This window comes from Streptomyces sp. NPDC002403 (assembly GCF_053593015.1).
The window spans coordinates 280,549-338,219 of record NZ_JBSFBQ010000004.1 but is presented as its reverse complement, the minus strand read 5'-3'; the positions used below and the strand labels follow the sequence as shown (position 1 = coordinate 338,219).

Here is a 57,671-nt window from a genome sequence, read left to right as displayed (position 1 = left end):
GGACGAAGGCGACGGCGCCGCCGCTGCGCTGCCGCATCCGCGCCGCCACGGCCGCCTGCTCCTCGTCCAGATCGCCGAAGAAGGCGATCAGCAGCCCTTCGTTGCCCCCGCGCAGCACGTCGTACGCGCGCGACAGACCGCTGCCGTCGGAGTGGTCGACCACCGCCAGGGTGTCCAGCATCAGCCCCGCGGACTCGGCGGACTCCTGCGTCGAACCGGCGAAGCCGCCCGCGCCCTCGCCGGGGACCGCGTTCCCGTCGTCGGTGAGCAGCCGGACGGCGAAACCCCGCTCCAGCATGTGCGTCAGCGCGGACGCGGCCCCGGACACCGCCCACTCGAAGGCGGAGTCGGGCCCCGTCCCCTGAAAGGCGGTCCGCCGGGTGTCCAGCAGCACCGTGCACCTGGCCCGCTGAGGCTGCTCCTCGCGGCGCACCATCAGCTCGCCGTAACGCGCGGTCGAGCGCCAGTGGACCCGGCGCAGATCGTCGCCGTGCCGGTAGCCGCGCGGGATCACGTCGTCGTCACCGGCCAGCGCCAGCGAACGCTGCCGTCCCTCGCCGTACCCCGAGGCCTCGCCTGCCAGTCGCACCGGCGGCAGCGGCTCGGTCCGCGGAATGACCACGAGGGTGTCGTACGCGCTGAACGAACGCGTCAGCTCGCACATCCCGAACGGATCGCTCAGCCGCAGCTGCAACGGCCCGAGCGGATAGCATCCGCGCAGATCCGACCGCACCCGGTAGGACACCTCGCGGCGGCCGCCCGCCTCCACCCGGTCCAGAACGAACCGGGGCCGCGGCCCGAGCACATAGGGCACCCGGTCCTGGAGCATCAGCAGCCCGGTGGGCATCCGCGACACGTTCTCCATCCGCAGATGGACCCGCGCCTCGGTGCCGGCCGGGACCCGGGAGGGCGTGAGCCGCCGGGTGCCCGCGACCCGGTAGCGGGTGCGGAGGAGCACCACCACACAGACCAGCGGCAGCGCGGCGAGCAGCAGCCCGACCCGCAGCAGATCCGCCTGGCCGAGCACATAGGCGCAGATCGCCGCGGCGATCCCCGCCGCCAGAAAAGAACGCCCACGGGTGGTCAGCCCGCTCAGAGCGGCCCGCAGACCGCCCTTCTCGTCGCCGTCGTCCATCGCGGCCGGCCCCCCGGCCGTCATCACACCCGCCGTGCGCCGGGCTGCTGCCGGCCGTAGGCCGGACGGCCCGGCCGGTGCTGCGGCTGCACCTGGGTGACGCCGCCGCTCGCGGTCGGGACCGGCGTCTGCTGGAGGATCTCCAGCACGACCTGCTCGGCGGTGCGACGGTTCAGCTGCGCCTGGGCCGTCGGCAGCAGCCGGTGCGCGAGCACCGCGACCGCCAGCGCCTGCACATCGTCCGGCAGGCAGTAGTCCCGGCCGCTCAGCGCCGCGGAGGCCTTCGCCGCGCGCAGCAGATGAAGGGTGGCCCGGGGCGAGGCGCCGAGCCGGAGATCGGGATGGCCGCGGGTGGCCCCGACGAGCTCCACCGCGTACCGCCGCACGGCGTCGGCCACGTGGACCGTCCGCACCGCGTCGATCAGCTTCACGATCTCGTGCGCGTGCGCCACCGGCTGAAGGTCGTCGAGCGGCGAGAGACCGCCGTGCACATCGAGCATCTGCAGCTCGGCCTCCGCCGTCGGATAGCCGATCGACACCCGTGCCATGAACCGGTCGCGCTGGGCCTCGGGCAGCGGATAGGTGCCCTCCATCTCCACCGGGTTCTGGGTGGCCACCACCATGAACGGGTCGGGCAGCTCGTAGCTGTGCCCGTCGATGGTGACCTGGCGCTCCTCCATGGACTCCAGCAGCGCCGACTGGGTCTTCGGCGAGGCGCGGTTGATCTCGTCGCCGATCACGATCTGGGCGAAGATCGCGCCCGGTTTGAATTCGAAGTCGCGCCGCTGCTGGTCGAAGATGGACACACCGGTGATGTCCGAGGGCAGCAGGTCCGGTGTGAACTGAATGCGCCGCACCGAGCAGTCGATGGACCGCGCCAGCGCCTTGGCCAGCATCGTCTTGCCGACCCCGGGGACGTCCTCGATGAGGAGATGCCCCTCCGCCAGCAGTACGGTCAGCGAAAGCCGTACGACCTCGGGCTTGCCCTCGATCACGCTCTCCACCGACCTGCGCACCCGCTCCGCAGTCGTGGTCAGATCTGTGAGGCTCGCTCGATCGTCATAGGTCGTCACCCGGCCCTCCTCGGCCCTGCCCCACGCTCACCAGGAGCAGGGGATACCCCATTCACGGGCCGACGCGCACACAGCGGTCCGGCCCACCCCGAAACATGGACACCACTCCCGGACACGTCCGGCGGGATGTCACACGGGCATTCTTGTTGCCGTTACCGCTTCGTGTCACTCGCCTGTGGACAAGTGGGGGTGAAATGCCGGTTTCGGTGGGGTTTTCGGTTCCGGGAGGGCGGTGTCCGGCCGGTCAGGAGGCGGGGAGGATCTCCCGCAGCAGGCCGGTGGTCACATCGAAGACGAAGCCGCGGACGTCGTCCGTGTGCAGCAGGAACGGCGAGGTGCGCACGCGCTGCATCGACTGACGTACGTCCTGGTCGGCGTCCTTGTACGCCTCGACCGCCCAGACCGGACGCTGGCCGACCTCCACCTCCAGCTCCTGGCGGAATTCCTCGGTGATCGATTCCAGGCCGCAGTTGGTGTGGTGAATCAGTATGACGCTGCGCGTGCCGAGGGCCCGCTGGCTGATGGTCAGCGAACGGATCACGTCGTCGGTGACCACGCCGCCCGCGTTGCGGATGGTGTGGCAGTCGCCGAGCGCCAGGCCGAGCGCGTCGTGCAGGTCGAGCCGGGCGTCCATGCAGGCGACCACGGCGACACGCAGCACCGGCTTGGCGTCCATGCCCGGGTCTTCGAAATCGGCGGCGTACCGGACGTTCGCCTCGACGAGGCGGTCGGTGACCGTGTCTCCGGAGGGGGCCGGGGCGGCAGGCCCGGCGGGGGATTGCGCGGAAGTCGACATGGCTATGACGTTAGCTTCCGCACCTGCGTCCGTCGTGCTGTGGGAAGGGACAAAGAACGTCAACGAGACTTGTTGTGAGGTAACCCACAAGCCTCACACCGTGCGTCCGGGCGGGTGAACCGGGGGGCCGGGCGACGCGCAGCCGGGTTGATTGATCGGGAATCGATCGAATGGCAGGGTGGACTAAAGTGACGGGAAGTTACCGACACCCTGCACATTCCGTAGAATTCCCCTGTGTGTGCGGCGTACGTACGGGCCCGGCCCTCTCCCGCTCGCCGGCCGGCCGGCGCTCCTTCCCCGCGCCTGCCGACCTCCCCTTCTGAGCGGGCGGGGACCAGGCCGTACGTGCGGCCACACGGGACCTGAGCCTGAGAGGGCGCATGAGCCAGACCCGACACGTCCCGGTGATGCTCCAGCGGTGCCTGGACCTGTTGGCCCCGGCTCTGGAAGCGCCTGGCCCGCAGGCGCCCGTGGTCGTCGACTGCACCCTCGGCCTCGGCGGGCACAGCGAGGCCCTGCTCTCCGCCTTCCCCTCCGTACGGCTGATCGGGCTGGACCGGGACAAGGAGGCGCTGCGGCTGTCCGGCGAGCGGCTCGCCCCGTACGGCGACCGGGCCACTCTGGTGCACGCGGTCTACGACGAACTGCCCGAGGTGCTCGACAGGCTCGGCATCCCGAAGGTCCAGGGCGTCCTGTTCGACCTCGGCGTCTCCTCCATGCAGCTGGACGAGGCCGACCGCGGATTCGCGTACGCCCAGGACGCCCCGCTCGACATGCGGATGGACCAGACGACCGGCATCGGCGCGGCCGAGGTGCTCAACACCTATCCGCCGGGCGAACTGGTCCGGATCCTGCGGGCGTACGGCGAGGAGAAGCAGGCCAAGCGGATCGTCTCGGCGATCGTGCGCGAGCGCGAGAAGGAGCCGTTCAGCAACAGTGCCCGGCTCGTCGAGCTGATCCGCGACTCGCTGCCCCAGGCCGCCAAGCGCACCGGCGGCAACCCCGCCAAGCGGACCTTCCAGGCGCTGCGCATCGAGGTCAACGGCGAGCTCACCGTCCTGGAGCGGGCCATTCCGGCCGCCGTGCAGAGCCTCGCGGTCGGCGGCCGCATCGCCGTCCTCTCGTACCACTCGCTGGAGGACCGGCTGGTCAAGCAGGTGTTCGCGGCGGGCGCCGCCACCACGGCACCGCCCGGACTGCCGGTGGTCCCCGAGCGCTACCAGCCCCGGCTGAAGCTGCTGACCCGCGGCGCGGAACTGCCCACCGAGGAGGAGGTCGCCGAGAACCGGCGCGCCGCCCCCGCCCGGCTGCGCGGCGCCCAGCGGATCCGCGAGGAGGAACGATGAGCGTCCGGCGACCGGGGACCCGGAAACCGGCGGCGCACGGGGCGGCGCGGTGAGCGGACCGGCCGGGCAGTTGAAAGGGCGCGCCGCGCGGCTCGCCCGGCTGATGCCGTCCGGGCCCAGCAACGCGGCCCGTACCCCCTTCGTCCTGCTGGTCGTGGTGCTGCTCGGCGGCGGCCTGATCACCCTCCTGGTGCTCAACTCGGCCCTCAACGAAGGGTCGTTCAGGCTGAGCGAGCTGAAGAAGCGGACCACCGAGCTCACCGACGAGCAGCAGGCCCTCCAGCACGACGTCGACAACTACTCCGAGCCGGACGCCCTGGAGCGGCGCGCCCGCGAGCTGGGCATGGTGCCCGGCGGCAGCCCCGCCTTCCTGAATCCGGACGGCACGGTCCACGGCGTACCCGCCGAGACCACCGCCGAGCCCGTCCCCGCCCCGCCTCCGGCGAAGAGCAGTACGCCGGCGGCGCCCCCCGCGACCGCGCCGCCCACCACCGCCCAGGGCACCGCCGCGTCGCCCAGCACCTCCGCGAGCCCGCCCGCCGGGCCGCGTACCCCGGCAGACCAGCCCCCGACGAGCCCCGGCAGGTGACGCAGTGCCGCCCAAGGATCCACCGCGCCGCCGGGTCCCCGGCCCCGCGCGCCCGCGCAGCGGCGCAGGCGGGCAGGGGCGCCCGCGGCCCGCGGCCCGCCGCCCGTCCTCCCCGGCACGGCGCCCCCACCCGCCCCGCGGCCGGACCGGGAGTCCGCTGCGGCTCGGCAACCCGCGCCCCCGGCTCCGTCTGGTCAGCCTCGCCCTGACCCTCGTCATGCTGACGTTCGTCGTCCGGCTGCTCCAGGTCCAGGCCGTCGACGCCAGCGCGTACGCGGCCAAGGCCAAGGTGAACCGCTACCTCAGCTACACGATCTCCGCCGAGCGCGGCGAGATCACCGACCGCAGCGGGATCGCCCTGGCCACCAGCGTCGACGCGTACAACATCACCGCCGACCCGTCGATGTTCACGCCCGAGTTCAGCAAGGCCCCCGACGCGCCCCAGCAGGCGGCGGCGCTGCTCGCCCCGATCCTCGGCACCGACGCCACCGAGCTGACCCGGAAGCTGTCCGGGAAGGGCCGCTACGTCGTCCTGGCCCGCCGCCAGACCCCGCAGGTCTGGAACCAGATCAAGGACCTCAAGTCCGTCTTCGCCGAGAAGGCGGGCAAGGACCGGGCGAGCGGAGGTGCCGGAGCCAATGTCCTCGCCGGGATCTTCCAGGAGGCGACCACCAAACGGGTCTACCCCAACGGGGGCCTCGCCGCCGGGATACTGGGTTACGTCAACGCCGACGGCAAGGGCGCGGGCGGCCTCGAATCGCAGCTGGACAAGGAGCTCGCGGGCGAGGACGGCAAGATCAGCTACGCCCAGGCGGGCGGCCGGCGGGTACCCACCGCAGGCACCAAGGAGGTCCCGGCCGTCCCCGGGGCCGACATCGAGCTGACCATCGACCGCGACATCCAGTGGGCCGCCCAGCAGGCCATCAGCGACCAGGTGAAGAAGTCCAAGGCCGACCGCGGCTACGTGGTCGTCCAGAACGCCCGGACCGGCGAGGTCCTCGCCATGGCCAACGCGCCCGGCTTCGACCCCAACGACCTCTCGCAGGCCGACGCGGCGTCGCTGGGCAACGCGGCCCTCCAGGACGTCTACGAGCCCGGCTCCACCAGCAAGGTGATGTCGATGGCCGCCGTGCTGGAGGAGGGGGCCGCCACCCCGGGCACCCATGTCACCGTCCCCAACCGGCTGCACCGCGGCGACCGGCTCTTCAAGGACGACATCGACCACGCCACCTGGTACCTCACGCTCAACGGCGTACTCGCCAAGTCCAGCAACATCGGCACCATCCTGGCCACCGGCGAACTGGGCAGGACCCAGGCCGAGGCCAACAAGGTCCTCTACTCCTACCTGCGCAAGTTCGGGATCGGCTCGCCGACCGGGCTCGACTATCCCGGCGAGACCCCCGGCATCCTGGCCAGGCCCGAGGACTGGTCGACCTCGCAGCAGTACACGATCCCGTTCGGCCAGGGCCTCTCGCTCAACGCCATGCAGGCCGCCTCCATCTACTCGACGATCGCCAACGGCGGGGTCCGTATCGCGCCCACGCTGGTACGCGGTACCAAGGGCGCCGACGGCCACTTCAAGGCCGCCGATCCACCCGAGCGGACCAGAGTGGTCAGCGCGAAGACCGCCAAGTCGCTCGCCGCCATGCTGGAGTCGGTGGTCGGCGACGAGGAGGGCACCGGAACGAAGGCCAAGATCCCGGGATACCGGGTGGCGGGCAAGACCGGTACGGCCAACCGGGTCGACCCGGTGCGCGGCGGCTACCACGGCTACACCGCGTCCTTCGCGGGCTTCGCACCCGCCGACAACCCGCAGATCACCGTCTACTGCGCGATCCAGAACCCGACCAAGGGCAGCTATTTCGGCGGCCAGATCTGCGGACCGATCTACAAGCAGGTCATGGAGTTCGCGCTCAAGACCCTCCAGACCCCACCATCCGGCAGCAGGCCGGCCAGGCTGCCGGTGTCCTTCGATCCCGGCGAGTGAACTCGGGGAAACCATCCAGTGACAACCATCACGCCCGATCCCGGGAACCGGAACGGGAACCACCGGAACCCCGGCCCCTCACTTCGCGAGAGGCCGGGTACGCCCGGTACGCTCACCGCCGTGCCCCACGCTGATCAGTTCCAAACCACCCAGAAGGCCGCCCCTGTGAACTACCCGGGAGCGCCCCGCCCGGACCGGATCGGACCGACCTCGCTCGGCGAACTGGCGGCCCGGCTGGGAGTCGAGCCGCCGGGAACCGGAGAGGTCACCGGCATCACCCACGACTCCCGGGCGGTACGCCCCGGCGACGTCTACGCGGCCCTGCCGGGCGCCCGCCTCCACGGCGCCGACTTCGCGGCCCAGGCGGCCGGTCTCGGCGCGGCGGCGATCCTCACCGACCCCGCGGGCGCCGAGCGTGCCGCGGCCACCGGACTCCCGGTGCTGGTCACCGAGGACCCGCGCGGCCAGATGGGTGAGCTCGCCGCCGACATCTACGGACGGCCCGGCGCCGGTCTGCTCCAGATCGGCATCACCGGAACCTCCGGCAAGACCACCACCGCCTATCTGATCGAGGGCGGCTTCCGCGGCGCCGGACGCGCCACCGGGCTCATCGGCACCGTGGAGATGCGGATCGGCGACGAGCGCATCAAGTCCGAGCGCACCACCCCCGAGGCCACCGACCTGCAGGCCCTGTTCGCCGTCATGCGCGAGCGCGGCGTCGACTCGGTGACCATGGAGGTCTCCAGCCACGCCCTGGTGCTCGGCCGGGTCGACGGCTGCGTCTTCGACGTCGCGGTCTTCAACAACCTCAGCCCGGAACACATGGAGTTCCACTCCGGGATGGAGGACTACTTCCAGGCCAAGGCACAGCTCTTCACCCCGCGGCGCAGCAGGCGGGGCGTCGTCAACTTCGACGACGAGTACGGCCGCAGGCTGATCGGCGAGGCGTCCGTCCCGGTCGTCACCTTCTCCGCCGAGGGGCACCCGGACGCCGACTGGCGCGCCGAGAACGTCGAGAGCGGGCCGCTCGGCTCGACGTTCACCGCCGTCGGTCCCCAGGGCGAGCGGATCGCCGCCAAGGCCCCGCTGCCCGGCCCGTTCAACGTCGCCAACACCCTCGCCGCGATCGTCACGCTCGCCGTCGCGGGCATCGACCCGCAGGCCGGGGCCGACGGGGTCGCGGCCGTTCCGGGTGTGCCCGGCCGGCTGGAGCGGGTCGACGCCGGACAGCCGTACCTCGCGGTCGTCGACTACGCGCACAAGACCGACGCCGTCGAGTCCGTGCTGCGCTCCCTGCGCAAGGTCACCAAGGGCAGGCTGCACATCGTCCTGGGCTGCGGCGGCGACCGCGACACGACCAAACGCGGCCCGATGGGCGCGGCCGCGGCCCGCCTCGCCGACACCGCCGTACTGACCTCCGACAACCCCCGTTCCGAGGACCCCCTCAAAATCCTCGCCGCAATGCTCGCGGGCGCCGCCGAGGTGCCCGTCGACGAGCGGGGCGACGTCCTGGTCGACGCCGACCGGGCCGCCGCCATCGCCGCCGCGGTCGCCCGCGCCGAGCCCGGTGACACGGTGCTGATCGCCGGCAAGGGCCACGAGCAGGGCCAGGACATCCACGGCGTGGTACGCCCCTTCGACGACCGCGTGGTCCTGCGCGCGGCCATCGAGCGCTCCACGGGGCACGAGCGCACCGAGAGCGCCGACCACCGCGCCCACACCCACGAGAACAACAGTCAGGGATGACCAAGTGATCGCCCTTTCCCTCGCCGAGATCGCCGAAATCGTCGGCGGGCAGTCGCACGACATACCCGATCCGGCAGCAATCGTCAGCGGGCCCGTCGTCATCGACTCCCGAAAGGTGGAGCAAGGCAGTCTGTTCGTCGCCTTCGCCGGTGAGCGGGTCGACGGCCACGACTACGCGCAGCGCGCCGTCGAGGCGGGCGCGGCAGCCGTGCTGGCCACCCGCCCCGTCGGTGTTCCGGCGATCGTCGTCGACGACGTCGTGGCCGCACTCGGCGCGCTCGCCCGCACCGTCGTGGGCCGCCTCGGCACCACCGTCGTCGCGCTCACCGGCTCCGCGGGCAAGACCTCCACCAAGGACCTCATCGCCCAGCTCCTCGAACGCAAGGGGCCCACCGTCTATCCGGCGGGCAACCTCAACAACGAGATCGGTCTGCCGCTCACCGCGCTGCGCGCCACCGAGGACACCCGCCACCTCGTCCTCGAAATGGGTGCACGCTACATCGGCGACATCCGCTACCTCACCGGACTCGTCCCGCCCCGCGTCGGCCTCGTCCTCAACGTCGGCACCGCCCACATCGGCGAGTTCGGCGGCCGGGAGCAGATCGCACAGGCCAAGGGCGAGATGGTCGAGTCGCTGCCCGAGGACGGCGTCGCCGTACTCAACGCCGACGACCCGCTCGTACGCGCCATGTCCTCCCGCACCAAGGCCCGGGTGCTGCTCTTCGGGGAAGCCGCGGAAGCGGACGTACGGGGCGAGAAGGTCCGTCTCACCGACGACGGACGCCCCGCTTTCCAGCTCCACACACCCACCGGGTGCAGCGACGTGACCATGCGCCTGTACGGTGAGCACCACGTGTCGAACGCGCTCGCCGCGGCCGCCGTCGCCCATGAGTTGGGCCTGTCCGCAGACGAGATCGCCGAAGGGCTCTCCGAGGCGGGCACCCTCTCCCGCTGGCGCATGGAGGTCACCGAGCGTCCGGACGGCGTGACGTTCGTCAATGACGCCTACAACGCGAACCCCGAATCCATGAAAGCCGCGCTGCGCGCGCTGGTCGCCATGGGGAAGGGCCGTCGTACGTGGGCGGTGCTCGGCCAGATGGCCGAGCTCGGCGACGCCTCGCTCGCCGAGCACGACGCGGTCGGACGGCTCGCCGTCCGGCTCAACGTCAGCAAGCTCGTCGCGGTCGGGGGCAGAGAGGCCTCCTGGCTGCAACTGGGCGCATACAACGAGGGTTCGTGGGGTGAGGAGTCGGTGCACGTGTCCGACGCACAGGCCGCGGTCGACCTGTTGCGCAGTGAACTGCGCCCGGGAGACGTCGTGCTGGTGAAGGCGTCCCGGTCGGTCGGCCTGGAGCAGGTCGCCATGGCACTGCTGGAGAACGCGTCCGAGGGCGAGGTCACCGGCCGATGAGGCAGATCCTCTTCGCGGGGGCCATCGGGCTCTTCCTGACCCTGGTCGGGACTCCGCTGCTGATCAAGCTGCTGGCCCGCAAGGGATACGGGCAGTTCATCCGGGACGACGGCCCGCGCACCCACGGGTCCAAGAAGGGCACGCCCACCATGGGCGGTATTGCCTTCATCCTGGCGACGATCATCGCGTACGTCGCGGCGAAGCTGATCACCGGCGAGGAGATGCGATTCTCCGGCGTGCTGGTGCTCTTCCTGATGGCCGGCATGGGCCTCGTCGGCTTCCTCGACGACTACATCAAGATCGTCAAGCAGCGTTCGCTGGGGCTGCGGGCCAAGGCGAAGATGGCCGGCCAGCTGATCGTGGGCATCGCCTTCGCGGTGCTCTCGCTCCAGTTCGCAGACGCCCGCGGCAACACCCCGGCCTCCGACAAGCTGTCGTTCGTCGCGGACTTCGGCTGGTCGATCGGCCCGGTGCTGTTCGTCGTCTGGGCCCTGTTCATGATTCTGGCCATGTCCAACGGTGTGAACCTGACGGACGGTCTGGACGGCCTGGCCACCGGTGCGTCGGTGATGGTCTTCGGCGCGTACACCTTCATCGGGCTGTGGCAGTTCCAGGAGTCCTGCGCCAACGCGGACACCCTGACCAACCCCAACGCCTGTTTCGAGGTACGCGATCCGCTCGACCTCGCGGTCGTCGCCTCCGCGCTGATGGGCGCCTGCTTCGGCTTCCTGTGGTGGAACACCTCGCCCGCCAAGATCTTCATGGGTGACACCGGCTCCCTGGCCCTCGGCGGCGCCCTCGCCGGTCTGGCGATCTGCTCCCGCACCGAGTTCCTGATGGCCGTCCTCGGCGGCCTCTTCGTGATGATCACCATGTCCGTGGTCATCCAGGTCGGTTCCTTCAAGATGACCGGCAAGCGGGTCTTCCGCATGGCGCCGCTCCAGCACCACTTCGAACTCAAGGGGTGGTCCGAAGTCCTTGTCGTGGTCCGCTTCTGGATCATCCAGGGCATGTGCGTGATCGTCGGACTCGGACTCTTCTACGCGGGATGGGCAGCCGAGAAGTGAGCAACCAGGACTGGCAGGGCAAGCACGTCACCGTCGCGGGACTCGGGGTCTCCGGGATCCCCGCGGCCAAGGTGCTGCGCGGCCTCGGGGCCGTCGTCACGGTGGTCAACGACGGGGACGACGAACGTTCCCGTACGCAGGCCGCGGAGCTGGAGGCGCAGGGGATCACCGTGCGCCTCGGCGACGGGGCGACCCTGCCCGAGTCCACCGAGCTCATCGTCACCACCCCGGGCTGGAAGCCCGACAAGCCGCTCTTCACCGCAGCCGCCGAGGCGGGCGTCCCCGTCTGGGGCGACGTCGAACTCGCCTGGCGGCTGCGGGGCCCCGGTGCGGCACCCTGGCTCGCGGTCACCGGCACCAACGGCAAGACCACGACCGTACGGATGCTCGCCTCGATCCTTCAGGCGGCCGGGCTGCGCACCGCGGCCGTCGGCAACATCGGCGTCTCCCTCCTGGACGCCGTCCTCGGCGACGAGGAGTACGACGTGCTCGCCGTGGAGCTGTCCAGCTACCAGCTGCACTGGGCACCCTCGCTGCGCGCCCACTCCGCCGCCGTCCTCAACCTGGCCCCGGACCACCTCGACTGGCACGGTTCCATGGCGGCGTACGTCGCGGACAAGGGCCGGATCTACGAGGGGAACCGGGTCGCCTGCGTCTACAACGCGGCCGACCCGGCGACCGAGGACCTGGTCCGCGAGGCCGACGTCGAGGAGGGCTGCCGGGCCATCGGCTTCACCCTGAACACCCCTGGCCCGTCCCAACTGGGCGTCGTCGACGGCATCCTCGTCGACCGCGCCTTCGTGGCGAACCGGCAGAAGCAGGCCCAGGAGCTCGCCGAGGTCAAGGACGTCGACCCGCCGGCCCCGCACAACATCGCCAACGCCCTCGCGGCGGCGGCCCTGGCCCGCGCCTTCGGCGTCGAGCCCGCGGCCGTACGCGACGGACTGCGGGCCTTCCGCCCCGACCCGCACCGCATCGAGCACGTCGCGGACGTCGCCCGGGTCGCGTACGTCGACGACTCCAAGGCCACCAACACCCATGCCGCCGAGGCCTCCCTGGCGGCCTACGACCCGATCGTCTGGATCGCCGGCGGCCTCGCCAAGGGCGCCACCTTCGACGAGCTGGTGACCGGGGCCAGGGGAAGGCTGCGGGGCGTCGTACTGATCGGCCGGGACCGGGAGCTGATCCGTGAAGCCCTCACGCGACACGCCCCCGAGGTCCCGGTGGTGGACCTCGGCCGGACCGACACTGGGGCGATGTCCGAGGCGGTCCGCGAGGCGGCACGGCTCGCCCGGCCGGGAGACACCGTACTGATGGCCCCGGCCTGCGCCTCGATGGACATGTTCGTCAATTACAACAAGCGGGGCGAGGCGTTCGCGGACGCGGTCCGCGCGCTCGCTGCCGAGAGCGCCTGACGGGCCCGGCCTCCGCGCACGAAGCAGTGGAGGGGACAGCGACAATGCGGGCCGAAGAGAGCTCTGCCGGACCCCGTGGGGACCGCTCACGGGCCACCGCGGCGATCAGCCGGGCAATCGCCCCGCCACTGCTCGTGGGAGCGGGAGCGGGCGCCCCGGCGGCGCTCGGCCCCGTCCTGCGGGTCCGAGCGGCCACCGGCTCCCGGCGCCCGACGGTGCCGCGCTCCAAGGGGCGCTCGACCGGCGGCCCGCGTGCTCCCCGCTCGCCCCGCGGTGGCGTGCGGCGGATCCACGAGCGGGTTCGCCGGGCCTGGGACCGCCCTCTGACCGCCTACTACCTGATCCTGGGCGCAGGCCTGCTGATCACCGTGCTCGGCCTCGTGATGGTCTACTCCGCCTCGATGATCAAGGCCCTGGAGCTGGACAAACCGGGAACCTACTTCTTCCGCAAGCAGTTCCTCGCCGCCGTCATCGGCGCCGGACTGATGGCGCTGGCCGCCCGGATGCCCGCCAAACTGCACCGGGCGTTCGCCTACCCGCTGCTCATGGGAACCGTCTTCCTGATGGTGCTGGTCCAGGTGCCCGGGATAGGGATGTCGGTCAACGGCAACCGGAACTGGCTCTACCTGGGCGGCCCCTTCCAGCTCCAGCCCAGCGAATTCGGCAAGCTCGCCCTGGTGTTGTGGGGCGCGGACCTGCTCGCCCGCAAACAGGACAAACGACTGCTGACGCAGTGGAAACACCTGCTCGTCCCGCTCGTCCCCGTCGCCTTCATGCTCCTCGGGCTGATCATGCTCGGCGGCGACATGGGAACTGCGATCATTCTCACCGCGATCCTGTTCGGACTGCTCTGGCTGGCCGGGGCGCCCACCCGGCTCTTCGGAGGGGTGCTGGGCTTCGCCGCGCTGATCGCCTTCGTGCTGATCAAGACCAGTCCGAACCGGATGTCCAGGCTCGCCTGCATCGGCGCCAGCGAGCCCGGACCGGGCGACTCCTGCTGGCAGGCGGTGCACGGGATCTATGCTCTGGCGTCCGGCGGATGGTTCGGTTCCGGACTCGGTGCGAGTGTGGAAAAATGGGGCCAACTACCTGAACCGCACACCGACTTCATCTTCGCCATCACCGGGGAGGAACTGGGGTTGGCGGGGACGCTGTCGGTACTCGCCCTCTTCGCGGCTCTAGGCTATGCGGGTATCCGCGTGGCCGGACGCACGGAGGACCCCTTCGTGAGGTACGCCGCGGGAGGTGTGACCACCTGGATCACGGTGCAGGCCGTGATCAACATCGGTGCGGTGCTCGGCCTGCTGCCGATCGCCGGTGTCCCGCTCCCGCTGTTCTCCTACGGAGGATCGGCCCTGCTGCCGACCATGTTCGCCGTCGGGCTGCTGATCGCGTTCGCGCGAGAGGATCCCGCAGCGAAGGCGGCCCTGGCCATGCGGAGGCCCGGGGTGAGATGGAAGACGATGAGACGGCGCGTCAAGAAGCGTCCGTCCGGAGAGCGGTGAATTTCGGTGCATGTCGTACTCGCCGGTGGGGGGACCGCCGGCCACATCGAGCCCGCGCTTGCCCTCGCGGACGCCCTGCGCAGGCAGGACCCGACCGTGGGAATCACTGCCCTCGGCACGGAGCGCGGACTCGAGACCAGGCTCGTACCCGAGCGGGGGTACGAACTCGCCCTGATCCCGGCCGTGCCGCTGCCGCGCAAGCCCACCCCGGAACTGATCACCGTCCCGGGACGGCTGCGCGGCACCATCAAGGCCGCCGAGCAGATCCTGGAACGCACCAAGGCGGACTGCGTCGTCGGCTTCGGCGGCTACGTCGCCCTGCCCGGCTACCTCGCCGCCAAGCGGGCCGGTGTGCCGATCGTCGTCCACGAGGCCAACGCCCGCCCCGGCCTGGCCAACAAGATCGGCTCGCGGTACGCCCACGGCGTCGCCGTCTCCACCCCCGACAGCAAGCTGCGCGGCGCCCGCTACATCGGCATCCCGCTGCGCCGCACCATCGCCACCCTGGACCGGGCCCGGGTCCGCCCCGAGGCGCGTGCCGCCTTCGGTCTCGACCCCAACCTGCCGACGCTGCTGGTCTCCGGCGGCTCGCAGGGCGCCCGCCACCTCAACGAGGTGGTCCAGAGAGTCGCTCCGCTGCTGCAGCGCTCCGGCATCCAGATCCTGCACGTGGTCGGACCGAAGAACGAATTGCCGCGCGTCGACAACATGCCCGGGATGCCGCCCTACATCCCGGTACCGTACGTGGACCGGATGGATCTCGCGTACGCCGCGGCCGACATGATGCTCTGCCGTGCCGGCGCGATGACCGTCGCCGAACTCTCCGCCGTCGGGCTCCCCGCCGCCTACGTCCCGCTGCCCATCGGCAACGGCGAACAGCGGCTCAACGCCCAGCCGGTGGTCAACGCCGGCGGCGGTCTGCTGGTGGACGACGCGGCGCTCACCCCCGAGTGGGTGCAGGGCAACGTCCTGCCGGTGCTCGCGGATCCGCACCGGTTGTACGAGATGTCCCGCGCCGCCGCCGAGTTCGGCCGCCGGGACGCCGACGACCTGCTCGTCGGCATGGTGTACGAGGCGATTGCCGCACGCCGAGGCGCGTGAGGCGGACGGGTCCGGGGGCGGCGCCCCCGGACCCGGCGTAAGGAGCGAGCGTGGCCGGACCGACGACCGCCCAGCGCGGCACAGGGCAGCGGAAGGACTCCCCGGCCCGCCCGCCGCGCCCGCGCCCCGAAGGGCGCCGACTGCCCAGTCGCAGAACCCTGATCGTGAGCGGCTTGCTGGTGCTGCTGCTCGCCTCCGGTGTCGTGTGGGCGCTCTACGGCTCGTCCTGGCTCCGGGCCGAACAGGTCAGGACCACCGGTGTCGACGTACTGACACCGGCCGAGGTGGAGGCCGCCGCGGCGGTCCCGATCGGGGCCCCGCTGGTCTCCGTCGACACCGACGCCATCGCCGCGCGATTGCGCCAGAAGTTGCCTCGTATCGATTCCGTGGATGTCGTACGGTCATGGCCGCACGGAATCGGACTTAAGGTGACGGAACGACAGCCGGTCCTGTTGGTGAAAAAGGGTGCGAAATTCATCGAAGTGGACGCGAAAGGCGTGCATTTCGCAACTGTGGACAAGTCGCCCGGACGCGTACCCCTGCTGGAACTGAAACCCGATCGGTCCGCCGGTCTGCGCCGCTTCGGCAGGGACCGGCTGGTGCGGGAAGCGGTCCGGGTCGCGGGCGGACTTCCGGGTGCTGTCGCCAAGGACACCGAGGTCGTACGGGTCACTTCGTACGACTCGATCTCCCTGGAGCTCACCCGGGGGCGCACGGTGATCTGGGGCAGCGGCGAAGGGGGTCCGGTGAAGGCGAGAGTTCTCACCGCACTCATGAAAGCCGCACCCAAAGCGGGACACTTCGACGTGAGTGCGCCCACCGCCCCTGCGGCGTCGGGCAGTTGACGCACATTTGGCCTGGCCAGCACCCTGGTTGGTCAGCGCTACGGGTGATCACATAGGGTGAAAAGAAAAACGGGAGGTTCGGCGTGTTCGTTGAACGTGCGCCACTTGTCGACTTAGTGTCCTGTTCGGAAGAGTCCATGAAGCAGACACACTGGTAACCCTAAACTTCAACGTTAGGGTTTGGGTCGGCGTTTCGGACCGCCCCAATCGGCATCCGTCGTCGCGGCGGGACTACCGCGAAGCGACGACACGTAACTCGAGGCGAGAGGCCTTCGACGTGGCAGCACCGCAGAACTACCTCGCAGTCATCAAGGTCATCGGTGTCGGCGGCGGTGGTGTCAATGCCATCAACCGAATGATCGAGGTCGGTCTCAAGGGCGTCGAGTTCATCGCGATCAACACGGATGCGCAAGCCCTGTTGATGAGCGACGCCGACGTCAAGCTCGACGTCGGCCGTGAACTCACCCGCGGCCTTGGCGCCGGCGCCAACCCGGCAGTCGGTCGCAAGGCGGCAGAGGACCACCGTGAGGAGATCGAGGAGGTCCTCAAGGGGGCCGACATGGTCTTCGTCACCGCCGGAGAAGGCGGCGGCACCGGCACCGGCGGCGCACCCGTCGTCGCCAACATCGCGCGCTCGCTCGGCGCCCTGACGATCGGCGTGGTCACCCGCCCGTTCACCTTCGAGGGCCGACGGCGCGCCAACCAGGCGGAGGACGGCATCGCCGAGCTCCGCGAAGAGGTCGACACCCTCATCGTCATTCCCAACGACCGGCTGCTGTCCATCTCGGACCGCCAGGTCAGCGTGCTCGACGCCTTCAAGTCGGCCGACCAGGTGCTGCTCTCGGGTGTCCAGGGCATCACCGACCTCATCACGACCCCGGGTCTGATCAACCTCGACTTCGCCGACGTCAAGTCGGTCATGTCCGAGGCCGGATCGGCGCTCATGGGCATCGGCTCGGCCCGCGGCGACGACCGCGCGGTGGCCGCCGCGGAGATGGCGATCTCCTCGCCGCTCCTGGAGGCGTCCATCGACGGCGCCCGCGGTGTCCTGCTCTCCATCTCCGGCGGCAGCGACCTCGGTCTCTTCGAGATCAACGAGGCCGCCCAGCTGGTGAGCGAGGCGGCGCACCCCGAGGCGAACATCATCTTCGGCGCGGTCATCGACGACGCACTGGGCGACGAGGTACGCGTCACCGTGATCGCCGCGGGCTTCGACGGCGGGCAGCCGCCGGCCCGGCGCGAGAACGTCCTGGGCGCCAACTCCGCCAAGCGCGAGGAGTCGGCCGCGCCGGTCCGGACCCCGGAGCCCGTGCGTCAGGGCGGTGGACTGGGCTCCGTGCCCATCCGCGAGGAGCCGTCGGCCCAGGCGGAGCCCGTACCGGTGGCGAGCGAGACCCACCTGCCGCCGGTCAGCGCGCCGCACGTCCCGCCGGCCCGTCCCGCGTACCAGGACTCGCAGGCCGAAGAGCTGGATGTTCCGGACTTCTTGAAGTGATAGCTCAGCACCACGCACGGTCCTCGGCGGGCGGCGCCCACTTCTCCTTCACCGACAGGTGGGGCGGAGTGAGCGCCGCTCCGTACGAGGAGCTCAACCTCGGCGGCGCGGTCGGAGACGACCCCGCCGCCGTTCTGGCCAACCGCGAACGTGCCGCCCGGGCCCTCGGCCTGGATCCGGCGCGGGTCGTCTGGATGAACCAGGTGCACGGGCGGGACGTCGCGGTCGTCGAGGGGCCGTGGACGGATGCCCCGGAGATCCCCGCGGTGGACGCGGTGGTGACCGCGCGGCGCGGGCTCCCGCTCGCCGTGCTCACCGCCGACTGCACCCCCGTACTGCTCGCCGATCCGGTCGCCGGTATCGCGGCCGCGGCGCACGCGGGCCGTCCGGGCCTGGTCGCCGGGGTCGTCCCCGCCGTGGTCGAGGCCATGGTCGGGCTCGGCGCCGACACCTCCCGGATCGTCGCCCGCACCGGGCCGGCGGTCTGCGGACGCTGCTACGAGGTCCCGGCCGACATGCGGGCCGAAGTGGCCCGGAGCGTCCCGGCCGCCTGGTCCGAGACCAGCTGGGGCACTCCGGCCGTGGACGTCACCGCCGGGGTCCATGCCCAGCTCGAAGCACTCGGGGTCGTGGACCGGCGGGCCTCGCCGGTCTGCACCCTCGAATCGAGTGACCACTTCTCGTACCGCCGCGACCGCACCACCGGGCGGCTCGCCGGATATGTCTGGTTGGACTGATAGGGCATGACGGACCGTAAGGCTCAACTCGCCGAAAATCTGGCGCGGGTGGAGGAACGCATTGTTTCCGCCTGTGCCGCCGCCGGTCGCGGGCGGGAGGAAGTGACCCTCATCGTGGTCACCAAGACCTATCCGGCGAGCGATGTGCGGATTCTGCACGAACTGGGTGTACGTCATGTCGCAGAGAATCGTGACCAGGACGCGGCGCCCAAGGCAGCCGAATGCGCGGATCTGTCGCTGACATGGCACTTTGTCGGTCAATTGCAGACGAACAAGGTTCGTTCTGTGGCGGGTTATGCCGATGTCGTGCAGTCGGTGGACCGGGTCAGACTGGTCACGGCACTCTCGGCCGCCGCCGTGCGCGAGGGACGCGAACTCGGCTGTCTCATCCAGGTGGCGCTCGACGCCGAGAGCGGCGAGCGGGGCGACCGGGGTGGCGTCGCGCCGGACGGGATCGAGGAGTTGGCCGCCGCGGTCGACGCCGCGCCCGGGTTGCGGCTCGGCGGTCTGATGACTGTCGCACCGCTCGCCGGGCCGTACGCGGGACGGCAACGGGCCGCCTTCGACCGGCTGATGGAATTCTCATCCCGCCTGCGCGGGAACCATCCGGCTGCGAACATGGTCTCTGCGGGAATGAGCGCGGACCTCGAGGACGCGGTCGCGGCCGGAGCGACACATGTGCGCGTCGGTACGGCGGTACTCGGAGTCCGACCCGGGCTCGGGTAACGTCGCCAAGCAGGTCGGACCACAGCAGAAAATATGGTCATTCCCGCCCATGGCGGGCAGGCCTCAGTGGATCGCGGGGCACTTGGTGACAGATGCCGATCCACCACAGAGCGGAGGACTCAGAGCATGGCCGGCGCGATGCGCAAGATGGCGGTCTACCTCGGCCTCGTGGAGGACGATGGGTACGACGGTCCGGGGTTCGACCCCGACGACGAATTCGAACCCGAGCCGGAGCCCGAGCGCGACCGGCGGCGGCACCAGCCCGCGCATCAGGTGGAGCGGGACCGGGAACGGGACGAACCGGTGCGAGCGGTGCAGCCTCCCGCACAGCGGGAGCCGGTTCAGATCCCGGTGGAAAGAGAGCGACCCGCCCGGATCGCACCCGTGGCATCCATCACACCTGAACGCCCGAACATGGAGAAGAACGCACCGGTGATCATGCCCAAGGTCGTGTCCGAGCGGGAGCCCTACCGCATCACCACGTTGCACCCCAGGACCTACAACGAGGCCCGTACCATCGGGGAACACTTCCGTGAGGGCACTCCGGTGATCATGAATCTCACGGAGATGGACGATACGGACGCAAAGCGACTTGTCGACTTTGCCGCAGGACTCGTCTTCGGTCTCCATGGCAGCATTGAGCGCGTGACGCAGAAGGTGTTCCTGTTGTCGCCTGCTAACGTCGATGTCACGGCGGAGGACAAGGCCCGCATCGCTGAGGGCGGATTCTTCAACCAGAGCTGAGAACACGACACCGGGAACGACCCGGCCGCGAGGCCGGAGCTTACGAGAGCCAGGGGAGAGGGAAGCGCGAAATGGGCGTCGCACTGCAGGTTGTCTATATCGCGCTGATGTGTTTCCTCATCGTGCTGATCTTCCGGCTGGTCATGGACTACGTCTTCCAGTTCGCACGTTCATGGCAGCCCGGCAAGCCGATGGTGGTCATACTTGAGGCCACCTACACTGTCACCGATCCACCGCTCAAGCTTCTGCGGCGATTCATCCCGCCGCTGCGTCTCGGGGGCGTGGCACTCGACCTGTCCTTCTTCGTTCTGATGATCATCGTCTACATCCTGATCAGCATCGTGATCAGGCTGTGAGCGATACGGTCTTGCCGACTGCCGACGACTACGTAGAGGTGAAGAAGAGATGCCGCTGACTCCTGAGGACGTGCGGAACAAGCAGTTCACGACCGTCCGCCTCCGAGAAGGCTATGACGAGGACGAGGTCGATGCCTTCCTCGACGAGGTCGAGTCCGAGCTGACCCGCCTGCTCCGTGAGAACGAGGACCTGCGCGCGAAGCTGGCCGCCGCCACGCGTGCCGCCGCGCAGAACCAGCAGCAGGGCATGCGCAAGCCGGAGCCGCAGGACCGGCCCGGGGCACCTGTGCCCGCCGCCATATCGGGTCCGCCGGTCCAGCAGCAGCCCCCGCAGATGGGTCCCCCCCAGCTGCCCGGTGGTGCTCCGCAGCTGCCCGCCGGTCCCAGCGGTCACGGTCCTGGTCCCCAGGGCCCGCACGGCCCCGGTCCGCAGGGCCCGCACGGCCCCGGTCCGATGCAGGGCGGCCCCATGGGCGGCCCGATGGGCGGCCCCATGGGTGGCCACGCCCCGCAGCAGCAGATGCAGCAGATGCAGCAGCCGCAGATGCAGCAGCCCGGTCAGGGCCCCGGTGGCGACAGCGCCGCCCGTGTTCTCTCGCTCGCGCAGCAGACCGCCGACCAGGCGATCGCGGAGGCCCGTTCCGAGGCCAACAAGATCGTCGGCGAGGCGCGCAGCCGTGCCGAGGGCCTGGAGCGCGACGCCCGTGCCAAGGCGGACGCCCTGGAGCGGGACGCGCAGGAGAAGCACCGCGTGGCGATGGGCTCGCTGGAGTCGGCCCGCGCGACGCTGGAGCGCAAGGTCGAGGATCTGCGTGGCTTCGAGCGTGAGTACCGGACCCGTCTGAAGTCCTACCTGGAGAGCCAGCTGCGTCAGCTGGAGACCCAGGCGGACGACTCGCTGGCTCCGCCGCGGACTCCCGCGACCGCTTCGCTGCCGCCGTCGCCCTCGCTGGCTCCGGCCGGTGCGGGTGCCATGGGCCACACCATGGGCGGCAACCACGGCAACCAGCCGATGGGCGGCGCCCCGTCCATGGGCGGTGGGCCCTCGTACGGTGGTCAGCAGCAGATGTCGCCGGCGATGACCCAGCCGATGGCGCCGGTGCGGCCGCAGGCGCCGCAGCCGATGCAGCAGGCTCCGTCGCCGATGCGCGGGTTCCTGATCGACGAGGACGACAACTGAGCCGGGTGCGCGCGATGAGCGCGTAGCCGTCGGCAGGCTGAGGGCCGGGCCCCGGGGTTTCCCCGGGGCCCGGCCCTTTTGCCGTGCGCGGGGCGGGACGGGTCGCTTTGCGGGTGGTGCCGGTGCGGGTGTTGTGGGGTGCGGGCCGCTGCGCGGGGCTGTTCCCCTCCTCGCTCCTTCCCGGACCTGGGGCTCTGCCCCGGACCCCGCCCCTCGATCGCCGGAGGGGCTGAAGGGGACGCCGGGCTCGCCGAAGGGGACGCCGGACGGGTTGGAGGGGTGAGAGCGGGAGGGGCTGGAATCGCGGCGCTGGGAGACCGGTGAAACACCGGGAGGGCCCGGCCGGACATCGGTCCGGCCGGGCCCTCCCGGTGTGCGCGGGTTACTGATCCGTCTTGCGGAGGCGGAACGTCAGGGACAGGCCCTCGTCCTCGAACGGCTCGCCGTACGTCGGGTCCGCCTCGCCCTGGGCGTAGTCCAGGGCCAGGACCTCGTCCGCGATCAGGGCGGCGTGTTCGGTCAGGGCCTCCACCGTGGCGGGGGAGGCCGACGTCCAGCGGACGGCGATGCGGTCGGCGACGTCCAGGCCGCTGTTCTTGCGGGCCTCCTGGATGAGGCGGATCGCGTCACGGGCGAGGCCCGCGCGCCGCAGCTCCGGGGTGATCTCCAGGTCCAGGGCGACCGTGGCGCCCGAGTCGGACGCGACCGACCAGCCCTCGCGCGGGGTCTCGGTGATGATCACCTCGTCCGGCGCGAGGGCGACCGTCTCGCCGTCCACCTCGACCGACGCGGTGCCCTCGCGCAGGGCCAGCGAGAGGGCCGCCGCATCGGCGTTCGCGACCGCCTTGGCCACCGCCTGGACACCCTTGCCGAACCGCTTGCCGAGCGCCCGGAAGTTCGCCTTCGCCGTCGTGTCGACCAGCGAGCCGCCGACCTCGGACAGGGAGGCCAGCGAGGAGACGTTCAGCTCCTCGGTGATCTGGGCACGCAGTTCGGGGGAGAGCGACTCGAAGCCGGCCGCCGCGACCAGGGCCCGGGACAGCGGCTGGCGGGTCTTCACACCGGACTCGGCACGGGTGGCGCGGCCCAGCTCGACCAGGCGGCGCACCAGTGCCATCTGTGTGGAGAGGGACGGGTCGATCGCCGCCGGGTCGGCCTTCGGCCAGCCGGAGAGGTGGACCGACTCGGGGGCGTCCGGCGTGACCGGGACGACCAGGTCCTGCCAGACCCGCTCGGTGATGAACGGGGTGAGCGGGGCCATCAGCCGGGTCACCGTCTCGATGACCTCGTGGAGGGTGCGCAGCGCCGCCTTGTCGCCCTGCCAGAAGCGGCGGCGCGAGCGGCGTACGTACCAGTTGGAGAGGTCGTCGACGAAGGCGGACAGGACCTTGCCGGCGCGCTGGGTGTCGTAACCCTCCAGGGCCTGCGTGACCTGGTCCACCAGCGCGTTCAGCTCGCTCAGCAGCCAGCGGTCCAGGACCGTGCGGTCCGCCGGGGCGGGGTCGGCCGCGGAGGGGGCCCAGTTCGACGTACGGGCGTACAGGGCCTGGAAGGCGACCGTGTTCCAGTACGTCAGGAGGGTCTTGCGGACGACCTCCTGGATCGTGTTGTGGCCGACGCGGCGCGCCGCCCACGGGGAGCCGCCGGCCGCCATGAACCAGCGCACCGCGTCAGCGCCGTGCTGGTCCATGAGGGGGATGGGCTGGAGGATGTTGCCCAGGTGCTTGGACATCTTGCGGCCGTCCTCGGCGAGGATGTGGCCCAGGCAGACCACGTTCTCGTAGGACGACTTGTCGAAGACCAGGGTGCCGACCGCCATCAGCGTGTAGAACCAGCCGCGGGTCTGGTCGATGGCCTCCGAGATGAACTGCGCCGGGTAGCGGCTCTCGAAGAGTTCCTTGTTCTTGTACGGGTAGCCCCACTGCGCGAACGGCATCGAACCCGAGTCGTACCAGGCGTCGATGACCTCGGGGACGCGGTACGCCTCCAGCTGGCAGTTCTCGTGCGAGCAGGTGAACGTGATCTCGTCGATGAACGGGCGGTGCGGGTCGAGGCCCGAGAGGTCGGCGCCGGTCAGCTCGCCGAGCTCGGCGCGGGAGCCGACACAGGTGAGGTGGCCGTCCTCGCAGCGCCAGATCGGCAGCGGGGTGCCCCAGTAGCGGTTGCGGGACAGCGCCCAGTCGACGTTGTTGTTCAGCCAGTCGCCGAAGCGGCCGTTCTTGACCGAGTCCGGGAACCAGTTGGTCTTCTCGTTCTCCTGGAGCAGCCGGTCCTTGACGGCGGTCGTGCGGATGTACCAGGACGGCTGCGCGTAGTAGAGCAGCGCCGTGTGACAGCGCCAGCAGTGCGGGTAGCTGTGCTCGTACGGGACGTGCCGGAAGAGCTTGCCGCGGGCGGCCAGGTCCTCGGTGAGCGTCTCGTCGGCCTTCTTGAAGAAGACGCCGCCGACCAGCGGCAGGTCCTCCTCGAAGGTGCCGTCGGGGCGGACCGGGTTCACGACCGGCAGGCCGTACGCCTTGCAGACCAGGAGGTCGTCGGCGCCGAAGGCGGGGGACTGGTGGACCAGACCCGTACCGTCCTCGGTCGTCACGTACTCGGCGTTGACGACGTAGTGCGCCTCGGCGGGGCTGTGCCCGTTGCTTCCCTCGCCGACGCTCGGGAAGTCCACCAGGGTGAAGGGGCGCTCGTAGGTCCAGCGCTCCATCTCGCGGCCGGTGAAGGTCTCGCCGGTGGTCTCCCAGCCCTCGCCCAGCGCCTTCTCGACGAGCGGCTGCGCGACGACGAGCTTCTCCTCGCCGTTCGTCGCGACGACGTAGCTGACGTCGGGGTGCGCGGCGACGGCGGTGTTGGAGACCAGGGTCCAGGGGGTGGTCGTCCAGACGAGGAGGGACGCCTGGCCGGCCAGCGGGCCGGACGTGAGGGGGAAGCGGACGAAGACCGACGGGTCGACGACCGTCTCGTACCCCTGCGCCAGCTCGTGGTCGGAGAGGCCGGTGCCGCAGCGGGGGCACCAGGGGGCGACGCGGTGGTCCTGGACCAGCAGGCCCTTGTTGAAGATCTCCTTCAGCGACCACCACACCGACTCGACGTACTCGGGGTCCATCGTGCGGTACGCGTCGTCGAGGTCGACCCAGTAGCCCATGCGGGTCGTGAGCTCGGTGAACGCGTCCGTGTGGCGGGTCACGGACTCACGGCACTTGGCGTTGAACTCGGCGATGCCGTACGCCTCGATGTCCTTCTTGCCGTTGAAGCCCAGCTCCTTCTCGACCGCGAGCTCGACCGGCAGCCCGTGACAGTCCCAGCCGGCCTTGCGGCCGACGTGGTAGCCCTGCATGGTCCGGAAGCGGGGGAAGACGTCCTTGAAGACGCGGGCCTCGATGTGGTGGGCGCCGGGCATGCCGTTGGCGGTGGGCGGGCCCTCGTAGAAGACCCACTCGGGGCGGCCCTCGGACTGTTCGAGGCTCTTGGCGAAGACCTTGCTGTCGCGCCAGAAATCGAGCACGGCGTGCTCCAGCGCGGGCAGGTCGACCTGGGCGGGTACCTGGTGGTACTGCGGCGATGTCATGGGCGGACTTCCTCCGGCGGACGTTTTCCACTTCCGTCGGAGGGACGAGGGCCTCATCGGCTCCCGCGGTACCACCCTCCTTGGCCCCGGGCGCGTGCCCGTGACCCCCTCATTGGGGTCGCGATGCCGGTTCTACTCGCCCTGCGGCTTTCTTCCGACGGCTCCGGGTGATCTTCACGACGCGCTCGCCCCCGGGCTTCCACCGTCCCCGGGTCGCTCCTGGCTGCGTACGACGCTACTCGTCCCATCCACGCCTCTCGCTGGGGCCAGTGTACGGGCCCGTACGGGGGACGGCCGACCGGTTTAACCCGAGGGGCGGGGCGTGACCCGAATGGGCAGAGGGCGGGGTACGGAGTCGGGGCGGCGCACCGGGAGACGGATTACCCGGCGGTGGGCTGGGCACAACGCAGGCAGGCAGGCCGTTGTCCGGACGCGGGGAGGACCGATTCGGCGGCGTGCCCCGTTGCCGCGGGGCTGGGGTCGATTTATCGTCCCAGCACGATTCGCGTGCAAGATCACAATATGTGAAGGGGCCGCGGCCATGGTGGCGAAGAAGACCGCCGCAGAGAAGACGGCGTCGCCCGGTTCCACGGGCGCGCCGGACGGCGACGCGGGCACGGAGACCGTCCCGGAGGCCGGTGCGGCGAAGGCCGCCGTGAAGAAGACAGCCGCGAAGAAGCCTGCGGCGAAGAAGACCGCGGCCGGGAAGACGGCGTCCGCCGGGCACGGGACGCCGGCCAGGAAGGCGGCTGCGAAGAAGACCGCGGCCAGGAAAGCTTCGAAGAAGGTCGCGTCCGCGGCCCAGGGGGCGGCCGAGGCCGCCGAGAAGACGGGAGCCCACACGGTGGTAGCCAAGAAGAGCGCGGCCCGGACCCGCACGGCAGGCACGGGCGCGGCGCCCGTGCCCCCGGCAGGCGGTCTCGCCACGACAGTCCCCGGCGAGCTGGCGGTCCGGCCCGGCGAGGACCCCTGGACCCCGGAGGAGGTGGCCGAGGCGCGGACGGAGCTGAGCAGCGAGGCCTTGCGGTTGCGCAGTGAGCTGGAGGCCGCGAGCACCGCGCTCGCCGGGCTGATGCGTGACTCCGGCGACGGCGCGGGTGACGACGAGGCGGACACCGGCACCAAGAACATCACCCGCGAGCACGAGATGTCGCTCGCCGCCAACGCCAGGGAGATGCTGGACCAGACCGAGCGGGCCCTGGCCCGGCTCGACGCCGGGACGTACGGACTCTGCGAGATCTGCGGCAATCCGATCGGAAAGGCGCGGATGCAGGCGTTCCCCCGCGCCACGCTCTGTGTCGAGGACAAACAGAAGCAGGAACGACGCGGTTGATCCCGCAGGGTGTGCCGTACCCTCGTCCTCAGTCAGGAACCTAGGTTGAGGGATTCACGTGGCAGAGGCGGAGCGCACCATCGATACGCCGGACATCCCCGATACGGGGGGGACCGAAGGGGACGAGGCCGCGGACCGGGCCGATGACCGGAGCGGCGAGAGGGCTCCGGGCCGGGGCGGGCGGAAGGTCGCGGTGCTCTTCGTCGTGGCCGTGTTCGCCTATCTCCTCGACCTGATCAGCAAGATGATCGTGGTCGCGAAGCTGGAGCACCACGAGCCGATCGAGCTCATCGGTGACTGGCTGCAGCTCAGCGCGATCCGCAACGCCGGTGCCGCGTTCGGTATCGGTGAGGCCTTCACCATCATCTTCACGTGCATCGCGACGACCGTCATCGTCGTGATCGCCAGGCTCGCGCGCAAGCTCTACAGCCTGCCGTGGGCCATCGCGCTCGGTCTGCTGCTCGGCGGTGCGCTCGGCAACCTCACCGACCGCATCTTCCGCGCCCCCGGCACCTTCCAGGGCGCGGTGGTGGACTTCATCGCCCCCGCGCACTTCGCCGTTTTCAACCTCGCCGATTCCGCGATCGTCTGCGGCGGCATCCTGATCGTGATCCTCTCCTTCAAGGGCCTGGACCCCGACGGCACCGTGCACAAGGACTAGTGGCCGCAAGGCATACTCGAACGGTGAGTACGTATCCCGAGGTCCGCACCCTGCCCGTACCCGATGGCCTGGAGGGCGAGCGTGTCGACGCCGCCATCTCCCGGATGTTCGGTTTCTCCCGCACCAAGGCCGCCGAGCTCGCGGCCGCCGGGAAGGTGCAGGTGGACGGCTCGGTGGTCGGGAAGTCCGAGCGGGTCCGGGGCGGCGCCTGGCTGGAAGTGGAGATGCCGCAGGCCCCCGCTCCGGTGCAGATCGTCGCCGAGCCCGTCGAGGGCATGGAGATCGTGCACGACGACGACGACATCGTCGTGATCGTGAAGCCGGTCGGGGTCGCCGCCCACCCGAGCCCCGGCTGGACCGGCACGACCGTCATCGGGGGGCTCGCCGCCGCCGGGTACCGGATCTCGACGTCCGGTGCCGCCGAGCGCCAGGGCATCGTCCACCGCCTCGACGTCGGTACCTCCGGCCTGATGGTCGTCGCCAAGTCCGAGCGCGCCTACACGCTGCTGAAGGCGCAGTTCCGCGACCGGGTCGTCGAGAAGAAGTACAACGCGCTGGTGCAGGGCCACCCGGACCCGATGAGCGGCACCATCGACGCCCCCATCGGACGCCACCCCAACCACGACTACAAGTGGGCCGTCACGGCCGAGGGCAAGCCCTCCGTGACGCACTACGACCTCATCGAGGCCTACCGCTCCGCCAGCCTCCTGGACATCAAGCTGGAGACCGGCCGTACGCACCAGATCCGGGTGCACATGTCCGCCCACCGCCACCCCTGCGTCGGTGACCTCACCTACGGCGCCGACCCGACGATGGCCAAGCGCCTCGGCCTGACCCGGCAGTGGCTGCACGCCGTCCGGCTCGGTTTCGAGCACCCGTCCGACGGCAGCTGGGTGGAGTTCACCAGCAGCTACCCGGACGACCTCCAGCAGGCCCTGGACCGGATCGCGGCGGAGAGCGAATGACCGGCACACCCGCCTCGTACACCACGCGTACCGCCGTCGGCGAGCAGGACCTCGCGGCCTGCTTCCTGGTCCGCAAGGACGTCTTCGTCGGTGAGCAGGACGTGCCCGAGGAGATCGAGTACGACGAGTACGACGCGGTCGCCCTGCATGTCGTCGCCGTCGCGGCGGACGGCTCGCCGCTCGGCACCGGGCGGCTGCTGCACGGCCCGGCCGCCGCGGCCAGGACCGGCGGCGACCCGGCCGTCGGCTCGCTCGGCAGGCTCGCGGTGACCAGGGAGGCACGCGGCCTCGGCGTCGGCGCGGCGCTGGTCCGGGCCATCGAGGACGCGGCCCGTGAGCTGGGCCTGGCCGCCGTCGACCTGCACGCCCAGACCCATGCGCTGGGCTTCTACGAGCGCCTGGGCTATGTGGCGTACGGCCCCGAGTTCCCGGACGCGGGCATGCCCCACCGGGCGATGCGCCGCACCCTGCGGGACTGAGACCGGCAGGGACCTACTCCGGCAGGCCCCACCGGGTCCACGCGCCGTTCGACGGCACATCGCGCGGGTCCGTCCGCGGGCGGCGCGAACCCCGCGGAGTGACCACCGCCGTACCGCCGCGCGGCAGGGCGAGAGCGATCCGGCCCGGTCCCGTCTCCCGCCAGTGCAGCGGACGCCCGTGCGCGTCCCGTACCTCGATCCGGCCCTTGATCGAGTGGTCCAGGGTCAGCGGCGCGCCCGCCTCGCTGTGCACCCGTACCCAGCGCGTCGCGCCGTCCGAGCGGTCCGCGTCCACCAGGAAGGCGCCCTGGGTGCGCAGTGACGCGACCGACGCGTCGGCCCAGCGCTCCGAGACGGACGGGAAGACCTTCACCACCCCCTCGTGGCCCTGCACCACCATGTCGAGCATCGACTGGGCGGCGGACAGCGGGCTCTCCAGGGCGAGGTTCTTGCCCTCCCGGTACATCGTGTTGACCGTCATCCGGCAGTCCGCGACCACGTTGAGGTCGGTGAAGAAGGTCAGGTGGTCGAGGGCCTTCTCCGGCTCGTCCATCACCGCGTACATGGACGAGGCGGTGGCGTAGCTGTAGCCGTGCCACAGCTGCCGCATGGAGACCCAGTGGTCCATCGAGCGCCGCATCACCCCGCGGTCCGCGGGCCGGTCCCAGCTCCGTTCGCGCAGCGGGTACAGCCAGAGCAGGTGCGAGTGGTGCCGGTGCGAGTCGGCGAGCGGGACGTCCTTGCCGATCATGACGCCGGCCGCCGGGTCCTCGGCGTACGGGGTCAGGCGCCGTTCGATGTCCTGCCAGCGTCCCAGCCGCGGATCGTTGTTCCGCAGCAGTTTCGCCGACGCGATCAGGGTGCGCACGCCCCAGCGGATCAGCGAGAGGTCATAGGTGCAGTCCACGGCGTCGGCGTACTCGGGGGAGCGTGTCTCTGGCAGGTGCAGCCGGCCGTCCGGGCCCTCGTGCAGGAAGTGCGCGTAGAAGTTGACGGCCTTCGCGAGGATCGGGTGGACCACGTCGCGCAGCACGGACAGGTCCATCGAGTGCAGGTAGGACTGCCAGACGTTGTGCAGCGCCCAGGTGAGGTTGCCGAAGTTGTCGGAGACGTGGGACGAGCCGGGGGCGCCGACGTCGTAGGTGTCGCCCGCGCGCAGCTGCCAGTCGGAGGGGTGGCCCAGCGCGTAGCTCTCGCCGTCGCGGTAGTCGGCCGGGACCGAGGCGGGGAGGTTGTGCTCGAAGCGGCTAAAGGCACCCGTCACCGAGTCGAGTTCGGGGTGGTTGGAGCCGTGGACAGGGGCCATGCCGATCTGGACGTTGAGGTTCCACCAGACCGCGGTCCAGTTGTTGCCGACCTCGGGGAACCACGGGCCCCATTCGGAGATCGTCGGGCCGTCGGCCCTGGTCGCCGCGGCGAGCTTGTAGAGCTGGATGAGGTAGAAGCTCTGCAGCCGCTTGTCCGGAACGGAGAGGAAGCTGCGCCGGTAGTACGCGTGCCACCAGCGGCGGTGGCGGTCCACCAGCCGCTCCGGGCCGGTGGCCAGGGTGCGGTCCACGGCCCGCAGCGCGTCGGCCGTCGCCTCGGACACCCGGCCGGGGAAGCGGTGGACGAGGTGCGCGGCGAGCAGCCGGCCGGTGCCCTCGCGCCGTTCGCGCCAGGCGGTGGTCCAGCCGCCGCCCGCGAGCAGCGGCTGCTCGACGAAGCCGTCACCGGTCCGGGGGTCCGGGTTCGGTGTGTAGTCCTCGGGTCTGCCGCTGGTACGGGTGGTGGCGGCCCGCAGCCAGTGGAAGGACCAGGCCGCGGACTCCTCGCCGGTGGTGGGGCGGGTGGAGACCAGCAGGGCGCCGGTGTCGTTCTGGACGAGGGCGCAGAAGGCCAGCGAGCCCCGGGTGGTGGTGACGGTGCCGCGCAGCTCGGCGTCGTACAGGTCCAGGGTCCAGTCGACGGCGGTGATCTCCCCGGCGAGGGTCAGGGTGAAGTACCCGATGGGGAGGCGGGAGTAGCCGATGCCGCCGCGCCACTGGCCGCGCTGGTCCTGCACCTGGCTGTGACTGATCATCAGCTTCAGTGTGTTCGCGGTCGTTCCGGCGTACAGCTGGGCGCCGAGGTAGCCATTGGCGAGGAACGGGGCCTGCTGCCAGTCGGCGGGGAGCGTGCGCCAGATCATGGCGGCGTCGCGGACGGTCCTCTCGTGGATGTCGCTGCCCGGGTGCTCCGCCGGTGCGGGGCCGGCCGATGCCCATGAGGTGGGGGAGCCGGCCATCCAGAGCGCGGATGTTCCGGCGGCGGCCGTGGAGACGAAATGCCTTCGGGAGAACGGGGTCACGTGGTCTCTCCTGCCAGTCATGTATGTGGTGAGAGTTCCTGTCCCTGAATCACGCACGCCGCATACTGCCCGCCCCGAGAGGGCAGCGGAAGGGGGTCGACCGCATATACATCGGAGGAATGCTGTTCGGCGAGGCTGGAATGAGGGGGTGTTGTCTGGATTGCGGGCCTTGCGTGGCAGGCTTTGACCCCAGATCCGCCGATCACGGAGGTCGGCGACCCGCGCTCCGGAAGGCACCTCGTGGACCAAATGGCACTGCTCCTCCTGCTGTTGCTCGGGGCTGTGGTCACGGTGCCGCTGGGGGAGCGTCTCGGGCTGCCCGCGCCGGTGCTGATGACCCTCGCCGGGGTCGGCATGGCGTTCCTCAGCTTCGTGCCGAACGTGGAGATCCCGCCCGAGATCATCCTTCCGGCGCTGCTGCCGCCGCTGCTCTACGCCTCGGTGCAGCGAACGTCCTGGCGGCAGTTCGCCGCCAATAAACGACCGATCTTTCTGCTGGCCGTCGCGCTGGTCTTCGTCACGACGGCCGCCGTCGCCGCGGTCGCCAACGCGATCGTCCCGGGGCTGCCCATCGCCGCGGCCGTGGCGCTCGGCGCGCTCGTCGCCCCGCCCGACCCGGTCGCGGCGACGGCCGTCGCCGGCTCGGTCGGGCTGCCGCGCAGGCTCGTCTCCATCCTGGAGGGCGAGGGGCTGTTCAACGACGTGACCGCGATCGTGCTGTACCACGTGGCGATCGCCGCAGCGGTGAGCGGGAGCTTCTCGCTGCCGGAGGCGTTCGGGCTGCTGATCCTCTCCGCGGTGGTGGCCGTGGTGGTGGGTCTGGTGCTCGGCTGGCTCACCATCAAGCTCATGGGCCTGCTCGGCGACGCCACGCTCCAGGTCGGCCTCACCCTGCTGGTGCCGTTCGTGAGCTATGTGCTCGCGGAGGAGCTGATGGGGTCGGGCGTCCTCGCCGTCCTCACCACCGCGCTCTTCCTCGCCGAGCACACCGCCGACGCCGACGACGTCCTCGGGCGGCTCACCGGCCGCACCTTCTGGGAGATCGTCGACACACTCGTCACCGGGGTCGCCTTCGGGCTGATCGGTCTCGAACTGCACAACGTCTTCGGCACGGCGGACGGGCGCGAACTCCGGATGCTGGGCTGGGGACTCGTGGTGGTCGCGGTGGTCGTCGGCGTACGGCTGCTGTATCTGCTGCCCGCCACCTGGCTGGCCAAGCGGCTGCACACCCGCCGCGACGTCAGCGAGGAGATCCCCACCAGCTGGCGGGAGACCGTCGTCATGTGGTGGGCCGGGATGCGCGGGGTGGCCTCGGTCGCGCTGGCGCTCGCGATCCCGCTGAAGACGGACGACGGGAAGCCGTTCCCGGGCCGCGACGAGATCGTCTTCATCGCCTTCGCGGTGATCATGGCCACGCTGGTCGTCCAGGGGCTCACCCTGCCCTGGCTGGTCCGCAAGCTCCGCGTCAAGGCGGACACGGACGCCGAGGAGGCGCTGGAGAAGGACCTTGCGATCCGCGCCGCGAAGGCCGCGAAGCAGCGCCTCAAGGAGATCCAGGAGGTCGAGGAGTTCCCGGACGAGGTCACCGAGCGGCTGCACCGGCTGGCGTACGACGTAGGGGCGCGGATCAGCCCCGACATGGTCGACGACGAGCGCCGCGAGGCGTACGCGCAGCGGGCCGAGCGCTTCAAGGCGGTCAGCCGCATCCAGCGCGAGATGATGTCGGCCGCCCGCCACGCGGTGCTGTCGGCCCGCAACGAGGCTGGGGCGGACCCGGAGATCGTCGACCGGGTCCTGCGGCAGCTGGACGTCCGCAGTCTGCGGTGAGGCGGGGGACGGCCGCGCCCGCCCGCCCGGTCAGCCGCGTCCCGTGCGCGGGGACCTGTTCCGGTCCGACGGCATCTCGTGCCCCGGGCCGGGCGGATGCGGCCGCCACTCGCTGCGTGGCGGCAGCGCCGCGGGCGCCGTCGCGACCCTCGGCAGCGCGTACGGGTGATGGTCCCGCAGCCAGCCGATGAGCTGCTCCCGTACGGCGCAGCGCACCGTCCAGATGTCGCTCGGGTCCTTCGCCGTGACCACCGCGCGGACCAGGATCGTCGACGGTGTGGTGTCCGTGACGGCGAGGGACCAGTCGCGGCCGTCCCAGGCGGCGCACTCGCCCAGGACGTCCCGCAGCCGCTCACGCATCGCGGCGACCGGGGCCGAGTGGTCGAGGTGGAAGAAGACCGAGCCGGTCATCTGGGCGCTGCCGCGCGACCAGTTCTCGAACGGCTTGCTGGTGAAGTACGAGACCGGCATCGTGATCCGCCGCTCGTCCCAGGTCCGCACCGCGAGGAAGGTCAGGGTGATCTCCTCGATCGTGCCCCACTCGCCGTCCACCACCACCGTGTCACCGATGCGCACCATGTCGCCGAACGCGATCTGCAGCCCCGCGAAGAGATTGCCGAGCGTCGACTGGGCGGCCACCCCCGCGACGATGCCGAGCACACCCGCCGAGGCCAGCATCGAGGTGCCGAAGGTCCGCATCGCGGGGAACGTCAGGAGCATCGCGCCGAAGGCGACCGTCGCCACGATCGCGGTGACCACCCGCTGGATGAGCGTCACCTGGGTGCGGACCCGCCGCACCCGCGCCGGATCGGCGGTGTTCGCGGCGTACCGCGCGAACAGGGAGTCGACGACGGCCGTCGCGATCCGCACCACCAGCCAGGCCGAGGCCCCGATCAGCACCAGTGTCAGGACCTGACCGATCCCCGCCCGCTGGTCCTGGGTCACTTCGAGCCGGGTGTGGGTGTACGAGCCCCGCAGCAGCGCCGTGCAGAGCGTCAGCTGGAGCGGGATCCGGCAGCGCCGCAGCAGCCCCCACAGCGGGGTGTCGTGGTGCCGGCCGTCGGCCCGTCTGAGCAGCAGATCCACCAGCGCGCCGACCACCAGCGTGATCACGACCGAGCCGCCGACGACGATCAGCGGGCGCAGTATGTTCTCCATCCCGTCGTTCTCCATGCCCCTGACCGTAGCTGGCACCATGGGACCCATGAACATCATGCTTTTCCACTCGACGTACGGTCTGCGCCCCGCGGTGCACGCCGCTGCCGACCGGCTCCGCGCCGCCGGGCACGAGGTGCAGGTGCCCGACCTCTTCGAGGGGCGCACGTTCGAGACCGTCGAGGAGGGCCTGGCCTTCAAGGAGGAGGTCGGCAAGGACGAGCTGCTCAAGCGGGCCGTGCTGGCCGCCGCCCCCTACTCCGACCGGGGCCTGGTGTACGCGGGCTTCTCGTTCGGCGCCGCCACCGCGCAGACCCTGGCGCTCGGCGACGAGAAGGCCCGCGGCCTGCTGATGTTCCACGGCACCTCGGAGATCGCCGAGAACGCCTCCGTGGACGAGCTGCCCGTACAGCTGCATGTCGCCGACCCGGACCCGTTCGAGACGCATGACTGGCTCAACTCCTGGTATCTGCAGATGCAGCGGACCGGTGCCGATGTCGAGGTCTACCGCTACCCGGGCGCGGGCCATCTCTTCACGGACGCCGAACTGCCCGACTTCGACCGGGCGTCGGCCGAGCTGGCCTGGAAGGTCGCGCTCGGTTTCCTCGCCACGCTGTGACGCGGGGAGGGGCCCCGCACCGCGCAGGGCCCCTCGGGCGGGTCAGCCCCGGTAGGCGGTCCAGCTGTCGCTCATCCGCTGGACCTGGCCCGCGGTGAACTGGGTCATGCACGAGTCGTAGGTGTAGTCCATGAAGTTGTGGATCGGGTCGACCCCTGTCTTGTTGGTGCAGGTGTCGCGCCCGGTCGGGCACTCGTACGCGGCGCTCTTCTCGGCCGGGGTGTCGGCGACGTAGTCGCCGTTTCCGTTGCAGCCGCCCTGGAAGGTGTGGTAGAGCCCCATCCAGTGGCCGACCTCGTGGGTGGCGGTGTCGCCCTCGTTGTAGTTGGTGGCGGAGCCGCCGGGCAGCGAGGCGTCGAGGATGACTACGCCGTCGTCCGAGGGGTTGGACTTGTACGAGCTGGGGAAGGTGGCCCAGCCCAGCAGCCCGCCGCCGAGGTTGGCGGTGTAGATGTTGAGGGCGTTGGCGCCGCCCTTGCGCAGCGAGGACTTCATGGCCGTCTCGGCGGCGGAGCCCGGGGAGACGCCGTTGTACCAGGAGCTGTTGTCCGTGTAGTCCGTGCCGGCCAGCGTGTACTGGAAGCCGGAGTTCGTGTTGCCCGAGCCCTGTCCGCTGTAGGCGGCGTTCAGGACGTTCATCTGGCTGTTGATCGCGGACGCGCTGAGCTTGCCGGTCGTCCCGGAGTGCACGACGTGGAAGTAGACCGGGATCGTCGCGCCCGCGGCGAGCGAGGGGCCGCTGAGCCGGCGGTCCGCGAGTCTCTGCTTCAACTGCGCGTCCATGGACTTGGCCTGGGCCGCGGTCAGTTCGTTGGGGTCGTCCGTGTGGGCGGCGCCCGAGGGGCGGGCCTCCCGTGCCGTGGCGCTGGTGCCCGCGTCGTCCCCGCACTTCTGGGCGGACGGGGCGGAGACCTTGGAGGCGGCGGAAGCGGCGGAGCCGGAGGGGGCGGAGAGCGGTGCCAGGGCCAGGGTTCCGGCCAGAACGGCGGTGCCGATCGCACGGTTACGCATACGTGGCGATATACGGGCAAGAGTGCGCACGGGGACTCCTCGCGGATGTGTGGGAGAGGCATTTCCTCACCCGCCGCCGGGAGATTACGTGGGCATGTCATCCCCGGAGGAGGAATGATCAGGCCCAATCAGATATTCGCCAAAGGGTTGAAATCGGGAGGAATCTTTCTTCGCATTCCAGAGTTTGAGATGGCGACGTAACCGTAGGCGTTACCCCGGCGGGTGGTGTGTCCCCATTCGGGCCGTGGGACACACCACCCGCCGTAGCGATGTCATGCACCGTCAACATGTGCGGGGGTGGCCGAAAAAGATCCCTCAGCGCACCGGGCTGTCCACCCGCTCGACCTTCTGCGTTCCACTGAGCGTCCGGTACGAACGCGTCCAGGCGGAGGTCGCGTCCCGCTTCGTCCGGTCGGAGACCGCGTAGTAGTCCATCTGCGAGCGCTCGGCGGTCACGTCGAGGACGCCGTAGCCGTGCGAGTCCATGTCCACCCACTTCACATGGCGGTTGGCGGCCTTGACCGCGGCGGCCGCGACCACCGAGACCGTCTGCGGCGCCACATGCAGGATGTCGTCGATGTTGTCCGAGGTCACCGATGTCACCACGAACTCGGTGGCGGCCGAGGCGGAGAGCGGATACGTCGCCGCCTTCACCGGCACGTCATTGGCCCACGCCATGTGGATGTCGCCGGTCAGGAAGACCGTGTTGGTGATCGACCGGTCCCGCAGGTGCGAGATCAGCTCCTTGCGGTCGTCCGTGTAGCCGTCCCACTGGTCGACGTTGACGGCGAGGCCCTCCTTGGGCAGCCCCAGCAACTCGGCCAGCGGCGCCAGCAGATGCGCGGGCACGGAACCGAACGCGATCGGCGAGATCATCACCGAGGTGCCGACCAGCTGCCAGGTGGCGTCCGAGCCGGCCAGCCCCGACTTCAGCCAGTCCAGCTGCGCCCGGCCGGTGATGGTGCGTTCCGGGTCGTCGACCGCCCCGCTGCCGATCGACGACTGCTGGGAGCGGAAGCTGCGCAGGTCGAGAAGGTGGAGATCGGCGAGGTTGCCGAAGCGCAGCCGCCGGTAGACGGTGCCCTCGGTGGCGGCGCGGACCGGCATCCACTCGAAGTACGCCTGCTTGGCGCCCGCGGCCCGGTCGGCCCAGGAGCCCTCCGTGCCCGGGGTGTGGTTCTCGGCCCCGCCCGACCAGGCGTCGTTGGCGAACTCGTGGTCGTCCCAGATCGCGATCACCGGGTGCGTGGCGTGCAGGGTCTGGAGGTCGGCGTCCGTCTTGTACGTGGCGTGCCGGGTGCGGTAGTCGGCGAGGGTGAGGATCTCGTGCTTCGGCTCGTGCGGCCGTACGACGTACTTCGCGTCCGGGTAACTGCCCGAGGCGTACTCGTAGATGTAGTCGCCGAGATGCAGCACCGCGTCGAGATCGGCGCGGGCGGCGAGGTGGCGGTACGGGGAGAAGTACCCGGCCTCCCAGTTGGCGCACGACACCACCCCGAACCGCACACCGGGCGTGGCCGCCCCCGCCGCGGGCGCCGTCCGGGTGCGTCCGGCCGGTGAGACGACCGGTGTGCCGTCGCCCGCCGTGAAGCGGAACCAGTACGCGGTGGCGGGGGCCAGGCCCCGCACATCGGCCTTGACGGTGTGGTCGGAAGCGGCCCTCGCGACGGTCGTGCCCCGTGCCACCACCCGGGCGAAGTCCTTGTCCTCGGCGACCTCCCAGCGCACCGCCGTATCGGCGCCGCGGCCCGAACCGGGCACCGCGTCGGGGGTCGGGGTGACGCGGGTCCAGAGGAGGACGCCGTCGGGAAGGGGATCGCCGGAGGCGACGCCGTGCAGGAAGGCGGGCCCGTCCGCGGCGCGCGCGCTCGCGGCGGAACCCAGCACGGGGGCCGCGACGACGGTGGCGGCAGCGGCCTTGACGACCGTGCGGCGGCTGGGGGAGGAGGACGGTGAGAAGCGCTGTCGACTGGTCACGGTCAAAAATCCTACTGGCGGGTAAGGCGAACGGGCAGGCGAACGAGGGAAGTTCGCCTGCCCGTGGGGGAGCCGCCGCCGTGAGGTCGCCGGCCGGTCAGCCCTTCAGCGCGGCCGTGATCGCGGTGTTGAAGGCCTCCACCGTCATCGGAGCGTTCTCGCTCTGCCCGTCGGTGAGCGCCTTGCCGTCCATCTTCAGCGTCGGGGTGCCCTTCACGCCGCTGTCGTCGAACTTCGCCGACATCTTCATGGCCCAGCCGTCGAACGTGCCGTCCTCGACGTTCTTCTTGAAGGCGGCGTTGCCCTTGAGCGCGTCCACCGAGTCGGCGACCTTGATCAGGTAGGAGTCGTCCTTGAACTTGTCGTCGGTCTCCTCCGGGTGGTACTTCGCGGAGTAGAGCGCGTACTTGTAGTCGAGGAAGGCCTCGGGGCTGACATCGAGCGCCGCGCCGAGCGCGCTCAGCGCGTTCTTCGAGCCCTCGCCGTTGGCCGCGTTGTCGATGAACGTGGCGCCGATGTACTGGATCTTGTACTTGCCGGCGTCGACGTCCTTGTGGACCGTCTCGCCGACGGTCTGCTCGAACGTTCCGCAGATCGGGCAGCGCGAGTCCTCGTACAGCTCCAGGGTCTTCTTGGCGCTCGACTTGCCGATGACGACCGTGGTGCCGTCCTTGCCCGAGGTGTTCTTGGGCGCGGTCACGTTCTTCTCGTCCTTGGCCGCCTCCCAGTGGGACGGCTTGTTCAGCTGCATGACGCCCCAGATGACGCCACCCACGACGGCCAGCACGCCGACGATCGAGACGCCGACGATGATCTGCCGGCGGGCCTTGTCCTTCTTGGCCTGGCGCTCGCGCTCGGCGCGCAGCCGCTCGCGGGCGGCCGACTTGTTGGCCTGGCTGTTGCGCTTGCTCATGTCTGTATCTCCATGGTGTGAGGGGTACGTCGTCGGGGATGTGCGTGCTCAGGCGATGGCGCAGGCCGAGCGCGGCGGTCCCCTCCGTCCCACGGAGTGCACGAGCAGACGGGCGTGTACGAGCAGGTGCGGGCCGGGTCCGGCGGGCCGCACCCGGCGGCGTACCGGACGGCGGGCCGTGCCGACCACGGCGACCGCGACCAGCAGCGGCCGGAACGCCAGGGCGGCGGCTGCCTCCAGCAGACGGGCCAGCGCGGACTCGCCCCGCCGGAGCCAGGCCGCGGCGAGCAGTCCGACCGTCACATGGGCGGCGAGCAGCAGCCACGGCACCGCGGGTCCGGGCGAGGCCAGCAGCGCGGCCGTGGTGTGTCCGGCGTCGGCCACCGAAGCGAACGAGGTGACATCGGCACCCGCCCGGGCCGCCCCGGTGCCGATCGCGCCGCCGCACAGCATATCGACGCCGACCGAGCGCAGCGGGCCCGCGATCGGGCCGCCGGCCGCGCCGTAACAGACGTGCTGACCGGTGGTGAGGAAGGTGTCGGCGGCCAGCTCCAGCGGGACCAGCAGTCCGGCGATCGCCCCGAAGCCACGCTCCCGGCCGGCCAGCGCGTACGCCACGGCGAAGACCGCGCCGGCCAGCAGGGCCACGGCGGTCAGCGGCAGCGGGACCCGGGAGAGCAGCACATGGGACGCGACGGAGAGCGTCACGACGAGCGCTGTGAAAAGCGCCGCGCGAACGACTCTGAGGTGCGTCCCGGATATGTCCATCGCCGAGGAGTGTCGCACGCCAACCTGTAAGTGACCCCTAAAGGGGCGGACAACGGGGGGCTACAGCCCCGGAATACGGCCATTGCGGAAGAGATCCACGAAGATCTGGTGGTCGGCGCGGGCCCGGGCGCCGTAGCTGTGGGCGAAGTCCACCAGCAGACCGGCGAAGCCCTCCTCGTCGGCCGCGATCGCCGCGTCGATCGCCCGCTCGGTGGAGAACGGCACCAGCGAGTGGCCGCTCTCGTCGTCCGCCGCGGAGTGCATCGTCGCCGTCGCCCGGCCCAGATCGGCGACGACCGCCGCGATCTCCTCCGGCTCGTCGATGTCGGACCAGTCCAGATCGACCGCGTACGGCGACACCTCGGCGACCAGCTGGCCCGCCCCGTCCAGCTCGGTCCAGCCGAGCCACGGGTCGGCGTGCGCCTGCAGGGCGCGCTGCGAGATCACGGTGCGGTGGCCCTCGTGCTGGAAGTACTCGCGCACGGCGGTGTCCGTGATGTGCCGGGAGACGGCAGGGGTCTGCGCCTGCTTGAGGTAGATCACCACATCGTTCTCCAGGGCGTCGCTGTTGCCCTCCAGAAGGATGTTGTACGAGGGCAGCCCGGCCGAACCGATGCCGATGCCGCGACGGCCGACGACGTCCTTCACCCGGTACGAGTCGGGGCGGGTCAGGCTCGACTCCGGCAGCGTCTCCAGATAGCCGTCGAAGGCGGCCAGCACCTTGTAGCGCGTCGCCGCGTCCAGATCGATCGAGCCGCCGCCCGGGGTGAACCGGCGCTCGAAGTCCCGGATCTCCGTCATCGAGTCCAGCAGCGAGAACCGGGTCAGCGACCGGGCGTCGCGCAGCGCGCCCAGCAGCGGGCCCTCGGCCGTGTCCAGCGTGAAGGGCGGCAGCTCGTCGTTCTTCGCACCCGTCGCCAGCGCGTGGATCCGCTCCCGGTAGGCGGTGGCGTAGACCCGCACCAGCTCGCTGATCTGCTCGTCCCCCAGCGCCTTCGCGTACCCGATCAGGGCGACGGAGGCGGCGAACCGCTTCAGGTCCCAGGTGAACGGGCCGACGTACGCCTCGTCGAAGTCGTTCACGTTGAAGATCAGCCGGCCGTTGGCGTCCATGTACGTGCCGAAATTCTCCGCGTGCAGATCGCCGTGGATCCACACCCGGCCGGTCCGCTCGTCCAGGTACGGGCCGCCGTGCCGCTCCCGCTCCAGGTCGTTGTAGAACAGGCACGCCGTGCCCCGGTAGAAGGCGAAGGCCGAGCCCGCCATCTTGCGGAACTTGACCCGGAAGGCAGCCGGATCGGCGGCCAGCAGCTCCCCGAACGCGGTGTAGAAGACCTCAAGAATCTGCTCCCCGCGCTGTGCCGCGCCGGTCTGCGCTTCCGACATCTCTGGGTGCCTCCTGGTACCTGGCGTGTATGACGAAGTACATGACAAATGGGACGGGCTTCCTCGCCCTTCCAACGCGCGACCGTACCCGGGAGTGCCCGTCGTCCGTCACCTCGAAGACGTAGACTTCCACGCTGTCCCCCCAGCCCGCCATCGCCCGTTTCCCGGAGGCACAGCGCCGTGACCAAGCCGCCTTTCACGCACCTTCACGTCCACACCCAGTACTCGCTGCTGGACGGTGCCGCGCGGCTCAAGGACATGTTCGCTGCCTGTAACGAGATGGGCATGTCGCACATCGCGATGACGGACCACGGCAACCTGCACGGGGCGTACGACTTCTTCCACTCGGCGCAGAAGGCGGGCGTCACACCGATCATCGGCATCGAGGCGTACGTCGCCCCGGAGTCGCGCAAGCACAAGCGGAAGATCCAGTGGGGCCAGCCGCACCAGAAGCGCGACGACGTGTCGGGTTCGGGTGGTTACACCCACAAGACGATCTGGGCGGCGAACAGCACCGGGCTGCACAACCTCTTCCGGCTCTCCTCCGACGCGTACGCCGAGGGCTGGCTCCAGAAGTGGCCGCGCATGGACAAGGAGACCATCGCCCAGTGGTCCGAGGGCCTGATCGCGTCCACCGGCTGCCCCTCGGGCGAGGTGCAGACCCGGCTGCGGCTCGGCCAGTTCGACGAGGCCGTCCAGGCCGCCTCCGACTACAAGGACATCTTCGGCGAGGGCAAGTACTTCCTGGAGCTGATGGACCACGGCATCGAGATCGAGCGCCGGGTCCGTGACGGGCTCCTCGAAATCGGCAAGAAGCTGAACATCCCGCCGCTGGTGACCAACGACTCGCACTACACCTACGCGCACGAGGCCACCGCGCACGACGCCCTGCTCTGCATCCAGACCGGCAAGAACCTCTCCGACCCCGACCGCTTCCGCTTCGACGGCACCGGCTACTACCTCAAGACGACCGACGAGATGTACGCCGTCGACTCCTCCGACGCCTGGCAGGAGGGCTGCGCCAACACCCTGCTGGTCGCGCAGCAGATCGACACCGCCGGCATGTTCGAGAAGCGCGACCTGATGCCGAAGTTCGACATCCCGGACGGCTACACGGAGATCACCTGGTTCCAGGAAGAGGTCCGCGTCGGCATGGACCGGCGCTTCCCGGGCGGCGTCCCCGAGGACCGGCAGAAGCAGGTCGAGTACGAGATGGACATCATCATCCAGATGGGGTTCCCGGGGTACTTCCTGGTCGTCGCCGACTTCATCATGTGGGCGAAGAACAACGGCATCGCGGTCGGCCCCGGCCGGGGCTCCGCCGCCGGTTCGATCGTGGCGTACGCGATGGGCATCACCGACCTCGACCCGATCGAGCACGGGCTGATCTTCGAGCGGTTCCTCAACCCCGAGCGCGTCTCCATGCCCGATGTCGACATCGACTTCGACGAGCGCCGGCGCGTCGAAGTGATCAGGTACGTGACGGAGAAGTACGGCGCCGACAAGGTCGCCATGATCGGCACGTACGGCAAGATCAAGGCGAAGAACGCCATCAAGGACTCCGCCCGGGTCCTCGGCTACCCGTACGCGATGGGCGACCGGCTCACCAAGGCCATGCCCGCCGACGTCCTCGGCAAGGGCATCGACCTCAACGGCATCACCGACCCCAAGCACCCGCGCTACAGCGAGGCGGGCGAGATCCGGGGGATGTACGAGAACGAGCCGGACGTCAAGAAGGTCATCGACACCGCCAAGGGCGTCGAGGGCCTGGTCCGGCAGATGGGCGTGCACGCCGCCGGCGTCATCATGTCCAGCGAGCCGATCGTCGACCACGCCCCGATCTGGGTGCGGCACACCGACGGCGTCACCATCACGCAGTGGGACTACCCGCAGTGCGAGTCGCTCGGCCTGCTGAAGATGGACTTCCTGGGCCTGCGCAACCTCACCATCATGGACGACGCCGTGAAGATGGTGGAGTCCAACAAGGGCGTCAAGCTGGACCTGCTCGGCCTCCCGCTGGACGACCCCAAGACGTACGAGATGCTCTGCCGCGGTGACACGCTCGGCGTGTTCCAGTTCGACGGCGGGCCGATGCGCTCCCTGCTGCGCCAGATGCAGCCCGACAACTTCGAGGACATCTCCGCCGTCTCGGCCCTGTACCGGCCGGGCCCGATGGGTATGAACTCGCACACGAACTACGCGGAGCGCAAGAACGGCCGCCAGGAGATCACCCCGATCCACCCGGAGCTGGAGGAGCCCCTCAAGGAGGTCCTCGGCCTCACCTACGGCCTGATCGTGTACCAGGAGCAGGTGCAGAAGGCCGCCCAGATCGTCGCCGGCTACTCGCTCGGCGAGGCCGACATCCTGCGCCGTGTGATGGGCAAGAAGAAGCCCGAGGAGCTGGCGAAGAACTTCGTCCTCTTCGAGGCGGGGGCCAAGGAGAAGGGTTTCTCCGACGCCGCGATCAAGGCCCTGTGGGACGTGCTGGTCCCGTTCGCCGGATACGCGTTCAACAAGGCGCACTCCTCCGCGTACGGCCTGGTCACCTACTGGACCGCGTACCTCAAGGCGAACTACCCCGCCGAGTACATGGCGGCGCTGCTGACCTCGGTCAAGGACGACAAGGACAAGTCGGCCGTCTACCTCAACGAGTGCCGCCGCATGGGCATCAAGGTGCTGCCGCCCAATGTGAACGAGTCCCTGTCGAACTTCGCCGCCCAGGGCGACGACGTGATCCTCTTCGGCCTCACCGCCGTGCGCAACGTCGGTCAGAACGTCGTCGACTCGATCATCCGGTGCCGCAAGGCGAAGGGGAAGTACAGCACCTTCCCCGACTTCCTGGACAAGGTCGAAGCGGTCGTCTGCAACAAGCGCACCGTCGAATCGCTGATCAAGGCCGGCGCCTTCGACGAGATGGGCCACACCCGCAAGGGCCTGGTCGCCCACCACGAACCGATGATCGACAACGTGGTGCAGGTCAAGCGCAAGGAGGCCGAGGGACAGTTCGACCTCTTCGGCGGCATGGGCGAGGAGGAGAGCGACGAGCCGGGCTTCGGGCTCGACGTGGAGTTCTCCGACATCGAGTGGGAGAAGTCCTACCTGCTGGCCCAGGAGCGCGAGATGCTCGGGCTGTACGTCTCCGACCACCCGCTCTTCGGTCTGGAACACGTGCTGTCCGACAAGGCCGACTCCTCGATCTCCCAGCTGACCGGCGGCGAGCACGCCGACGGCGCCATCGTCACCGTCGGCGGCATCATCTCCGGCCTCCAGCGCAAGATGACCAAGCAGGGCAACGCCTGGGCCATCGCCACCGTCGAGGACCTGGCCGGTTCCATCGAGTGCATGTTCTTCCCCGCCACCTACCAGCTGGTCTCCACCCAGCTCGTCGAGGACACCGTCGTCTTCGTCAAGGGACGCCTCGACAAGCGCGAGGACGTGCCCCGGCTGGTCGCCATGGAGATGCAGGTCCCCGACATCTCGTCGGCAGGCACCAACGCCCCCGTGGTCCTCACCATCCCCACCGTCAAGATCACCCCGCCGATGGTCAGCCGCCTCGGCGAGGTCCTCAGCAGCCACCGGGGCGACACCGAGGTACGGATCAGGCTCCAGGGCCCCCGCAAGACCACGGTGCTCCGGCTCGACCGGCACCGGGTCAAGCCCGACCCGGCGCTCTTCGGTGACCTGAAGGTGCTGCTCGGCCCGTCCTGCCTGGCCGGCTGAGCCGGCTCTCCCGCACGGACGTACGAGAGGGGCGCCCCGCGAAAGCGGGGGCGCCCCTCTCGGTCATCGGGCCGCAGTCCGGACCAGGGACGGCTCCGGTCAGTTGTGGCCGAAGCGCCGCTGGTGCTTACGGGCAACGTCGGCAGGGCTGCCCTGGGCCTGCGACTGGGGCTGTATCTGCGACTCGTACGCGCTCGTCTTGGTCTCTTCCGCGCCGCGCTCCGGACCGGACGCGTGGTTCTGCCGGCTGCTCTGCTTGCGGTTCTTGTTCTTGGCCATGGTGTTCCTCCTACGGGGACTCTCGGGGCCAGGACCGCGTTCAGATTCACATAGCGGGGTAACCCGTGCATTTTGGATCATTACCGTGCGTAGTGAGGGGCGGGGACGCGTCGTTTTCCCGATCCGCCACGCCGATGATCGAGTTCCGGACGTCAACCCCTGCGCGGTCGGGCAGACTCGAAGGAAACCCTTGGCAAAGACCGCACCCGAACTTCCGGAAGAGGGTGGATCGCGTGGACCGTTGCGTCGTTCTGGTGGACGCCGGGTACCTGCTGGGCGCAGCGGCGAGCCTGCTGGCCGGGGAGCCCGCCCGTTCCCGCATCACGGTCGACCACGCGGCCCTCATCCGGGGCCTGCGCGAGCGCGCCGAGGCCGATACGCAGCAGCCGCTGCTGCGGATCTACTGGTTCGACGGCGCCCCCGACCGCGTGCCGCAGCCCGAGCACCGCAGACTGCGCGTGATGCCCCGGGTGACCGTCCGGCTCGGCGCCCTGACCCGCAGCGACGGGCGCTGGGCGCAGAAGGGCGTCGACGCCGCGATGCACGCCGAGCTCACCGAGCTCGCCAGGAACCGGGCCTGCTCCGACGTGGTGCTGGTGACCGGCGACGGCGACCTGCTGCCCGGTCTGATGTCCGCCAAGGAACACGGCGTCGCCGTCCACCTGTGGGCCGTCCAGGCCGCCGACGGCGACTACAACCAGTCCGAGGACCTGGTGGCCGAGGCCGACGAACGAAGGGTGCTGGACCGGGCCTGGATCACCCAGGCCGTACGGCCCAAGGAGACCGGCGGTGTCTGCGCCCCGCCGCCCGCGCCCGGCCCGGAGATCGCCGCGATCCTCTCCGCACCGCTGCCCGAGGCCGCCCTCGCCGCCTCCGCCGAGCGGGCCGCCGAGGCCCGGGCGGCAGCCGACGACGACGCGGCCCCGCCGTCCGGGCAGAGCGCCGCCACCGACCGCCCCGTGCACGCCGCCAAGGGCGTCCCCACCCCCAAGGACCTGGCGGGCAGCCTGCGCGGTCCCGGCACCCAGCCCGACCGGCACCTCCCGCAGCCCGGCGCGACCCTGCGCTGGTCCTCGGACAAGAGCTGGACGGACCGCGGCGGACCGCTGGGCGAGCCCGCCGAGACCGCGTCCCTGCCGACGCTGGCCCAGCTCACCAGCGCCGAGCAGCGCTGGGCGGACCGCGAGGAGGACATCACCACCGTCGGCGGAGACCCCTTCGAGGTGGGCCAGGTCTTCGCCCGTCGCTGGATGGAACGGCTTCCGGAGACCGTCCACCTGCAGAAGCTGTCGACCATGTACCCGCGCATCCCGCACCGGATCGACGGCGAACTGCTGCGATACGCGGCACGGTTCGGCCTGCTCGCCCACAAGGACGACCAGATCGACGAGCACGACCGCTACGCGATCCGGGCGGGGTTCTGGCGGGAGATCGATGTACGCGCCGCGGCCGAGCACACCCCCGCGGCGGAGCGGACGACCCCGTCCGCCGGCTGACCGCCGGGCGCGGCCACGGACGGGCGACCCGGGCGCCGATCGCCCCGGCGGAGCCCGGCCGGTGTGGCCCCGGGCGCATTACGGGGCATCCGACCCCGTACCCTCGTACCTCGTGAGTACGGGCACAGCACAGGCGCAGCCGGCGACCGGGACCGTGTGCGCGGTGCGTGATCTGGTCAGGACCTATCCCGCCGCCCGCGGCCGCCGCGGTGCACCCGCCACACCCGAGGTACGCGCCACCGACGGGATCTGCCTGGACGTGCGGCGCGGCGAGATCTTCGGACTCCTCGGCCCCAACGGCGCCGGCAAGTCCACCCTCGTACGGCAGCTCACCGGACTGATGCGCCCCGACTCCGGCAGCGTCACCGTGCTGGGCCACGACCTCGTACGCCACCCGGAGCGGGCCTCCCGGCTGATCGGCTACCTCGGGCAGGAGTCCACCGCCCTCGACGAACTGACCGTGTCGCTCGCCGCCGAGACCACCGGGCGGCTGCGCGGCCTCACGGCGGCGGACGCCCGCGCCGAGCGCGACGCCGTGCTCGACGAACTCGGCCTCACCGAGATCGCGGGGCGCCCGCTGAAGAAGCTCTCCGGGGGGCAGCGGCGGCTCGCCTGCTTCGCGGCCGTGCTGGTGGGCGAGCGGCCGCTGCTGGTGCTGGACGAGCCGACGACCGGCATGGACCCCGTCGCGCGGCGCGCCGTCTGGGCCGCGGTGGACCGGCGCCGGGCCGAGCGCGGCACGACGGTCCTGCTCGTCACCCACAACGTCATCGAGGCCGAGACGGTCCTCGACCGGGTCGCCGTGATCGAACGCGGCAGGGTCATCGCCTGCGACACCCCGGCCGGGCTCAAGGAACGCGTCGCGGGCGAGGTCCGGGTCGAGCTGGTGTGGCGCGAACGGGCGCCCCTGGACGTACCCGAGGTGGCCGCGCTGCGCGCCTCGGCCCAGGAGTCCGGGCGGCGCTGGGTGCTGCGGCTCGGCCCCGACGAGGCACGGGCGGCGGTCGCCGCGGTCACCGGCGGCGCGGCCTTCGCCGCCCTCGACGACTTCACGCTGGCGACGCCCAGCCTGGAGGACGTCTATCTCGCGCTCGGCGGGGACGCGACCAAGGGACTGGTGAAGTCATGACCGCGGTGAGCGGGACGACCGGGTGCGGGTACGCGGCCGGACAGGGAGCGAACAGGAGCAGCGCCAGGTGACGAGCATCGTTCCCGCGCACGCGGTGACCGGACCCGTCCGGGCCGCGGAGGACGGCCGGGCCGGTCCCTCCGGTGACGGCGCCGCCGACGAGGGGGCGCCGCCCGCGCCGCTCGCGCCGCGGGCCCGGCTGTTCCCCGCGCTCGCGGCCGTCTACCGTGCCCAGCTCTCCAGGGCCAGGGTCGCCCGTATCCCGCTGCTCTTCGTCGCGACGTTCCAGTCCGTCGGCATCATGGTGCTGATGCGCGGGGTCGTCGACGGCGGCTCCGAGGCGCGGGCTGTCGTGGCCGGCTCCAGCGTCCTCGTCGTGGCCTTCGTGGCGCTCAATCTCCTCGCCCAGTACTTCGGACAGCTGCGGGCCGGCGGCGGACTCGACCACTACGCCACCCTGCCGGTGCCGCCTGCCGCGGTGGTGCTCGGCGCGGCCGGGGCGTACGCCTCCTTCACCGTGCCCGGCACGATCGTCACGGCCGTGGCCGGCAGTGTGCTGTTCGGGCTGCCGCTGACGCATCTGTGGGTGCTCGTCGCCGTCATCCCGCTCTCCGGGGCGGCGCTCTCCGGGCTGGGCGCGGCGCTGGGGCTGCTCGCTCCCCGGCAGGAGCTGGCCACTCTCCTCGGGCAGCTGGGCATGTCGGCGGCGCTGCTGCTCGGTGTGCTCCCGGCCGACCGGCTGCCCGCGCCGGTGGACTGGGCGCGCGATCTGCTGCCCTCGACCTACGGTGTCGAGGCGCTCTCGCGGTCCTTCGACGCCCACCCGGACTGGGCGGTCGTCGCGCTGGACCTCGCCGTCTGCGCCGTCGTCGGCGTCCTCTCGCTGGCCGTGGCGACCTGGGCGTACCGCAGGGCAGCGGTCCGGTGAGGCGCGGTGCGGGGGCGCCTGGCACGATGGCACGGTGACCGCACCTCTGACACCGCCTCACCAGCCCTCGTCCAACGATCCCTGGCAGACCCCGCCGAACTGGGGTGGCCCGGGGGGCTCCCACCTGATCGGTGCGCACCAGCCGAAGGGGCTGCCGGGAGCGCCCGAGGAGAAGGCTCTCGCGCCGGAACTGCGGCGGGCCGTGGTCGTCGCCCTGCTCCTCGTCGTCGCCGGTGTCGCGCTCGGTCTGCTCTGGCTGTGGCTGGCACCGAAGGTCCCGCTGATCTCCGACAGCACCGCCGTCTATCTGAAGGACAGCGAGGGCGAGGAGGCGATCGGCGCCGACGGTACGTTCGTGCTGCTGGGCCTGGCCTTCGGGGCGGTCTCCGCGGCGCTGGTCTTCTGGTTCCAGCGGCGCGGCGGGATCGCCCTGGTGGTGGGGCTCGCGCTGGGCGGGCTGCTCGGTTCGCTGCTGGCCTGGCGGCTGGGGGTGTGGCTCGGTCCGACCCAGGACGTGGTCGCGCACGCGCGGGCGGTCGGCAAGGGTGTGGTCTTCGACGCGCCGCTCCAGTTGCGGGCGAAGGGCGCGCTGCTGGCGTGGCCGCTGGGGGCGATGGCGGTGCATCTCGGGCTGACCGCGTTGTTCGGGCCGCGGGATCCGGAGCCGGAGTGGGGGGTGTTCCCGGGGGTGCCGGGTGCGCCCGGGGCACCCGGGGGCGGGGCGGCGGTGCCGCCGGCGCAGTCGTAGCGTGCCGGACGGGCTCGGAGCCCGGCTATCCCCGGCCGATCTCCGCGAACACCGCGCCCGTCAGTGATGCCAGGTCCGCTGCGGAGAGTTCGACCTCCAGGCCGCGGCGGCCCGCCGAGACGCAGATCGTCCTGTGGGCCCGTGCCGACGCGTCCAGCACCGTGCGCAGCCGCTTCCGCTGGCCCAGGGGGGAGATGCCGCCCCGCACGTAGCCGGTGGTGCGTTCGGCGGCCGCCGGGTCGGCCATGGTGGCCCGCTTGCCGCCCACCGCTGAGGCCAGGGCCTTGAGGTCCAGGCTGCCGGCCACCGGGACGACCGCCACGGTCAGGGTGCCGTCGACGTCCGCCACCAGGGTCTTGAAGACCCGGTCGGGGGATACGCCCAGCGCCTGGGCCGCCTCCTCGCCGTAGGAGGCGGACGCCGGGTCGTGGTCGTAGGAGTGGACGGTGAACGCCGTGCCGGACGCGGTCAGGGCGACCGTGGCCGGGGTGCCGCCGGACTGTTGCTGCTTCTTCGGCTTCTTCGCCACGGGGGAACGGTCCTCGATCGGTCGGATCAGTTGGGGTGGGACGGGGCGCGGGTCAGCTCCACCGCGGGCAGCGACGGCAGATGACGGATGACGGCGGTCTCGGAGCGCAGCAGCGTCAGTTCCTCGCGCAGCCGGGTCGCGGTGTCGGGCGCCTGGAGCAGCCGTTGCTTGGTCGGTACGTCGAGCACGGCCGCCGCCGCGACCAGGTAGGAGACGACGGTGGGGTCGTCGGGCAGGTCCGCTCCGGTCGTGAGGGACCGTTCGCTCGCCCCGGCCAGCCGCTTCTGGTAGTTGCGGAAGGCCCGCAGCACGCCCTCGGCGAGCGCCCCCGCCTCCTCGCCGGGCCCCTCGTCCAGTTCTTCGAGCTCGGCCGTCAGGAAGGGGCCGCTCGCGTCGACGGAGAGCAGCCTGACCCGGGTGGTGCCGGTCGCCAGGACCTCGAAGCTGCCGTCCGGCCGTTCCCGGATCTTCGCCGCGTCGGCGATACAGCCGACCCGGTGGAAGGTCTGGACCGGGTCGGGGCCGAAGCCGTCGGCGGGGCCGCGCTCGGCGGGGACGTTCACCGCGTCCGGCATTCCGGCGCCCGTCGGGGCGGTCTCGCGGCCGTCGCGGATCGCGACCACGGCGAAGCGGCGGGGTTCGTCCTCGTCGGTCTTCAGGAGCTCGCGCATCATGGCGCGATAACGCTCCTCGAAGACGTTCAGCGGCAGCACGAGGCCGGGGAACAGCACCGCGTTCAGCGGGAACAGAGGCAGGCGAGCGGTGGTCACAACGGTCAAGCGTAATGGCCGCCGGGCCCGCGTCGGTCGGCCCGTCCCGGGATCGGTGTCGCGCAGGCCGCCCGGAGCCGCGTGTCGTCCCGTGCCGCCAGGAACCGGTCGAGCGGATCCTCGGCGACCGAGGACCACGGGAACGACGCCGCGTGGGGTCCGATCCGCCGGAACTGTTCCAGCGCCTCGTCCCAGCGGCCCCGGGTGACCAGCACGAACGCCAGCAGGTTGCGGACCTCGGCGGGCCAGGGGTCGCCCGGCGCGAACGTGGCGGACAGCGCGATGGCCAGATCCGCCGCCGCGTCGATCCGTTCCTCCTGCACCGAGGTGGTCCGGGCGCCGGGCCCCTCGATCAGCAGTGCGAAGGCGGCCCGCAGCGGCAGCGCCTGCACCAGCGAGCCGGGCAGCGAGTCCTCGGCCGCCCGCTCGGCGAAGTCGAAGCACTCGCGGTGCGAGCCGTACCAGGCCGCGGAGAGGTACCGAAGTGCCGCGACATGACAGCCGTAGTGGTGCGGGGAACGCCGTATGGCCTGCTCCCACAGCGCCTCGAACACGGTGTGCGTGGCGTGGGTGCCGCGCGCGTGGTCGAGCGCGAGGCGCCAGGGCACCGGGTCGCGCGGATCGCTCTCGGCCGCCGCGGTGATCAGCGGCCCCACCTCGCGCAGTTGTTCGGCCCGGGCGGGCGACTCCCAGGCCCGGCCGACCGCCAGCTGGGCCTTGACGAGCAGCGCGTCAGGGTCGTGCGGGGCGGCGGCGAGCCAGTCGGACAGCCAGCCGTCGCGGCTGCGGGCGAAGGCGACGAGCCTGCCGAGGTAGCGGTCACGGTTCTCCCACTCGGCACCGTCCCGGGTGGTGGCGAGGAGTTTCGCGGCCGGTCCGTACTCCCCGAGGGCGGCGGCGACGAGGGCGGGGGAGAGCCGCTCGTCGGGGGCGTCGAGCAGCACCTCGTCGTCCGCGGGCAGTCCGGCGGAGCCCTGTGCGGGGCGCCGGAGCGTGCACGCGGCACGGAACAGGGCACGAAGGTTCGGCATGGTGCAGACCATTGAAAAGCGCTGGTCGGGACGGCGCCAGAGGCTCGCTGTGAAGCTTTGGTGCCGAGTGAATGGGTTGTATCGGACTGAGTCAAGAAGAAGTAAAGGAAAGTGGGGAATCTGGCTTGTTCCTGTTGTTTCAGGCCGATGGTCTCCGGTGGTCCGGACGTGGCTCGGGCGATCGTTCGACCACGGCCCACGGGCGCCGTGCCGACCGTCCGGCGGTGAGGGCCACGGGCGGTCGGCCGGCCCTCGTCCGGCAGCCCGTGGCCGGTTTTCACATCATCCCCGGCGCAGCAGCCGTGAGGCGCCCGCGGCGACGGTCGTCGCGAGTATCCAGCCCAGCAGGACGATCACCGCCGACGCCCACTGCCAGCCGCCCTCCATCCGCCAGTAGCCGTCCTGGCCCAGATTGATCACCGGGATCAGCAGATCCAGCGCGTACAGCGCCGGGTTCCACTGCGGATGCTCGTCCTGTTTGATCGCCGCCGGGACGTGCTGGGAGAAGGCCAGCGTCCCCGCCGCCCACAGCAGGGCCATCCACACCGCGGCCCGCCCCGGCCGGTAGCCGTACGCCACCGTCCAGTCCTGGAGGAAGCCCCAGAGCTTCGCGGCGAGCGGCAGCGTCTCGCGCCGCCGCCGCTGCTTGGCCAGCAGCACCTCCCGGGCGTCCGCGTCCTCCCCGCAGTTGCGCAGCACCGTCGCGAGCCGCTCGTACGGCTCCGGGACGTACTCCGGGGTCGCCGCCGCCACCCACTCAAGGCGCCGGGAGAGCGGGAAGTGCCCGTACGGGACGAGGTTCTCGTACACGAAGCCGCCCATCGCCAGCCCGCCGGGCCCCGGCCAGCTGGTCGACACGTCGATCAGCGTGACGACCCTCGCGCCGTTCAGCACGACCCGGCCCTCCTCCGGCCGTTCCACGTTGAACCGCAGCTCCGGGGTGACGATCCGGCGCAGCGACAGCTCCTCGTGCCGGCCCAGCACGAACCGCGCCTTGTGCAGATCGACCGCGTCGCCGAACCGGCCGTCGTCCAGGCGCACCCCGCCCCGGCACTCGAACCCCTGCGCACGGGTGCCGTTCGCCGGGGTCGACGCCATGACGATGCCGAACGGGGGAGTGGTGCCCTGGATCCCGGTGTCGACGCTCACCCACGCCTCGCTCATGTACAGCGTCCGCTCCACGGTCAGCTGCGGGGCGTTCAGCGCGCGCCGCCCCTCCCTGCCCCGCAGCCGGCTGCCGCGCAGGCTCAGCGAGCCGCCGACCTTCGCCCCGCGCAGACTCAGCTCGCCGCGCGCCTCGATCAGCTCCGCCTGGAGGTCCTGGGCGACCGCCAGCCCGTCACCGGCCAGCGCCCGCCCGCCCCGGTCCGGGCCGATCTCGATCTGGTTGACCAGCAGATCGGTGCCGATCTGGGCGTCGGTGAGCCGGATCCCGCGCGGGATCCGGCAGCGCGGCAGATGCAGGTCGCCCTCGGTGCGCAGCCGGGCCGCCTCCAGCCTCGGCATCGCACAGCCGACGATCCGCAACGTCGTGAAGTGGCACTCCGGCAGCACCACCTCGTTCTCGAAGCGGCAGCCGGTCATCTCGACGTACGGCGCGACGCGCCCGCCCGCGAGATCGAGTGTCCCGGTGATCCGCACGCCCCGGAGCTTCAGCGCCGCGACCCGGCCGGGCCGCGGCGGCGGACCCGAGAGCAGCAGACGGGCGACGACTCGCCCGTCCACACTGCGCTCGGGACCCCAGACGCGCGGCGCGAACGGATCGTCCTGCGCCGGGTCCCGGGCGCGCAGATCGTAGGTGCTGCCGTTCCGGAAGGCCTGCCACATACCCAGCTCGGCTGCGCTCAGACCGTCCGGGAAATCGCCGTCGTGCGGTTCGGTCACGGGTGCCCCTTCCGCTCGGAGCTGTTCTTCCCCCTGGGTGACGACCTGAACGCTATTGGTCAGCAGTGACGTCCGGAACATGTATCAGCCAGTGATACGGGCGACCGGACGCCACAGGCGGTCTGCGAGAATTGCGGTGTGATCTCTCGAATCGATCTGCGCGGCAACACCCTCCCCGAGGGCGGAGCCCTGCGCGACCTGCTGCCCCGTGCCGAGTTCGACGTGGAAGCCGCCCTGGAGACGGTGCGGCCCATCTGCGAGGACGTACGCCATCGTGGCTCCGCGGCAGTGATCGAGTGGGGGGAGAAATTCGACGGCGTACGGCTCGACTCGATCCGGGTCCCGGCCGGGGCGATCGCCGAGGCCCTCGAAGGGCTCGACCCGGCCGTGCGCGCCGCCCTGGAGGAGTCGATCCGCCGGGCCCGCCTCGTCCACCGCGAGCAGCGCCGCACCACGCACACCACCCAGGTCGTCCCCGGCGGCACCGTCACCGAGAAGTGGGAGCCGGTCGAGCGCGTCGGCCTGTACGTCCCGGGCGGGCGCTCCGTCTACCCGTCGTCCGTGGTCATGAACGTCGTACCGGCCCAGGAGGCGGGCGTCGAGGGCATCGCCGTCGCCTCCCCGCCGCAGAAGGACTTCGGCGGCCTGCCGCACCCCACCATCCTCGCCGCCTGCGCCCTGCTGGGCGTCGACGAGGTGTACGCGGCGGGCGGCGCCCAGGCCGTCGCGATGTTCGCGTACGGAACGGCCGAATGCCCTCCGGTGAACCTCGTCACCGGCCCCGGCAACATCTACGTCGCCGCCGCCAAGCGCCTCCTCAAGGGCCGCGTCGGCATCGACGCGGAGGCCGGCCCCACCGAGATCGCGATCCTCGCGGACTCCACCGCCGACCCGGTGCACGTCGCCGCCGACCTGATCAGCCAGGCCGAGCACGACCCGATGGCCGCCGCCGTCCTCGTCACCGACTCCGCGGAACTGGCCGAGGCCACCGAGGCCGAGCTCAAGCCCCAGATCGCCGCGACCAAGCACGTCACCGACCGGATCGAGCCCGCGCTGGCCGGCCGCCAGTCCGCGATCGTCCTGGTCGACGACCTGGAGGACGGCCTCAAGGTCGTCGACGCGTACGCCGCCGAGCACCTGGAGATCCAGACCGCCGACGCAGCCGCCGTCGCCGACCGGGTCCGCAACGCCGGTGCGGTCTTCGTCGGCCCCTGGTCCCCGGTCTCGCTCGGCGACTACTGCGCCGGCTCCAACCACGTCCTGCCCACCGGCGGCTGCGCCTGCCACTCCTCGGGCCTCTCCGTGCAGTCCTTCCTGCGCGGCATCCACATCGTCGACTACACGCGCGACGCGCTCGCCGAGGTCACGCATCACGTCGTGACCCTCGCCGAGGCGGAGGACCTCCCCGCCCACGGCGCCGCGCTCAAGGCCAGGTTCGGCTGGAAGGTCCCGCAGCAGTGACGAACGGCAACACCCCCCGCACCCGCATCGACGATCTCCCGATCCGCGACGAGCTGCGCGGCAAGTCCCCCTACGGGGCGCCGCAGCTCGACGTGCCCGTGCGGCTGAACACCAACGAGAACCCCTACCCGCTGCCCGAGGCGCTCGTCGACCGGATCGCCGAGCGGGTCCGCGAGGCCGCCCGCGACCTCAACCGCTACCCCGACCGGGACGCCGTCGAGCTCCGTACCGAACTGGCCCGCTACCTCACCCGCACCGCCGGGCACGAGGTCGCCCTCGCCAACGTCTGGGCGGCCAACGGCTCCAACGAGGTGCTCCAGCAGCTCCTGCAGACCTTCGGCGGCCCCGGCCGCACCGCGATCGGCTTCGAGCCCTCGTACTCCATGCACGCCCTCATCGCCCGGGGCACCGGCACCGGCTGGATCTCCGGACCGCGCAACGAGGACTTCACCATCGACGTCGAGGCCGCCCGCGAGGCCATCGCCGAGCACCGCCCCGACATCGTCTTCATCACCTCTCCCAACAACCCCACCGGCACCGCCGTCGACGCGGAGACCGTGCTCGCGCTCTACGAGGCCGCCCAGGCGGCCAGGCCGTCGATGGTCGTGGTCGACGAGGCGTACGGCGAGTTCAGCCACCACGCCTCGCTGCTCCCGCTGATCGAGGGCCGGCCGAACATGGTGCTCTCGCGCACCATGTCGAAGGCCTTCGGCGCCGCCGGACTGCGCCTGGGCTACCTCGCCGCCGACCCGGCCGTGGTCGACGCGGTCCAGCTGGTGCGGCTGCCGTACCACCTGTCCTCCGTCACCCAGGCCACCGCGCTCGCCGCCCTGGAGCACACCGATACGCTGCTCGGATACGTCGCGCAGCTCAAGAACGAGCGCGACCGGATCGTCACCGAGCTGCGCGCTCTCGGCTACGACGTCACCGACTCGGACGCCAACTTCGTCCAGTTCGGCCGCTTCGCCGACAGCCACACCGCCTGGCAGCGGATCCTCGACCGGGGCGTCCTGGTCCGGGACAACGGCGTACCGGGATGGCTGCGGGTCTCCGCGGGCACCCCGGCAGAGAACGACGCGTTCCTCGATGCGGTACGCGAACTGAAGAAGGAGCACGACGCATGAGCCCCCGCGTAGGCCGCGTGGAACGCACCACCAAGGAGACCTCGGTACTGGTCGAGATGAACCTCGACGGCACCGGCAAGGTCGATGTCTCGACCGGGGTCGGCTTCTACGACCACATGCTCGACCAGCTCGGCCGGCACGGGCTCTTCGACCTCACGGTCAAGACCGACGGCGATCTGCACATCGACTCGCACCACACCATCGAGGACACCGCCCTCGCCCTCGGCGCCGCGTTCAAGCAGGCCCTCGGCGACAAGGTCGGGATCTACCGCTTCGGCAACTGCACCGTCCCGCTGGACGAGTCGCTCGCCCAGGTCACCGTCGACCTGTCCGGCCGCCCCTACCTGGTGCACACCGAGCCGGAGAACATGGCGCCGATGATCGGCGCGTACGACACGACGATGACCCGGCACATCCTGGAGTCCTTCGTCGCCCAGGCGCAGATCGCGCTGCACGTCCACGTGCCGTACGGGCGCAACGCCCACCACATCGTGGAGTGCCAGTTCAAGGCGCTCGCCCGCGCCCTGCGCTACGCCAGCGAGCACGACCCGCGCGCCGCAGGCATCCTTCCCTCCACGAAGGGCGCGCTGTGACCGGCCTCAACACCATCCTGATCGTCGTCGGCCTCTTCCTGGCCGGCGGCGTCTACTCCTTCGCGAAGCAGGGCATGCCCAAGGGGGTCGTCGTCCTGCTCTCGCTCGCCTCCGTGATGTGTCTGGTGGCAGGCATTCTGCGGATCCAGGGACTCTGGGACTGAGGGAAGAAGCTGTGAGCGACAACAAGAAGGTCGTCGTCTTCGACTACGGCTTCGGCAACGTCCGCTCCGCCGAGCGGGCCCTCGCCCACGTCGGCGCGGACGTCGAGATCACCCGCGACTACGAGAAGGCGATGAACGCCGACGGGCTGCTGGTGCCCGGCGTCGGCGCGTTCTCCGCCTGCATGGACGGGCTCAGGAAGGCCCGCGGCGAATGGATCATCGGCCGCAGGCTCTCCGGAGGCCGCCCCGTCATGGGCATCTGCGTCGGGATGCAGATCCTCTTCGAGCGCGGCATCGAGCACGGCGTGGAGACGGAGGGCCTGGACGAGTGGCCCGGCACCGTCGCCCCGCTGAAGGCCCCGGTCGTCCCGCACATGGGCTGGAACACCGTACGGGCCCCCGAGGACTCCCAGCTCTTCGCCGGCCTCGACCCCGAGGCCCGGTTCTACTTCGTGCACTCCTACGCGGTGCACGACTGGAGCCTGGAAGTCACCAACGCCAAGATCCGTGCCCCCCGGGTCACCTGGGCCACCCACGGCGAGCCGTTCGTCGCCGCCGTGGAGAACGGCGCCCTGTGGGCCACCCAGTTCCACCCCGAGAAGTCCGGCGATGCCGGCGCCCAGCTGCTGACCAACTGGATCGAGACACTCTGATGCCGAAGCTCGAACTGCTCCCCGCCGTCGACGTCCGCGACGGCCAGGCCGTCCGCCTCGTCCATGGCGAATCCGGCTCCGAGACCTCCTACGGTTCCCCGCTGGAGGCCGCCCTCGCCTGGCAGCGCGCCGGGGCCGAGTGGCTGCACCTCGTCGACCTGGACGCCGCCTTCGGCACCGGGGACAACCGGGCGCTGATCGCCGAGGTGGCCGGCGCCATGGACATCAAGGTCGAGCTCTCCGGCGGCATCCGCGACGACGCCTCGCTGGCCGCCGCCCTCGCCACCGGCTGCCGCCGGGTCAACCTCGGCACCGCCGCCCTGGAGACCCCTCAGTGGGTCGCCAAGGTCATCGCCGAGCACGGCGACCAGATCGCCGTCGGCCTCGACGTCCGCGGCACGACGCTGCGCGGCCGCGGCTGGACCCGCGACGGCGGCGACCTCTACGAGACGCTCGCCCGCCTCGACGCCGAGGGCTGCGCCCGCTACGTCGTCACCGACATCGCCAAGGACGGCACGCTCCAGGGCCCCAACCTGGAGCTCCTGAAGAACGTCTGCGCCGCCACCGACAAGCCCGTCGTCGCCTCCGGCGGCGTCTCCTCGCTGGACGACCTGCGGGCCATCGCCTCGCTCGTCCCGGACGGCGTCGAGGGCGCGATCGTCGGCAAGGCGCTGTACGCGAAGGCGTTCACCCTCGAAGAGGCGCTGCAGGTGGTCTCCGGATGAGCGACTCCGTCAACCGCGTCTCGTCCGGCGCCCCCTGGGAGGAGAAGTTCGGCTACTCCCGAGCGGTGGAGCTGCCGAACGGCCTCGTCCTGGTCGCCGGCTGCACCTCGGTGGAGAACGGCCAGATCTCCGCGGGCGGCCCGTACGAGCAGACCGTCACCTCCTTCAAGGTCGCCTTCGACGCGCTGAAGCAGT

50 protein-coding genes (2 of these 50 only partly in view) are annotated in these 57,671 nt (G+C 70.9%); 34 read left to right on the top strand and 16 right to left on the bottom strand.

What is annotated here, in order from left to right; translation table 11 throughout:
• From ACWCPY_RS07970 to ACWCPY_RS07960, 3 genes are all read right to left on the bottom strand, one after another.
• On the bottom strand, window positions 1-1,159 hold the 5' portion of the coding sequence (locus ACWCPY_RS07970; protein WP_451263478.1) for a DUF58 domain-containing protein. 233 nt of this gene lie to the left of the window's left edge; the window shows 1,159 of its 1,392 coding nt (coding positions 1-1,159); the start codon lies at window positions 1,157-1,159; its stop codon lies off the left edge, out of view.
• Window positions 1,159-2,208: an AAA family ATPase gene (locus tag ACWCPY_RS07965; RefSeq protein ID WP_451263477.1), complete on the bottom strand. Its 1,050-nt coding sequence runs from the start codon at window positions 2,206-2,208 to the stop codon at window positions 1,159-1,161. The genes ACWCPY_RS07970 and ACWCPY_RS07965 overlap by 1 nt, the downstream gene beginning before the upstream one ends.
• Before the next feature lie 244 nt (window positions 2,209-2,452).
• On the bottom strand, window positions 2,453-3,004 hold the full coding sequence (locus ACWCPY_RS07960) for a beta-class carbonic anhydrase (RefSeq protein WP_451263476.1): 552 nt from the start codon (window positions 3,002-3,004) through the stop codon (window positions 2,453-2,455).
• A gap of 380 nt (window positions 3,005-3,384) precedes the next feature.
• On the opposite strand from ACWCPY_RS07960, the gene rsmH reads away from it, so the two are divergent.
• From rsmH to ACWCPY_RS07880, 16 genes are all read left to right on the top strand, one after another.
• The gene (gene rsmH / locus ACWCPY_RS07955; RefSeq protein WP_189540817.1) at window positions 3,385-4,350 is read left to right on the top strand and encodes a 16S rRNA (cytosine(1402)-N(4))-methyltransferase RsmH; all 966 of its coding nucleotides are present in this window, start codon (window positions 3,385-3,387) and stop codon (window positions 4,348-4,350) included.
• A gap of 49 nt (window positions 4,351-4,399) precedes the next feature.
• Entirely contained in the window at window positions 4,400-4,939 is a 540-nt protein-coding gene (locus ACWCPY_RS07950) for an FtsB family cell division protein (RefSeq protein ID WP_451263474.1), read from the top strand.
• Between the two features lie 4 nt (window positions 4,940-4,943).
• On the top strand, window positions 4,944-6,926 hold the full coding sequence (locus tag ACWCPY_RS07945; protein WP_451263473.1) for a penicillin-binding transpeptidase domain-containing protein: 1,983 nt from the start codon (window positions 4,944-4,946) through the stop codon (window positions 6,924-6,926).
• 18 nt (window positions 6,927-6,944) lie between these two features.
• Window positions 6,945-8,672, top strand: coding sequence for a UDP-N-acetylmuramoyl-L-alanyl-D-glutamate--2,6-diaminopimelate ligase (locus tag ACWCPY_RS07940; RefSeq protein WP_451263471.1), 1,728 nt, complete (start codon window positions 6,945-6,947; stop codon window positions 8,670-8,672).
• Window positions 8,673-8,676: 4 nt separating this feature from the next.
• Window positions 8,677-10,083, top strand: a complete 1,407-nt coding sequence (locus ACWCPY_RS07935) for a UDP-N-acetylmuramoyl-tripeptide--D-alanyl-D-alanine ligase (protein WP_451263470.1) — start codon at window positions 8,677-8,679, stop codon at window positions 10,081-10,083.
• Window positions 10,080-11,150 carry a phospho-N-acetylmuramoyl-pentapeptide-transferase gene (gene mraY, locus ACWCPY_RS07930; RefSeq protein ID WP_451263469.1) on the top strand — a complete coding sequence of 357 codons (1,071 nt, stop codon included), beginning with the start codon at window positions 10,080-10,082 and terminating at the stop codon, window positions 11,148-11,150. The genes ACWCPY_RS07935 and mraY overlap by 4 nt, the downstream gene beginning before the upstream one ends.
• The gene (gene murD / locus ACWCPY_RS07925) at window positions 11,132-12,565 is read left to right on the top strand and encodes a UDP-N-acetylmuramoyl-L-alanine--D-glutamate ligase (RefSeq protein ID WP_451263467.1); all 1,434 of its coding nucleotides are present in this window, start codon (window positions 11,132-11,134) and stop codon (window positions 12,563-12,565) included. Before mraY ends, murD begins: the two co-directional genes overlap by 19 nt.
• A gap of 44 nt (window positions 12,566-12,609) precedes the next feature.
• Complete coding sequence (ftsW, locus tag ACWCPY_RS07920) at window positions 12,610-14,070, top strand: putative lipid II flippase FtsW (protein ID WP_451263466.1); 1,461 nt, start codon at window positions 12,610-12,612, stop codon at window positions 14,068-14,070.
• Window positions 14,071-14,076: 6 nt separating this feature from the next.
• Window positions 14,077-15,171, top strand: coding sequence for an undecaprenyldiphospho-muramoylpentapeptide beta-N-acetylglucosaminyltransferase (murG, locus tag ACWCPY_RS07915; RefSeq protein ID WP_124718176.1), 1,095 nt, complete (start codon window positions 14,077-14,079; stop codon window positions 15,169-15,171).
• A gap of 50 nt (window positions 15,172-15,221) precedes the next feature.
• On the top strand, window positions 15,222-16,016 hold the full coding sequence (locus ACWCPY_RS07910; protein ID WP_451263464.1) for a cell division protein FtsQ/DivIB: 795 nt from the start codon (window positions 15,222-15,224) through the stop codon (window positions 16,014-16,016).
• A gap of 277 nt (window positions 16,017-16,293) precedes the next feature.
• Window positions 16,294-17,511 (top strand): cell division protein FtsZ, encoded by a 1,218-nt coding sequence (ftsZ, locus tag ACWCPY_RS07905; protein ID WP_451263463.1) that lies wholly within the window; start codon window positions 16,294-16,296, stop codon window positions 17,509-17,511.
• A complete protein-coding gene (pgeF, locus tag ACWCPY_RS07900; protein WP_451263462.1) occupies window positions 17,508-18,248 on the top strand; it encodes a peptidoglycan editing factor PgeF in 741 nt (246 codons plus the stop codon). The genes ftsZ and pgeF overlap by 4 nt, the downstream gene beginning before the upstream one ends.
• 6 nt (window positions 18,249-18,254) lie before the next feature.
• Window positions 18,255-18,974 carry a YggS family pyridoxal phosphate-dependent enzyme gene (locus tag ACWCPY_RS07895; RefSeq protein WP_362443732.1) on the top strand — a complete coding sequence of 240 codons (720 nt, stop codon included), beginning with the start codon at window positions 18,255-18,257 and terminating at the stop codon, window positions 18,972-18,974.
• Window positions 18,975-19,100: 126 nt separating this feature from the next.
• Window positions 19,101-19,718: a cell division protein SepF gene (locus ACWCPY_RS07890; protein ID WP_136206845.1), complete on the top strand. Its 618-nt coding sequence runs from the start codon at window positions 19,101-19,103 to the stop codon at window positions 19,716-19,718.
• A 71-nt stretch (window positions 19,719-19,789) separates the two neighbouring features.
• On the top strand, window positions 19,790-20,074 hold the full coding sequence (locus tag ACWCPY_RS07885; RefSeq protein WP_072483208.1) for a YggT family protein: 285 nt from the start codon (window positions 19,790-19,792) through the stop codon (window positions 20,072-20,074).
• Between the two features lie 49 nt (window positions 20,075-20,123).
• Window positions 20,124-21,254: a DivIVA domain-containing protein gene (locus ACWCPY_RS07880; protein ID WP_451263461.1), complete on the top strand. Its 1,131-nt coding sequence runs from the start codon at window positions 20,124-20,126 to the stop codon at window positions 21,252-21,254.
• Between the two features lie 382 nt (window positions 21,255-21,636).
• On the opposite strand, the gene ileS is transcribed toward ACWCPY_RS07880, so the two are convergent.
• Window positions 21,637-24,819, bottom strand: coding sequence for an isoleucine--tRNA ligase (gene ileS, locus ACWCPY_RS07875; RefSeq protein WP_451263460.1), 3,183 nt, complete (start codon window positions 24,817-24,819; stop codon window positions 21,637-21,639).
• A 541-nt stretch (window positions 24,820-25,360) separates the two neighbouring features.
• Here ileS and ACWCPY_RS07870 point away from each other — a divergent pair.
• Genes ACWCPY_RS07870 through ACWCPY_RS07855 form a run of 4 tightly spaced genes read left to right on the top strand, consistent with a single transcriptional unit; the run spans window position 25,361 to window position 28,257 of the window.
• Window positions 25,361-26,152: a TraR/DksA family transcriptional regulator gene (locus tag ACWCPY_RS07870; protein ID WP_451263459.1), complete on the top strand. Its 792-nt coding sequence runs from the start codon at window positions 25,361-25,363 to the stop codon at window positions 26,150-26,152.
• A gap of 58 nt (window positions 26,153-26,210) precedes the next feature.
• Window positions 26,211-26,813, top strand: a complete 603-nt coding sequence (lspA, locus tag ACWCPY_RS07865; RefSeq protein ID WP_451263458.1) for a signal peptidase II — start codon at window positions 26,211-26,213, stop codon at window positions 26,811-26,813.
• Between the two features lie 23 nt (window positions 26,814-26,836).
• Window positions 26,837-27,778: an RluA family pseudouridine synthase gene (locus ACWCPY_RS07860; protein ID WP_451263457.1), complete on the top strand. Its 942-nt coding sequence runs from the start codon at window positions 26,837-26,839 to the stop codon at window positions 27,776-27,778.
• Window positions 27,775-28,257 (top strand): GNAT family N-acetyltransferase, encoded by a 483-nt coding sequence (locus tag ACWCPY_RS07855; RefSeq protein ID WP_451263456.1) that lies wholly within the window; start codon window positions 27,775-27,777, stop codon window positions 28,255-28,257. Before ACWCPY_RS07860 ends, ACWCPY_RS07855 begins: the two co-directional genes overlap by 4 nt.
• A 13-nt stretch (window positions 28,258-28,270) precedes the next feature.
• Here ACWCPY_RS07855 and ACWCPY_RS07850 read toward each other — a convergent pair whose 3' ends face one another.
• A complete protein-coding gene (locus tag ACWCPY_RS07850; RefSeq protein WP_451263455.1) occupies window positions 28,271-30,586 on the bottom strand; it encodes a glycosyl hydrolase family 95 catalytic domain-containing protein in 2,316 nt (771 codons plus the stop codon).
• Window positions 30,587-30,826: 240 nt separating this feature from the next.
• On the opposite strand from ACWCPY_RS07850, the gene ACWCPY_RS07845 reads away from it, so the two are divergent.
• Window positions 30,827-32,413 (top strand): Na+/H+ antiporter, encoded by a 1,587-nt coding sequence (locus ACWCPY_RS07845; protein ID WP_451263454.1) that lies wholly within the window; start codon window positions 30,827-30,829, stop codon window positions 32,411-32,413.
• 30 nt (window positions 32,414-32,443) lie between these two features.
• Here the strand turns inward: ACWCPY_RS07845 and ACWCPY_RS07840 are convergent, their stop codons facing one another.
• Entirely contained in the window at window positions 32,444-33,571 is a 1,128-nt protein-coding gene (locus ACWCPY_RS07840) for a mechanosensitive ion channel family protein (protein WP_451263493.1), read from the bottom strand.
• 37 nt (window positions 33,572-33,608) lie between these two features.
• Between ACWCPY_RS07840 and ACWCPY_RS07835 the strand changes: the two genes are divergently transcribed.
• On the top strand, window positions 33,609-34,187 hold the full coding sequence (locus tag ACWCPY_RS07835; RefSeq protein ID WP_451263453.1) for a dienelactone hydrolase family protein: 579 nt from the start codon (window positions 33,609-33,611) through the stop codon (window positions 34,185-34,187).
• A gap of 42 nt (window positions 34,188-34,229) precedes the next feature.
• Here the strand turns inward: ACWCPY_RS07835 and ACWCPY_RS07830 are convergent, their stop codons facing one another.
• From ACWCPY_RS07830 to ACWCPY_RS07810, 5 genes are all read right to left on the bottom strand, one after another.
• Window positions 34,230-35,198, bottom strand: coding sequence for a zinc metalloprotease (locus ACWCPY_RS07830; RefSeq protein ID WP_451263452.1), 969 nt, complete (start codon window positions 35,196-35,198; stop codon window positions 34,230-34,232).
• Between the two features lie 315 nt (window positions 35,199-35,513).
• Window positions 35,514-37,175 (bottom strand): alkaline phosphatase D family protein, encoded by a 1,662-nt coding sequence (locus ACWCPY_RS07825; protein WP_451263450.1) that lies wholly within the window; start codon window positions 37,173-37,175, stop codon window positions 35,514-35,516.
• A gap of 97 nt (window positions 37,176-37,272) precedes the next feature.
• Entirely contained in the window at window positions 37,273-38,088 is an 816-nt protein-coding gene (locus tag ACWCPY_RS07820; protein WP_451263449.1) for a thioredoxin domain-containing protein, read from the bottom strand.
• A gap of 48 nt (window positions 38,089-38,136) precedes the next feature.
• Entirely contained in the window at window positions 38,137-38,856 is a 720-nt protein-coding gene (locus ACWCPY_RS07815; protein ID WP_451263448.1) for a hypothetical protein, read from the bottom strand.
• 60 nt (window positions 38,857-38,916) lie between these two features.
• The gene (locus tag ACWCPY_RS07810) at window positions 38,917-40,242 is read right to left on the bottom strand and encodes a DUF2252 domain-containing protein (protein WP_451263446.1); all 1,326 of its coding nucleotides are present in this window, start codon (window positions 40,240-40,242) and stop codon (window positions 38,917-38,919) included.
• Between the two features lie 180 nt (window positions 40,243-40,422).
• Between ACWCPY_RS07810 and dnaE the strand changes: the two genes are divergently transcribed.
• Complete coding sequence (gene dnaE / locus ACWCPY_RS07805) at window positions 40,423-43,962, top strand: DNA polymerase III subunit alpha (protein WP_451263445.1); 3,540 nt, start codon at window positions 40,423-40,425, stop codon at window positions 43,960-43,962.
• Window positions 43,963-44,061: 99 nt separating this feature from the next.
• Here the strand turns inward: dnaE and ACWCPY_RS07800 are convergent, their stop codons facing one another.
• Complete coding sequence (locus tag ACWCPY_RS07800) at window positions 44,062-44,241, bottom strand: hypothetical protein (protein ID WP_451263444.1); 180 nt, start codon at window positions 44,239-44,241, stop codon at window positions 44,062-44,064.
• Window positions 44,242-44,465: 224 nt separating this feature from the next.
• On the opposite strand from ACWCPY_RS07800, the gene ACWCPY_RS07795 reads away from it, so the two are divergent.
• The 4 genes from ACWCPY_RS07795 to ACWCPY_RS07780 all read left to right on the top strand — a co-directional run bounded on the left by ACWCPY_RS07795 (window position 44,466) and on the right by ACWCPY_RS07780 (window position 48,542).
• Complete coding sequence (locus tag ACWCPY_RS07795) at window positions 44,466-45,737, top strand: NYN domain-containing protein (RefSeq protein WP_451263443.1); 1,272 nt, start codon at window positions 44,466-44,468, stop codon at window positions 45,735-45,737.
• Between the two features lie 154 nt (window positions 45,738-45,891).
• Window positions 45,892-46,866 (top strand): ABC transporter ATP-binding protein, encoded by a 975-nt coding sequence (locus ACWCPY_RS07790; protein WP_451263492.1) that lies wholly within the window; start codon window positions 45,892-45,894, stop codon window positions 46,864-46,866.
• 199 nt (window positions 46,867-47,065) lie between these two features.
• Window positions 47,066-47,794: an ABC transporter permease gene (locus tag ACWCPY_RS07785; protein ID WP_329817160.1), complete on the top strand. Its 729-nt coding sequence runs from the start codon at window positions 47,066-47,068 to the stop codon at window positions 47,792-47,794.
• Window positions 47,795-47,828: 34 nt separating this feature from the next.
• On the top strand, window positions 47,829-48,542 hold the full coding sequence (locus ACWCPY_RS07780) for an ABC transporter permease (protein ID WP_451263442.1): 714 nt from the start codon (window positions 47,829-47,831) through the stop codon (window positions 48,540-48,542).
• 25 nt (window positions 48,543-48,567) lie between these two features.
• Here ACWCPY_RS07780 and ybaK read toward each other — a convergent pair whose 3' ends face one another.
• The 4 genes from ybaK to ACWCPY_RS07760 form a co-directional block, all read right to left on the bottom strand.
• Window positions 48,568-49,071 (bottom strand): Cys-tRNA(Pro) deacylase, encoded by a 504-nt coding sequence (gene ybaK, locus ACWCPY_RS07775; protein ID WP_451263441.1) that lies wholly within the window; start codon window positions 49,069-49,071, stop codon window positions 48,568-48,570.
• Window positions 49,072-49,097: 26 nt separating this feature from the next.
• Window positions 49,098-49,841 carry an LON peptidase substrate-binding domain-containing protein gene (locus ACWCPY_RS07770; protein WP_451263440.1) on the bottom strand — a complete coding sequence of 248 codons (744 nt, stop codon included), beginning with the start codon at window positions 49,839-49,841 and terminating at the stop codon, window positions 49,098-49,100.
• Window positions 49,842-49,846: 5 nt separating this feature from the next.
• Window positions 49,847-50,872 carry a hypothetical protein gene (locus tag ACWCPY_RS07765; RefSeq protein ID WP_451263439.1) on the bottom strand — a complete coding sequence of 342 codons (1,026 nt, stop codon included), beginning with the start codon at window positions 50,870-50,872 and terminating at the stop codon, window positions 49,847-49,849.
• A 282-nt stretch (window positions 50,873-51,154) separates the two neighbouring features.
• Window positions 51,155-52,756 (bottom strand): oxidoreductase, encoded by a 1,602-nt coding sequence (locus tag ACWCPY_RS07760; RefSeq protein WP_451263438.1) that lies wholly within the window; start codon window positions 52,754-52,756, stop codon window positions 51,155-51,157.
• 138 nt (window positions 52,757-52,894) lie between these two features.
• Between ACWCPY_RS07760 and hisD the strand changes: the two genes are divergently transcribed.
• The 7 genes in view from hisD to ACWCPY_RS07725 are tightly spaced (at most 11 nt apart) and all read left to right on the top strand, a layout consistent with a single transcriptional unit that may run on beyond the window.
• Window positions 52,895-54,217 (top strand): histidinol dehydrogenase, encoded by a 1,323-nt coding sequence (gene hisD, locus ACWCPY_RS07755; protein ID WP_451263437.1) that lies wholly within the window; start codon window positions 52,895-52,897, stop codon window positions 54,215-54,217.
• Entirely contained in the window at window positions 54,214-55,341 is a 1,128-nt protein-coding gene (locus tag ACWCPY_RS07750) for a histidinol-phosphate transaminase (protein ID WP_451263436.1), read from the top strand. Before hisD ends, ACWCPY_RS07750 begins: the two co-directional genes overlap by 4 nt.
• The gene (gene hisB, locus ACWCPY_RS07745) at window positions 55,338-55,934 is read left to right on the top strand and encodes an imidazoleglycerol-phosphate dehydratase HisB (protein WP_451263435.1); all 597 of its coding nucleotides are present in this window, start codon (window positions 55,338-55,340) and stop codon (window positions 55,932-55,934) included. The genes ACWCPY_RS07750 and hisB overlap by 4 nt, the downstream gene beginning before the upstream one ends.
• The gene (locus ACWCPY_RS07740; RefSeq protein ID WP_266916492.1) at window positions 55,931-56,098 is read left to right on the top strand and encodes a hypothetical protein; all 168 of its coding nucleotides are present in this window, start codon (window positions 55,931-55,933) and stop codon (window positions 56,096-56,098) included. The genes hisB and ACWCPY_RS07740 overlap by 4 nt, the downstream gene beginning before the upstream one ends.
• 11 nt (window positions 56,099-56,109) lie before the next feature.
• The gene (gene hisH / locus ACWCPY_RS07735) at window positions 56,110-56,751 is read left to right on the top strand and encodes an imidazole glycerol phosphate synthase subunit HisH (protein ID WP_451263433.1); all 642 of its coding nucleotides are present in this window, start codon (window positions 56,110-56,112) and stop codon (window positions 56,749-56,751) included.
• Window positions 56,751-57,476: a bifunctional 1-(5-phosphoribosyl)-5-((5-phosphoribosylamino)methylideneamino)imidazole-4-carboxamide isomerase/phosphoribosylanthranilate isomerase PriA gene (priA, locus tag ACWCPY_RS07730; RefSeq protein WP_451263432.1), complete on the top strand. Its 726-nt coding sequence runs from the start codon at window positions 56,751-56,753 to the stop codon at window positions 57,474-57,476. The genes hisH and priA overlap by 1 nt, the downstream gene beginning before the upstream one ends.
• Window positions 57,473-57,671 carry the start of a RidA family protein gene (locus tag ACWCPY_RS07725; RefSeq protein ID WP_451263431.1) on the top strand. Its footprint extends 200 nt past the window's final position, so only the first 199 of its 399 coding nucleotides appear in the window; the start codon lies at window positions 57,473-57,475; its stop codon lies beyond the right edge, outside the window. The genes priA and ACWCPY_RS07725 overlap by 4 nt, the downstream gene beginning before the upstream one ends.

Coding starts and splice junctions, on each gene's coding strand:
- priA (WP_451263432.1), top strand. CDS start 56,751: ATGCCGAAGCTCGAACTGCTCCCCGCCGTCGACGTCCGCGACGGCCAG.
- murD (WP_451263467.1), top strand. CDS start 11,132: ATGGGCAGCCGAGAAGTGAGCAACCAGGACTGGCAGGGCAAGCACGTC.
- ACWCPY_RS07895 (WP_362443732.1), top strand. CDS start 18,255: ATGACGGACCGTAAGGCTCAACTCGCCGAAAATCTGGCGCGGGTGGAG.
- ACWCPY_RS07855 (WP_451263456.1), top strand. CDS start 27,775: ATGACCGGCACACCCGCCTCGTACACCACGCGTACCGCCGTCGGCGAG.
- ACWCPY_RS07765 (WP_451263439.1), bottom strand. CDS start 50,872: ATGCCGAACCTTCGTGCCCTGTTCCGTGCCGCGTGCACGCTCCGGCGC.
- ACWCPY_RS07960 (WP_451263476.1), bottom strand. CDS start 3,004: ATGTCGACTTCCGCGCAATCCCCCGCCGGGCCTGCCGCCCCGGCCCCC.
- ACWCPY_RS07835 (WP_451263453.1), top strand. CDS start 33,609: ATGGGACCCATGAACATCATGCTTTTCCACTCGACGTACGGTCTGCGC.
- ileS (WP_451263460.1), bottom strand. CDS start 24,819: ATGACATCGCCGCAGTACCACCAGGTACCCGCCCAGGTCGACCTGCCC.
- mraY (WP_451263469.1), top strand. CDS start 10,080: ATGAGGCAGATCCTCTTCGCGGGGGCCATCGGGCTCTTCCTGACCCTG.
- rsmH (WP_189540817.1), top strand. CDS start 3,385: ATGAGCCAGACCCGACACGTCCCGGTGATGCTCCAGCGGTGCCTGGAC.
- ACWCPY_RS07840 (WP_451263493.1), bottom strand. CDS start 33,571: ATGGAGAACATACTGCGCCCGCTGATCGTCGTCGGCGGCTCGGTCGTG.
- ACWCPY_RS07890 (WP_136206845.1), top strand. CDS start 19,101: ATGGCCGGCGCGATGCGCAAGATGGCGGTCTACCTCGGCCTCGTGGAG.
- hisB (WP_451263435.1), top strand. CDS start 55,338: ATGAGCCCCCGCGTAGGCCGCGTGGAACGCACCACCAAGGAGACCTCG.
- ACWCPY_RS07830 (WP_451263452.1), bottom strand. CDS start 35,198: ATGCGTAACCGTGCGATCGGCACCGCCGTTCTGGCCGGAACCCTGGCC.
- ACWCPY_RS07820 (WP_451263449.1), bottom strand. CDS start 38,088: ATGAGCAAGCGCAACAGCCAGGCCAACAAGTCGGCCGCCCGCGAGCGG.
- ACWCPY_RS07810 (WP_451263446.1), bottom strand. CDS start 40,242: ATGTCGGAAGCGCAGACCGGCGCGGCACAGCGCGGGGAGCAGATTCTT.
- ACWCPY_RS07880 (WP_451263461.1), top strand. CDS start 20,124: ATGCCGCTGACTCCTGAGGACGTGCGGAACAAGCAGTTCACGACCGTC.
- ACWCPY_RS07885 (WP_072483208.1), top strand. CDS start 19,790: ATGGGCGTCGCACTGCAGGTTGTCTATATCGCGCTGATGTGTTTCCTC.
- ACWCPY_RS07870 (WP_451263459.1), top strand. CDS start 25,361: ATGGTGGCGAAGAAGACCGCCGCAGAGAAGACGGCGTCGCCCGGTTCC.
- ACWCPY_RS07800 (WP_451263444.1), bottom strand. CDS start 44,241: ATGGCCAAGAACAAGAACCGCAAGCAGAGCAGCCGGCAGAACCACGCG.
- ftsW (WP_451263466.1), top strand. CDS start 12,610: ATGCGGGCCGAAGAGAGCTCTGCCGGACCCCGTGGGGACCGCTCACGG.
- ACWCPY_RS07815 (WP_451263448.1), bottom strand. CDS start 38,856: ATGGACATATCCGGGACGCACCTCAGAGTCGTTCGCGCGGCGCTTTTC.